This is a genomic window from Streptomyces verrucosisporus (assembly GCF_017114865.1).
Lineage (GTDB): Bacteria > Actinomycetota > Actinomycetes > Streptomycetales > Streptomycetaceae > Streptomyces > Streptomyces fenghuangensis.
Genome location: NZ_JADEYH010000031.1, coordinates 1 through 53,957, shown reverse-complemented (window position 1 = coordinate 53,957; position 53,957 = coordinate 1). Strand labels below are relative to the sequence as shown.

Sequence of the window (53,957 nt, the reverse complement as noted above, 5' to 3'; positions counted from 1 at the left end):
CCACCCCCGGTATCACCCTCATGCTGTCCTCGCCGGTCACCGCGGTGGCCAGCACCTCGACCGGTGTTCAGGTCCAGCTCGTCAGCGGCCAGGTGCTCAAGGCCGACGCCGTGGTGGTGGCGACGCCGGTGAACGTGTGGAGGAGCATCCAGTTCAGCCCGGCGCTGCCCAGCGCTCACACCGCCGCCACCACCGAGGGCGTGGGCGTCGCTCTGCCGACCAAGATCTGGATGCATCTGAGCGGCAGCGTGGACGCGGTGTACGCGCAGGGCACCGAGAACTCCCCCCTGCCGCTGATGATCCCGCAACAGGAGCTGCCCGGTGGCGGCCGACTGATGATCGGCTTCGCCGGCTCGTCCCTGAACGTGGCGGACAAGGCGGCGGTGCAGGCGGCCGTGCGCACCTACATACCGGGCGCCACCATCGTCAGCTACTGCGCCCAGCAGTGGGGCGCCGACCGCTATTCCCGCGGCGGCTGGGGCCTGCGGCGTCCGACTCAGCTGCTGCGACAGCTGCCCGCGCTCCAGCAGCCGTACGGCCGTCTGGTCTTCGCGGGCTCCGACATCGCCTCCGGCTGGAACGGCGCCTTCATCGAAGGTGCGGTGGAGACGGGGCTGCGCGCGGCGCGGCAGGTGTCCGCCCTCGTCTGAGCCGTGTCCCCGGGCCTCCCGGCGGCCGGCCGGAACCGACAGCCGGAGCGCTTCCCCGCGCATCCTGCTGAAAAGAACGCTCTACTGATACCATTGACGGGGTGAAGATGAAGCCAACGGACGGTATGAGTGGATCGGCAGCCGCCGAGGAGCCGGTGCCCGCGACGCGGGAACGCATCATCCGCGCGGCCTCGCGGCTCATGCAACGCCAGGGCTACGACGGCACGGGCATCAAACAGATCTCGCAGGAGTCCCAGGCCACGCTCGGCTCCGTCTACCACTTCTTCCCCGGTGGCAAACAGGAGCTGGCCCTCGCGGCCATCAGCCGCGGGGACCAGGAGTTCGTCGAACTCCTGAGGTCCGCACTGGCCAGCGACCCCGACCCGGAGAGGGCGGTGATCGTGCTCACACGGAACCTGGCGGAGAGCCTGCGCGCCTCCGACTGGGCCGATGGCTGCCCGATCACCACCACCGCCCTGGGCACCGTGGGCCGGCTGCCGGACATCCAGGCGGCCGCGGCGGACGCCTTCGCCCGTTGGCGCGGCGTCGTCTTCGACCGGCTCCTGGAATCCGGTATCGGCGAGAGCGACGCCCGCGACCTCGCCCACACGGTGATCAGTACGCTGGAGGGCGCGGAACTGGCCGCCCAGGTCTCCCGCAGCAGCCGGCCCCTGGAGGTGGCGGGCCAGCACCTGTCCCGCCTGATCGTTTCCTACCGTTAGGACGATTGTCCTGCGGAACGGCCTCGTCGGCCGGTGCCACTGCGGCACCGGCCGACGAGGCCGTGTCCCCACGGAGGGTGCCCCTATGTGTTTGGTCAAGGTCGAAGGCAAGCAGGTTCGTGTGGTTGAGGGCGGGCCGAACCGTAGGGGTGTGCATGGGTGATAGCCAGGTCACGATTAAGCTCACGAGTGACGAGGCACTGGTGCTGTCGCACTGGCTGGAGAAGCTCCAGATGACGGACCTCAGCCAGGTTGTCGACGATCCGGCGGTTTGGGCGCCGATCCATCGGATCGCCGGAACGCTCGACAAGACGCTTCCTGAGCTGTTCGCGTCCGACTATGACGAGCGGCTTGAGGCGGCTCGTCAGAGGCTTCGGCCGGAAGACTGACCGGGGGCTGCACTCCTCACCTGGCCGCAGCCGGTTGGGGTTCGTAGAAGGTTCCGTCGCGGAGCATCGCGAAGAGAACGTCGGCCCGGCGTCTGGCGAGGCAGAGCAGGGCCTGGGTGTGGTGCTTGCCCTGAGCGATCTTCTTGTCGTAGTAGGCCCGCGAGGCCGGGTCGCTCAGAGCGGCGAACGCGGAGAGGAAGAAGGCCCGTTTGAGCTGCTTGTTTCCCCTCCTGGACGGTTGTTCGCCGCAGATCGAGGAGCCTGAGCTCCGGGTTGCCGGGGCGAGCCCTGCGTAGGCGGCGAGATGGCCGGCGGTTGGGAAGGTGCTGCCGTCGCCGACCTCGATCAGGATCCGGGCTCCGGTCCTGACGCCGATGCCCGGCATCGAGGTCAGGACCTTGGAAAGAGGGTGGGCGTCCAGGAGTTCCTCGATCCTTGTGGCCAGCGGTTTGCGTTGGTCGAGGACGGCGGTGAGCGAGGCTCGGGGCGATCAGTGCGGCCGCCTCGGTCCCCGGGACGGTGACGGTCTGCTCGTCCAGGGCGGTGAAGATGTCCTCGACCAGTCGCTCGGCCATCCACGGGGCCTTCGTTCGCGGCAGGGTGACCAGGCGCCGTCTGCCAGCTTTGCGTATCTGTGCCGGTGAGCCGAACCGTTCCAGCAGGGTGAGAACGGCCGGGTGCTGCAACCGCGGTCCCAGGACCCGTTCCAGCGAGGGATGGATCTGGGTCAGCAGGCCGTGCAGCCGGTTCGCGACTCGGGTGGCTTCGCCGGCCAGATCGTCGTCGAACCCGGCGATCATCTCCAGCTCGGCGATCGTCTCGCCCTCGCCGTCGATGGCCCGCAGCGTGTGCGGCATGGCTCGGGCCGCGTCCGCGATGATGAACGCGTCCTTCGCGTCAGTCTTCGCCTCGCCGGGGTAGAGGTCGGCGATCCGCCGCATCGTCAGCCCTGGCAGATAGGCGACCGGACAGCCCATGTCCCTCGCGACCGCCAGTGGCAGGGCGCCGATCGAGGCCGGCTGGTCGACCACGACCAGCACGGTGCCGTGCTTGGCCTGCAGTTTCGCGAACAGCTCACGCAGCTTGGGCTCGGTGTTGGGCAGGCGCTTGTCGAACGCCTTCTTTCCGGCTGGGGTAACGGCGGTGGCGTGGTGTTCGCCCTTGCCGACGTCCAGGCCGAGGAAGACGTCGATGCCGCCGGTGTCGATCACGTGCAGGCCCCTCCATCACGCTTTCGTCCGGCCATGCCAGGGCATCGAGCTGCCACATCCACGTTACGGAGAGCTCTTCCGGTCTTGGGTGAAGCCGGTGCTCAAGCCCCTCATCAGCGGTCCGTCGATGCCTCCGGGCCCGGTGACACCACCCCCGGATCATCAACAACAGGAGGGGGAAGTCATGCCGGACCCGAAGGCCGGAGGCCCCATTGCGGAGCCAACGAAGACGGTAACGGGGGGGCGGAGGCGGTGGTCTGGATTACCGGGGTCTAGTTACTGGCGGCGGACCGCAGTAACTCCACCAGGTGTTCGGTGGTGATGCGTTCGGGGTGGTCCAGGGTCACCGTGGTCGCGTGCTGCCGCCCGCCGGCCCACGACGGCCGGCGCAGCAGCAGTTCCGGGCCCGCGACGGCGACCACGAACAGCCGGCACGGCCGGGCGGAGTTGGCGAACTCCTCGATGGCCTCCAGCACCCGGTCCGAGGCCCAGTGCAGGTCCTCCAGGGCCAGGACGACCGGTTTTCGGCGCGCCACCTCCTGGAAGAAGGTGTGCCAGGCGTGCAGGATGTCGGCGAGCCGGTCGTCGTCGGTGGTGCCGTCGGCCGGTTCCGGCGCCCCGCCGACCAGCGGCGCGAGCCGGGACACCCTCGACTCCACGTCCAGCTCCGACCGGAACAGCGGTCGCACCTTGCGCACCAGGGCGGCCGTGCCGTCCTCGCCGGGGCGGACGCCGCAGTAGGCGGACAGCATCTCCGCCTGCGCACGCAGCGAGTCGTCGTCGGGCGCCGACGGCGTGCGCCCGGTCAGGAACAGCACCGCGTCCGGCTGGTGCGCGGTCTACCTGCGGAAGTCGTCCAGCAGTCGGCTCTTGCCGCTGCTCGCCTCGCCGAGAACGGTGACCAGGTGCGGCACCGACCGGTGCCAGGTCCGCCGCACCAGACCGCACAGCACGTCGAGTTCCCAGGTCTGTCCCGCGCCCTGGCCATCCGGCCGGTCGGCGGTGGACCGCCGGCGCTCCGTCGCCCGCCACAGGTGGGGCGTCTCCTCCAGCTTTCGGTAGGTGATGGTGTCGACGGTGGCGTGGCACACCTTCTCGTGGACCCAGACCTCGCCGGTGGGCACGGCGGAGAGCAGCGCGTGGCACTCGTCCAGGGCGGTGCCGACGACCGTCGGCGCGTCGCCGGGGTCACCGTAGCGAAGCAGCACGTCGCCCGCCGTCACGGCGGCGTTCACTGCCAGCTGGGAGGGTTCCGCACCGATGTCGAGCATCTCGCGGATGGCGAGCGCGGCGAGCACGGCCCGGCTCAGATCCTCCTCCGCCGGGTTGTCGAGGCCGAACAGCGCCAGCGAAACCGACCCGATGGACGCCGTCACCTTGCCGCCGAACCGCTCGATCTGCTCCCGCACCATCAGGCTGGTGCCGTCCAGGAGGTCGTCGAGGTTCTCCTGGGCACCGCCGCCCAGCGAGGGTGCCAGCCGAGTGCGCACGGCCAGGATGCCGACGCTGTGGCGGGCGGGGTCGGTGGGGCGCGGTGCCGGAGTGCGGGCGAGCGCCGGGCGGGGCGGTGCGGTGGGGGCGGGCGTGGTGGTGATCACGCCCCCGTGGACGCTCTCACGGGCCCCCGCCTCGCCGCCGGGGCCGGGCAGCGGACTGCCCCGTCCGGGGGAGAGCGACAGGTCCTGGGTGAGAATCGCCTGCTGGAGGTCCTGCAGTTCGCGGGCCGGCTCCAGCCCCAGGTTCTCGACGAGTTCGGCCCGTACCCGGGTGTAGGCGTTGAGGGCGTCGGCCTGCCGCCCGCACCGGTACAGGGCGAGCATCAGCTGGCCGCAGGACCTCTCCCGCAGCGGTTCGGCCTGCACCATGGTCTCCAGCTCGGACATGATCTCGTAGTGGCGCCCGCAGGCCAGCTGGGCGTCGAAGTAGTCCTCCATGACGTTGAGCCGCGTCTTCTCCAGCGCGGCCAGTTCCGGCCAGTCGATGCCGGCCTCCACCAGATCGGCCAGGGCGGGCCCGCGCCACAGGGCGAGCGTCTCGCGCAGCAGGGCCGCCGCCTGCTCCGGCGCACCCTGCGTCCGCTTTTCCCGCCCCTGGGCCACCTGCCGGTGGAAGCGGTGCACGTCCACGTGCTCGGGCGCCACGCGCATCATGTAGCCGGCGGGCTGGGTGAGCAGGGCCGGCCGGGTCTGGGCGTAGGTGTCGGGCAGCGAGGAGGCGGACCGGGGGGGACAGGAACCCGCGAATGCCGTACACCGCGTTCTGCAGGATCTTGCGTGCCGTCGTGGGCGCCTCGTCGATGCCCCACAGCGCGTTCAGCGACTGGCTGACGGGTACCACCCGGTTGGTCTGCAGCAACAGGAACCCGAGGGTGGCCCGTTGCTTGGTGCCGCGGAGCACCACCGGTTTGTTCTGATCGGTCACTTCCAGCGGACCCAGTACGCGGAATTGCATGGCTTCCCCCTTGGGTACAGCACGGATGTCCACACGGTGGCTCGGACCGGGACCGAGCCGTCGGATGACGGCCCCGGTCACCAGCAGGAGCTCGGACGCCATAGTCCGGCCCCTCGGTCTCGGTGGGCGCAAGGACGGTCAAAGCCGGTCCAAAGGTGGTGGGCCTGTGCCGCCCGCGGCTCCTGGACGGCCCTGACGCACGGCGTTGCGCGCATGGGCGAGGTCGTCGACGACGGGTGGGGTACGGCGGTCAGGCGGCCTCGCGGGCCGCCCGGCGCAGCTCGGTGGCAGAGGCTTGGCCGAGGATCTCCGCGTGCAGCCGTCTCGGCTCGGCGGAGGGTTCCAGGCCCAGCTCGGCGCGGAGGACGGCGTACAGGTTGCGGTAGGCCCGCAGTGCCTCGGCCCGGCGGCCCACCTGGTGCAGCGCCTGGATGAGCTGGCCGTGGAACCATTCGTGCAACGGGTACTCCTCGACCAGGGCGCGCAGGTCGGGCAGCATGTGCCGGAACCGGCCCCGTGCCGCGCCGATCTCCACGCGTAGTTCCAGGGCACGGATGCGCAGTTCCTCCAGGCAGACGGTGCGGCCCGCGAGGACCGAGCCGACCGGCAGGTTGCTCAGCAGCGGCCCGCGCCACAGGTTCAGGGCCTGGGTGACATGGTGGGAGGCCGCGTCGAGGAGTTGGGCGTCCCGTTCGCCCTGCGCGCGGCGGACGAGGACTTCGAAGACGCGGGCGTCGACGTCGTCGTCCACGTCGAGCCGGTAGCCCGGGCCGTCGGTCACCAGCAGTGGGCGGCCGGGCGGGCAGGGGAGGTCGGCCAGCATCCTGCGCGCGTGGTACACGTGCGTCTGCAGGGTCCGGAGGGCACCGGCCGGGGGGCGTCGCCCCACAGCTCGCGGACGAGGGTGCCGGCGGCGACCGGGGTGCGCGGCTGGAGCGCGAGGACGGCCAGGAGCCGGGAGACCTTGGGGGCTCTGGGCGCGTGTACCCTTCCGTCGTCGGTGACGACTTCGAAAGGTCCGCTGAGCCTGAACTTCACAACTCACGCTCCTGTTCCGGTACGGCCGGTGCTCATGTCGGGGACCAGGTTGGGTTTCCGCAGAATCGGTGCGGCGGGAGACGGGTGTGGGGGCGCGTTCCGGGGCCGGGGTCTGCCGTCCGGCCGGCCGCGGCACGGGGTCACGCGGGGCGGGGACGTGGTGGGCCCACGGCCGATCTGTGCACGACGGTCAGGAGATGGGCCGCGGAGACGAGGGTGAGGCGGCGGTGGCAGCCGCCGTAGGACCGCCCGGCGTAGTCGCGCAGACCGAGCGGTTCGGTGAGGTCGGCCGTGTCCTGCCGGATGCGGTCCCGCAGTCGGGTGAGGCGGACCAGCGCCGGCAGGGGCAGGGAGCGGATGTTGGTCAGCCACAGCGCGCGGGGCCGCCGCGCGCTCTCCCACTCCCCGAGCAGCAGCAGCCCGGGGGAGGGACGGCCGGTGACGACCGGGACGGCCACCGCTGTCACGGGGGCGCCGCGCAGGCGGACGGGGCGCCGCAGCCCGCTCAGCGCATCGGCGACTTCGGCGGCCGTGCGCGCCGGGGCGTCGTGCCGTGGGGGCAGGCCCCGGTGGACCCGCAGCGCGGTGCCGGGGGTGGTCCGGATGAGGAAACGATACCCGTGCCGCCCGAGCCGATGGGCGAGGGCGGGAGCGTCGAGCACATCGGCGTCGACGACGACGGGGCCTTCCCAGGGCGGCAGCAGGCCGGTGGCGCCGGTAACCGCGTCCAGGAGGTGCGGGTCGCCGGCCGCCGTCGGGGCGCGGCCGGACAGACATCCGCCGGCCGTGCCGCCGAACCGTCGCAGCGGCATCAGGCACCAGTCCACGGGAACGGTTCCCGCAGCCGACGTCAGCCAGGCCCCCAGCGCCTGCGGACCCGGCCCCTGCGGGCGGGCCGCGCGCTCGAGGAGGGCGGGGGCGGCCACCAGGGCCCGCGGCGACAGCGTCCGCAGTGCGTACCGGGCGAGGGCTCGCCGCACCGGCCGCCAGTCCCACGGGGACGCGGTGATGAAGTGGTGCACCCGCTGGGCGGCCGCAGTGCCGCCCCACTGGGCGCCTACGGCCCGTAAGGTCTTCGGTCCCGGTGCGTCCAGCAGGGATCGCACATAACGCCCGGCCTTGGGCCGGTACCCGCTGCGCATCAGGGAGGCGAACAGGTCATCGCCCGCTTCGTCGATCAGTGATGCCGGTACGTACGGTCCCCGTTCCGTACGCGCATGCGCTTCTGCATGCCACATTGCTGAGCCCCCCACAGCATCGCCTGACGCCGACTAGAACGAACGCCCTTTTCAGCCAGCGTCCGGTCAGGTCTCAAGAAACCATCAGCACAGTTGTTTGTACAGCTTGAAACGATCTTTAATGTGGAACAAAAGCGGTCGAACCGGGGTGCGATTCACTGGAATATGTCCGGATCTCCACTGGTGAGGGATGGGGATCAGTCAAGAACACAAAAAATCATGCGTAGGACTAGAGCGACCATCCAACTACGGACGGCAGCTCCACGACGGCGCACGCGACACCGCCCGCGTCCCCGCCGACCAGCACGAGCGTCTCGCGGCGCCGGGCTTCAGCCTGCTCCAACCGCCCTTTCAACGCACCGAGTTGCTCATCGCGTGAAGGCTCGCTTTCGGTCGGAGGCGGCAGGAACCGTACGGTGTCGTCCGTCGCGCGCCCGCAGGCGGCCAGCGCCTGTCGCGTCACCTCGCGCTGTCGCTCCCCGAGTCCGGCCGCCACGGCCGCGTCAGGGCGATCACCTCCCCTGCGTCGGCGGGGCGTCCGCCGCTCGGGCACGCGCCAGGCGAGGTCGGAGCGGAGGAGGGATCCGTGGGGCGGGCCGCCCAGCAGGGCGGTCGCCAGCACGCGCGCCACGCCCGCCGACGCCGTCAGCACGAGCCCGGTCGCCTGCCTCGCGGAAGGCCGGCCGGGGAGCGCCGGACCTCTGCCCTCGGTGGTGACCAGGGCTGTCAGCGACGTCGGGGCCCGCCCCGACACGTACTGCGCCGCCAGGTGCAGTGCCACCAGCGGGCCGCCGGCCGGCCGCCGCACCTCCCAGGCGGTGGCTCGCGGACACCCGAGTCCGCGCACCACCGCGGCGGCGGTGCCGTCCGGCCCACCCGCGTCCCCGGCAGGGGCGTGGATGACGAGGTCCAGTTCTCCCTCCGGCACACCCGACTGCCGCCGCGCGGCACGGGCGGCACTCAGCAAGGCGTCCTCGTCACCCGCCCCGGCTCCGCCGGCCGACCTCCGCCGGCCGGCGCCGCGGCGTCCCGCTTCCGTCACTCGGATGTACGGCGGCGGCGCACCCGTCGAGGTGGCCACCGCACCGATCCACACGTCGGGCCAGACGGTGACCTCCGCACCGTGCAGCTCGGGGGAGAACGTCACTGCCACGGGCCACCCGGCCCCGACGGCACGTCGCCCGGGGCGGCGGAGGATCCGGTCCGCGCCCCGCCGCCCGCGCTCGGGAACCCGGCGTGCGCCGGCTGCCGACCCGGTGCGGCGAGCGCGGCGGTGATGGTCCGGCCGACGGCGTCGATGTGGTCGTTCAGGTAGAAGTGCCCGCCGGCGAAGACCCGGAACTCGGTGCCCGAGGCGGTGAAGCCCTCCCAGGCGGCTGCCTCGGCGACGGTCACCACGGGGTCGCTGTCCCCGACCAGCACGGTGAACGGAACGTCCAGGCGGGGCCCGGGGACCCAGCGGTAGTCGGCGAGGGCACGATAGTCCGCCCGCAACGCCGGCAGGACCATGTCCCGCACCTCCGAATCGTCCAGCAGATCGGGTGCGGTGCCACCCAACCGGGCCGCGGTCGCGATCAGTTCGCCGTCCGTGCGGAGCCCGTCGTGCGGGCTGGGCTCGGCGGAGGGCGCGCCCCGCCCGGACAGGAACAGCCGCACCGGGGCGGGCTCGCCGCCCGCCCGCAGGCGGCGGGCCGTCTCATAGGCGACGATGGCACCCATGCTGTGCCCGAAGAAGGCGTATGGCTCCGGGACGTGCCGGGTCACCTCCTCGGCGATGGTGCCGGCGAGCCGTCCGACGTCCGGCACCGGCTCCTGCCGCCGCCGGTCCTGCCGCCCCGGGTACTGCACGCTCAGCACCTCGCACACGGGCGCCAGGAGCCGGGCGAACGGCACGAAGGCGCTGGCCGAGCCACCGGCGTGCGGGAAGCAGACCAGCCGTACCCGTGGGCCTGTACCGCCGGACGCCAACCCGGCCGGGGCGTACGTTCGGAACCACTCGCTGCCCAATTCGATTCTCCTGCCTCGCATTCCGACGTGGTGGCTGCCGAGCCACGTCCCCATGCTGCGGGCGGCGACTCAAAGCGCGGCCAAACACCGCACAAAGCGGCCCGGCGACTGCCGGGAAAGTGACATTCGCGTCCGCCCCCGTTTGCCCCGCGCACCGGTCGCGGACGACGATCCTGCCACCGAGCGGGGCGCGCGACGCGCCGCCCCGCTCCTCCCGGGCCGTCACGCGTGAGGGGTGCTCAGTGACGGAAAACCCTCCCCGGGGCCACCGGCCGGGCCGTTGCCTCATCGCACGGGCACCGGCCCGGCCACCCGCCACCGAACGACCGCGCGGGTGTCCGGGCCGACTGTCCGGCGTCGGTACCGCCTGCGCCCTCATCCGCTACCGCCGGCTCGTCGAACGAGACGCCCCGTCACGGGAGGACGACGTCGCGGCCGGGACCGCCTTCGAGGACGTCCTTTCCGGTGCCACCGCAGACGAGGTCGTCGCCGCCCTCGCCGTCCAGTGTGTCGTCACCGGGGCCGCCGAGGAGGATGTCGCGGCCGTCCCCGCCCATGGCGTGGTCGTCGCCGGGGCCGGCGTGCACGGTGTCGTCACCGCCGTAGCCTTCGATCATGTCGTCGCCACGGCCGCCCCACATCCGCTGGTTGCCGCTGTCGCCCATCAGGTGGTCCATGCCGTCGCCGCCGTGCAGGGTCGCGGGCCCCATGACCATGTCGTTCCCCGCGCCGCCCAGCACCGTGCGTGCGGTGTGGGCGTGCAGTTCGTCGTCGCCGGGGCCGCCGCTGACGGTGCCGATCCCGGGGGTGAAGGCGGCGATCGTGTCGTTGCCGTCGCCGAGAAGGACGTCGATCCGGTCGGGCCGGGGGCTGTCGGCGGGCAGTTCGCAGACGACGGAGGTGGTGTCCTCGGGCCTGGAGTACGCACAGTGGTCGCCCGGTTCGAGCGGGACCACGTCGCTGAAGCCGATCCGCCGGATCCCGTCGCTGGTGTACATGGAGAATACGTTGAGGTTGTTGGCCTGTCCCGCGGCGGCGGTGAAGACGATCGACTGGGTTTCCCAGTCGGCTCCGACGCGGGCCTTCGCCTCGGCGGCGGTGGCGGCGGCTGCCGGGCCGACGGCGAGGCCGGCGGTTAACAGGGTCGCGGCGACCGCGCCGACGGTGGCTCGGGTTCGGTTCATGAGACCTCATCTCGGTGGAGTGACGGTGGGCCGACCCGCTCGGCGTGGTGCTGCCTTACGGCCGGGCGGGTACGGCCGTAAGGCAGTCTCCCCTGCCGGTCCGGATCCGCAAGACCGCTGACTGACGCGGCGCCGCGGTAAGCCGGTGTCCCTCGGGTGTGACGGTTGCACTTCTTTCGCCATAGATGTTCCCTGTATCGCCGTGACGGGGCTCGCCGGCCCGATTCCGTTTCAGCGGAGGTGGATCGACCGACACAATCGGTGGTTGGGATTGCCGGAGAAGCGGAAGGCGGCTGCCCGGGTGCGGGCGGAGGGGCTTCGCCCTCGGGCGGAAGCCGTGCCGGAGCGTCGGGTGATCGACCGGGAGGAACTCGTCGAGGTCCTGGCAGCTCCGGACGAGGCGGGAGCGCCCGCTGCGGGTGCGCGGGGCGGTGCCGGCGGTGGCCGAGGAGACCCTTGGCGCGAGGAGGCTGCCATGTCGCACCGGCACGAGGCGGCTTCCGGTCCCGGGAACGGTTCCGGCTCCCGGCTTTCGGCAGATTCCCTGCTCGTTGCCCGCCCCTGTGATCAACTCCGTCTGTTTCATTGACATTTCACTCAGGAGTCGTACCGTTGGGAGCGCTCCCATAGTCTTCGTAACTGGAAGGAGTTCCCCCCACATGCGCAAACAGAACCCATTAGCCAGGCGTTCCCGGTCGGCTCTCCGCCGGCCTCTCCAGGCGCTCGTCATGCTGTTCGCCCTGGTCGCCGGCGCACTGACCTGGTCGGCCCCCGCCCAGGCTCACGGCAGCATCGTCGACCCCGCCTCCCGCGCGTACCAGTGCTGGAAGACGTGGGGCAGCAACCACATGGACCCGGCCATGCAGACCGAGGACCCCATGTGTTACCAGGCGTTCCAGGCCAATCCTGACACCATGTGGAACTGGATGAGCGCGCTCCGCGACGGTCTCGGCGGCCAGTTCCAGGCGCGGACCCCCGACGGGACGCTCTGCAGTAACAACCTCTCGAGGAACGCCAGCCTGAACAGGCCCGGGCAGTGGAAGACGACCAACGTCGGCAACAACTTCACGGTCCAGCTGCACGACCAGGCGTCCCACGGTGCCGACTACTTCAAGGTCTATGTGAGCAAGCAGGGCTTCAACCCCAAGACCCAGACCCTGGGCTGGGGCGACCTCGACTTCATCACGCAGACCGGCCGCTTCGCCCCGGCGCAGGACATCCGGTTCAACGTCAACACCTCCGGCTACAGCGGACACCACATCCTGTTCGTGATCTGGCAGGCCTCGCACCTCGACCAGGCCTACATGTGGTGCAGCGACGTGAACTTCGGCTGAGCCGGAGAGCGCCGCACACAGCACCCATCCGGGCCGGGCGCCGGTGATCCGCCGCCCGGCCGACCGAGCCCCGCCGGGGCAGGGGACCCGTTCGGTCACCCTGTCCCGGCGGGGCTCCCCGCGCTCCCTCCCCGGACACGGCCCGCGTCCGGGGAGGGACGGCCGTATGCGGGGAGCCGTGCCGACGGGGACGGCCGCGGCCGGCGAACGGCGGGGCCACGCCCACCGGCACCACCCCGGCCCCGTTCTCCCCGCTGGGGTTCCACCCGGGCCTGGTCGAGCCGGCGGCCACCGCTGTGACCCCTCCTGAGCGGCCTGCGGACTCGCTGCGGAACCGCTGCGGAACCGGCTGAGAAGCGTTCCGCGACCCGACTTCGCCCGGTATCCCGTCCGAGACCCTTGCCGCGGCCTGCCGGAGACCGGACGCCGCCTTCCGGTAGGGCCCTGGGGATGTTCCGTCGTCAAGGGCGGCGCGTGCGAGAGGTGTTGACGTCGTCCGCCGGTTCCCTATCATTCAGATTGCTCGACACTTCGACCATCGTTCGTTATTTCGAACACACCGGAGGTGCTCACCGCACAACGGGCATCTCCGGGTCGCGCCCCCCACGAACGCCGAGCCGCAAGGAGCCTGGCGCATGCGTATGCCACGGCCTCGTGAACCCTTCTTCCGCCGCATGCCTGCGACCACCGACCGGTCTCGCCGCCGGCGCGGTCCTCCCGCGCCGAGTACGGCCTTGGACGGGTTCCGTGGCCATGCCGGAGGGGCTGGGCGTCGTCGCCGCACCACCGTTTGAGCGGCAGGACATCCCACCGGCCGACCCGGCTCCCCCGGCGGTCACGCCCGGGCCCGCCCTCGGGACCGCACGCACACCGCACGCACACCGGCAGTCCGGCCGGCCTCCGGCGAGGCCGACCGGAACCATCCACTCAAGGTTGGGGAAGTCCCCGTGTACAGAGGAAGTTCCATCCGCAGGCGTCCGTCCGCGGCGCTCGCCGCCGCGGTCGCGGCCCTGGCCGCGCTGGCGGCGATGCTCGCCGCCCCATCGGCCCATGCCGCCGACAGCGGCGCCCTGCGCGGCGTCGGTTCGAACCGCTGCCTCGACGTGCTGGGCGCCGACCAGGCCGACGGCACACAACTGCAGATCTACGACTGCTGGGGCGGGAGCAACCAGCAGTGGACGCTGACGGACGACAACCGGCTGACCGTGTACGGCGACAAGTGCCTGGACGTCCCCGGCCACGCCACCGAGGCCGGCACCCGGGTGCAGATCTGGACCTGCTCCGGCGGTGCGAACCAGCAGTGGCGGGTGAACTCCGACGGCACGATCGTCGGCGTGGAGTCCGGGCTGTGCCTGGAGGCCGCGGGCGCGGGGACGGCCAACGGCACGGCGGTGCAGATCTGGACGTGCAACGGCGGCGACAACCAGAAGTGGACGGGCCTGTCCGGGACACCGCCGACGGACGGCACGTGCTCCCTGCCCTCGACGTACCGGTGGACGTCGACGGGTGCGCTGGCGCAGCCGGCCCACGGGTGGGCCGCGGTGAAGGACTTCACCGCCGTGAAGCACAACGGCAGGTACCTGGTCTACGGGACGAACTACTCGGGGTCGTACGGCTCGATGATGTTCAGCCCCTTCACCAACTGGTCGGACATGGCGTCGGCCGGCCAGCGGGGGATGAACCAGGCCGCGGTGGCGCCCACGCTGTTCTACTTCGCGCCCAGGAACATCTGGGTGCTGGCGTACCAGTGGGGTCAGTGGCCCTTCATCTACCGCACGTCGAGCGACCCCGCCGACCCCAACGGCTGGTCCTCCCCACAGCCGCTGTTCACCGGGAGCATCTCCGGCTCCGACACCGGCCCGATCGACCAGACCCTGATCGCCGACGACAAGAACATGTACCTGTTCTTCGCCGGTGACAACGGCAAGATCTACCGGGCGAGCATGCCGCTCGGGAACTTCCCGGGCAGCTTCGGCTCCTCGTACACGACGATCATGAGCGACACGAAGGCCAACCTGTTCGAGGGCGTACAGGTCTACAAGGTCAAGGGCCAGAACCAGTACCTCATGATCGTCGAGGCGATGGGCGCGAACGGGCGCTACTTCCGCTCCTTCACGGCCTCCAGCCTGAACGGCTCGTGGACCCCGCAGGCCACCAGTGAGAGCAACCCCTTCGCGGGCAAGGCCAACAGCGGCGCCACCTGGACCAACGACATCAGCCACGGTGACCTGGTCCGCGAGAACCCCGACCAGACCATGACCATCGACCCCTGCAACCTGCGGTTCCTCTACCAGGGCAAGGACCCGGCCGCGGGCGGCGACTACAACCGGCTGCCGTGGCGGCCGGGCGTCCTCACCCTGCGGCGCTGACCTCCCGTTCCCCGGTGAGCGCGTGATGCGGTGCGGTCCGCGACGTGGGTGACCCCGCTCGCCGACCGGCACCCACCACCGCGAGGAGCCCCGGCCGGGGACGCCGTGCCGGCCCCCCCTCACGCCGGGAGTACCGCCCCCACCGGCGCCGGACCGCCGTCCGAGGGGAAAGGCCGCCGCGTCCGCGTCGCGGACGCGGCGGCCCGTCGGCTCAGCCCTGTTCCGTGCCCGGATATCCGCGCCGGCCTCGGCCGTGGCTCCAGAACCCCGCCATGTGTACGAGCCGACCACACGGGCGGCGGTGCCCGACGGCCCGCAGGGCACCGGCCTCGCGTCGCGATGGGCACCGCGGACCGAGACCGGGAGCCGGGTGCCCGGGGAGCGGAGGCGCTTGCCGGCTATCGGCCGGCCGCGAGATTCCGGTTGATCCTCTCGTGCAGCGCGATACCGAGGGAGACGGACACGTTGAGGGACTCGGTCGTGCCGGCCATGGGGATCGATACCGAGGCGGAGGACGAATTCTCGAAAACCTCGGAAGGCCCGCCCTTCTCACTGCCGAACAGCAGGGCCAGCCGATCGGGGATCTCCCCGAGTTCCTTGACGGAGAGGTCGCCTCCCGCGCTGAGCGTCATCATCCGCATTCCGCTGTCCCGGATGAAGTCGATGGCCTCCTCGCGGCCGGAGAGGACGACGGGGAGCGAGAAGACGTAGCCCCGGCTGGCCCTCTGCAGGCGCCGGTCCGCGATGCTCGTGATGTCGCTGTCGACCAGGATGATCCCCGACGCCCCGAGCGCCAGCGACGTTCGCACTATCGCGCCGATGTTCCCGACGATCTTCACCCCGTCGAGAACGACGACATCCCCGTTCCGGCTCTCGATGTCGCTGAACCGCGCCGGTCGGGGAACGCGTGCGATACCGAACGCCTTGGCCTTCCTCTCCCCCTTGAACAGCTTGTTGACGATCGACGAGTCGATGAGGCGGACCGGTACGTCCCGCCGCCCGCACAGCTCCAGCAACTCGGGCGGGAAGGGCGTGCCGTCGCTGCCGTACACCTCGATGAACTCCACACCCGCCGAGATGCAGTGCATGAGGGGCTCGGTGTCCTCGATCAGTGTCGTCTTTATGCTGGATCGGGAAGGCTTGGTGACGTCGATGATCCGCTGCACCGCGGGATCGGACGGATTGGTGATGGTGTCCAACTCAGTCATGGTCGTCCTGCCGGCTGCTGTGTTCGATGGCGCGATTTTCTGGGGTGTGAAGCCCTGCGTGACGACGGCCCGCGAATGACTGCGGCGACCGGGTATTGCATACGCAAGGGGAATTCGCTGCTGTCCGGAGGATTCCCCACTTTCCCGCCCGAGGCCCGCGCGGCTTTTTTCCCGCGCGCCGCGTATTCGCCCGGATCATACATTCCGCGTGCCGCGTCGAGCCAGTACGGTTCACGGTAGCAAGGTCCTGTTCGCCCCGCGAGCGGCTCAGGCCGCCGCGGGCGCCGCCGGATTCCCGGTGCGCGGCGGACCGTTCCCGCGCCGCCGCGCCCGCGCCCGTCAGGCGTCGGCCGTCGGGGCGTGGCCAGGGCCGGAACCGGGGCCGGGACCGTCGGCGTGAGCGTGCGCGAGCGCCGCCAGCTCCTCCGGGGTACGGGGGCCGGTGGCGGCGCCGGGGACCAGGCCCCGCGCCCGCAGCAGCCGTTCCACCGCGATGCCCCAGGGCAGCCGAAGCCCCGCCCGGTGGAGGAGGCCGGTGCGGGCCAGCATCGCGGCGGCCGGCCCGGTGTGGACCCCGTCCGGGGTGAGCAGCGCCGCGTCGTCGGCCCAGAGCAGGGCGAGGTCGACGTCGTGCGTGGCCATCACCACCGTCGTCCCGCCCTCGCGCAGCCCGTCCAGGGTGGCGAGCAGCCGCTCGCGGCCGTCCGGGTCGAGCCCCGCGGTCGGCTCGTCCAGGACCAGGACCTCCGGCCGCATCGCGACCGCCCCGGCGATCGCGGTCCGCTTGCGCTGGCCGTAGGAGAGCAGATGGGTGGGACGGTCGGCCAGGTGGCCGATGTCCAGGGCGGTCAGTGCCTCGTCGACCCGCGCCCGCACCTCGGCGTCCGGCAGCCCGAGGTTCAGCGGCCCGAAGGAGACGTCCTGGGCGACGGACGCGGCGAAGAGCTGGTCGTCGGGGTCCTGCACGACGAGCTGGACGGTCGTGCGCAGCCGGGTCAGCCCCTTGCGGTCGTAGGCGACGGACCGGCCCCCGAGGAGCAACTCGCCGGTGTCCGGACGCAGTCCGCCGCTCAGCAGCCGCATCAGCGTGGTCTTGCCGCTGCCGTTGCGGCCCAGCAGGGCGAGCGTGCGCCCCTCGCGCACCTCGAAGTCGAGGCCGCTGAGCACCGGCGGCCCGTCCTCGTAGGAGAAGGACGCCTTCCGCAGGGCCACGAGTGCCGGCTCGTTCACGTCAGCTGTCCTTCCAGGACGAAGGTGAGGGCGGTCACGGCGCCCAGGAGCGCGACGCTGCCGGAGGCGAAGCGGGCGGAGACGCCCGCCTCGGGCACCAGCACCCGCAGGGTGCCGTCGTAGCCCCGCCCGGCCAGCCCGTCCTGGAGCCGGGCGGCCCGGCCGAAGGCGCGTACGAACGCGGTGGCGCCGAGGGAGGCGAGGGAGCGCCAGGCCGCGGCCCGGGTGGTGTGCCCGAGCCGGGCGGCCTGCGCCTCGCGGACGCGGCGCACCGAATCCAGCAGCAGGAAGCTCATCCGGTACGTCACCAGGGCGACGTCCACGACCGGCGCGGGTACGCCGGCCCTCACCAGGCGGGGCAGCAGGTCGGACATCGGGGTGGTGAAGGCGAACAGCAGCACGCCCAGGGAGGCCGCCGAGGTGCGCAGCAGCAGCTCCCCGGCGCGGGCCGGGCCGTCGTCGGCGAGGGACAGCGGCCCCTCCGGACCGCCGACCTGGACGAGCAGCGCGGCCGCGCCGGTCACACAGAAACCCAGGGGCACCCGGCAGGCGCGCCACAGTCCGCGGCCGGGCACGCCCGCCGGGCCCAGCAGCACGGCGAGCGCGGTGAGGGCTGCCAGGGCCGCGCCCGGCCAGGGCGGCAGGAACAGCGCCAGCGCGGTGAGGCCGAAGCCGAGCACGGCCTTGTCCACGGGGTGGTGGCGGCGCCAGCGGTTGCCGTGCGCCGCCACGTCGATCGGCAGCACGGGCTCAGGCTCCCCGGGTCCCGGTCTCCCCGGCGCTTTCCGCGGTGCCCCCGGCTTCCTCCGGCCCCGCTCCCGATCGCGCCCCCGGCAGAGGCTCCGGCAGGGCCGCCGGCTGTGTCTCCCGCAGTGACCCGGCCCGCCGCTCGCCCTGGCGGCGCCCGCGGCGCAGGCCGAAGTAGTAGGCGAGAACGCCCGCGCCGAGCGCGGCCTGCAGGGCGAACAGCGCCGACTCCACCTCACCGGAGGGCGGCTCGTACAGCGGGGAGAACCACGGCTCGTAGTCCGGCTCGATCTCGGTGATCGCCGTCTCCGTCTCGGCGTCGGCGCCGGCGAACGGTTCCTCCTTGTGGTCGCCGAGGCCGAGGGCCAGCGGCAGGACCGCGAGGGCGGCCACGGCGAGCAGCAGCAGGGCGTCGATCCTCGTGTTCCCGCTCATCACGCCACCGCCCCGCTGCCGGACGCCTTGCGCTGCCCGGCCCGCCCGCCGGACACCAGCACGCCCAGCCGGGTCAGCTCACCCCGGCTGGACTGCACCAGCAGCCGCATCACGAACACCGTAAGAAGCCCCTCGCTCACCGCGAGGGGGATCTGCGTGAAGGCGAAGATGGAGCCGAACTTGCCGAGCGCGCCCCAGAATCCGCTGACCGGATCGGGGAACGCCAGCGCCAGCTGCGCGCTGGTGACGCAGTAGGTGGACAGGTCGGCGGCGAAGGCGCCGGAGAAGACGGCCGCCATCAGCGGCGCGCCGGACCGCCGCAGCAGCCGGTAGAGGGCGTATCCGGCCCAGGGGCCGGCGATCGCCATCGAGAAGGCGTTGGCGCCCAGCGTGGTCAGGCCGCCGTGCGCGAGCAGCAGAGCCTGGAACAGGAGCGTGATGGTGCCCAGCACCGCCATCATCGGCGGCCGGAACAGGATGGCCCCCAGTCCCGTGCCGGTGGGGTGCGAGCAGCTCCCGGTCACCGAGGGCAGCTTCAGGGCCGACAGGACGAACGTGAAGGCCCCGGAGGCGCCCAGGAGCAGGGTGCTCCCGGGGTGCTCCCTGACCTCACGGGTGAGACGGCGTACTCCGTGGACGATGAACGGAGCGGACGCGGCGCCCCAGGTGACCGCGTGCGCGGGGGGCAGGAAGCCCTCGGCTATGTGCATGACCGGACAGATCCTCTCCAGCACCTCGTGGATGGTTGACGCGCCCTGGCCGGTCTCCTGGCTGACGGGTACCACCGCCCGGGCTCCGCCTTCCCGGGCCCCGAAGGACCCAGTGGCCGCCCGCGAGGGCTGGAACCGGACTTCCCGATCACAGTGGCGAGGGCCGCACCGGTATCGCACCGGATTTCCCGTTCACCAAGGCGTGGCGACAGTAGTGCGCGCGGAAGCGTTGGCAAGCAGGCCCTTCTTCGCGTACTGGCCCGGGACGACAGGGTCTGCGCCGGCACGGAACGCGTTGTGCGGGCGGGTGCCGCGGACCGGGCCGGTGCGCGGCGTGACGGCGGCGGGTCCGGGCCGTTGGACGGGCAGGCCCACGACGGGGTACGGAGGGGGAGGCGGTGGCCATGACGGCTCCGCCCGGTGACTCGTGCGCCGTCGGCGGGCCTCCGGGCCTCCGGGCCTCCGGGCCTCCGGGCCTCTGGGCCTCTGGGCCTCTGGGCAACAGGGGTTCCGGCGATGGCCGTTCGGCCGGTGCGCCGCGTGCGAGGATGTCCTATGTGACCGAATCGTCTTCCCCGCCCGTCGCCCAGAGCGCGCCCCGCGGTCGCGGTCTTGGCTCCCGCGCCGCCGCCGTGCTCGTGTTCGGCTCCTCGGCCGCGGTCCTGGTGGTCGAGATCACCGCCCTGCGGCTGCTGGCCCCCTACCTCGGTCTCACCCTGGAGACCAGCACCATGGTGATCGGCATAGCCCTCACCGCGATCGCGCTGGGCTCCTGGCTGGGCGGGCGTATCGCCGACCGGGTCGACCCGCGCAGGCTCCTGGGCCCCTCGCTCGGGGTGTCGGGAGCTGTGGTGGCGCTCACCCCCGCCGTGCTGCGCACCACGGCGGAGTGGGCACCGCCCGTGCTGCTGTCGATCGCGTCGCTGACCATCCTGGTGCCTGGCGCGCTGCTCTCCGCGGTGACGCCGATCGTGACCAAGCTGCGTCTCACCACCCTCGCCGAGACCGGAACGGTCGTGGGCCGGCTGTCCGGCGTCGGCACCGCAGGCGCCATCTTCGGCACCGTCCTGACCGGTTTCGTCCTCGTGTCGCGGCTGCCGGTCAGCGGCATCCTGATCGGTCTCGGCGCGCTGCTGGTGGCCGGCTCGGCGCTGGTCGAGTGGCGGACGCGCGGATGGAGCGGCGCCCCCGCCCTGGCGCTGGCGGTCCTCGCCGGCGGCCTGGCCGCCACGGTCGCGCCCGGCGGCTGCGACGCGGAGACCAGGTACCACTGCGCACGGGTCGTCGCCGACCCCGACCGGGAGGGCGGCCGCACACTCGTCCTGGACGGCCTGCGGCACTCCTACGTCGACCTCGAGGACCCGACCTACCTGAAGTTCGCCTATGTGCGCGCCATCGCGTCGGTGGTCGACGCGGCCTTTCCCGGCCAGGAGCCGCTGGCCGCCCACCATCTGGGCGGCGGCGGGCTCACCTTCCCCCGCTACCTGGCGGCCACGCGGCCCGGGACGCGCAGCGTCGTGTCCGAGATCGACGGCGGGGTGGTGCGCATCGACCACGACCGGCTCGGTCTGGGCTCCGAAGCCGGTGTCGACGTACGTGTGGAGGACGGCAGGCTCGGCCTGCGACGGCTGGAGACCGGCGGCCGCGACCTCGTCGTCGGCGACGCCTTCGGGGGCGTCAGCGTGCCCTGGCACCTCACCACGGTGGAGGCGCTGACCGAGGTACGGCGGGTGCTCGACGAGGACGGCGTGTACGTCGCCAACCTCATCGACCACGGCGGCCTGGCCTTCGCACGCGCCGAGGTGGCCACCCTGGGCGAGGTCTTCGGGCACGTCGCCCTGATCGGTGAACCCGCCGACATCGGCCTGGGCCCGGCCGCCGCCGACGGCGGCAATCTGGTGGTGCTCGCCTCCGGCCGGCCGGTCGATCCGCGCGCGGTCCAGGAAGAGCTGGACGCCCGGCGGACCGGCTGGAAGGTCGTCACCGGTGGCGATCTCGCCTCCTGGACGGGCGACGCCCGGCCGCTCACCGACGACTACGCGCCCGTCGACCAGCTCCTCCAGCCCTACGGCCCACGCGGCGGCCGGTGATGGGGGCGGGTCCCCGGAACGGCTGCGGCCCCGCTCGGCACGGGAGGCCGGTACGGGCCGGTGTCGCGGGCGTCGGCTGGGTGCCCGTGGTCGCCACCGCGCTGATGACCCTGTCCTTCCCCCTCACCCCGCGTACAGCACCCGGGAAGCGGGCCGGGGACGCAAACGCCCCCCGGTCCGCCGGAGCCTGAGCCCCCGCCAGGCGGCGGACCCCCGGCTCAGCCGGTGGTGGCGGGGCCGAACCACCTGGGCAGGTGGTCGAGCAGCCCGGACTGCTCCCCGCCCGCCCACGCCACATGGCCGTCGGGCCGCAGCAGCACCGCAGGCACGGCCAACTCCCCTCCGGCGTCGGTGACATGGTCGACGCGGTCCGCCCAGCCCGCCACCGACAGCCGGCCGGTCCCGTCCAGCAGCAGCCCGCGTCCGCCGTGCATCAGCTCGTACAGGCGGCGGCCCCGCCCCAGCTTCACGTCCGGCAGCCGCCGGCCGAGCAGTCCGTGGCCCCCGCCGAGGTCGTAACGGACCGAGATCGCGGTGATCTTCTCGGTCAGATGCCGGTTGACCTCCTCGAAGTCCATCAGTTCCGACACCAGCCGGCGCACCGACCGCGGGCCGGGGTCGGTGGACATCAGAGTCATCTGCGCGCGGGTGTTGTCCAGTACGTCGGCGGCCACCGGGTGCCGTTCGTCGTGGTAGCTGTCCAGCAGCCCCTTCGGCGCCCAGCCGGTGATCTCGGCGGCCAGTTTCCAGCCCAGGTTGAAGGCGTCCTGGATGCCGAGGTTGAGGCCCTGGCCGCCGACCGGGGGGTGGATGTGGGCGGCGTCGCCGGCCAGCAGCACCCGGCCGGCCCGGTAGCGCTCGGCCTGCCGGGTGGCGTCGCCGAAGCGGGAGAGCCAGCGCGGCGAGTGCACACCGAAGTCGGTGCCGGCGACCGCCCGTAGTCGCTCCCTGACCTCCTCCAGCGTCGGCGGGACGGTGCGGTCCCCGGCCAGCCCCTCGGCGGGGACGACGACGCGGTAGATCCCCTCCTCGACGGGCCCGACGCCGAACCGCAGCTGGGCCTTGCGCACATCGGCCACCACGGCCGCGATCACCGCCGGGTCCTCGGTGGCCTCCATCTCGCCCAGCAGCGTCTCGACCCCGGCGGGCTCGCCGGGGAAGCCGACGCCGAGCAGTTTGCGCACCGTACTGCGGCCGCCGTCGCAGCCGACGGCGTAGCGCGAGCGCAGCCGCGTACCGTCGGCCAGCTCGACGGTCACCCCCTCCTCGTCCTGCTCCAGCCCGGTCACCTCGCGGCCGCGCCGGATCTCGGCGCCCAGCTCGGCGGCGCGCTCGGCCAGCAGGCGGTCGGTGACCGGCTGCGGGATGCCCAGGACGTACGAGTGCGCGGTGTCCAGGCGTTCGGGCGAGGGCTTGGGGATGCCGGCGAAGAAGCCGCCGACCGGGTACCGCCTGCCGTGCGCGAGGAACCGGTCCAGCAGGCCGCGCTGGTCCATCACCTCGATGCTGCGCACATGCAGGCCGAGCGCGCGGACGACCCCGGTCGGCTCAGCCTCCCTCTCCAGCACCACCACGCGCACACCGTGCAGCCGCAGCTCGCAGGCCAGCATCAGACCGGTCGGCCCGGCGCCGGCGATGATCACGTCGATCACGGAAGTCCCCCTGTGAAGAGAATCGGTCCAGGACCGGCTGCCCCGTGCGTCGCATAAGCGCACAATGGCACGCATAACCCGCGAAACACGTCGTTTGTGCGGTTTCCGGCCCAGGGCGACGATTCTGCGGCAAGAACCGGGTCTTGCCGCAAGGCCCCCGGTGCGCTATAGGTTGAAGGTGGCGGGGTGGATCTCCCGCCTCGCCGGGCGCCGACTGTGCGGGTCGGCCGTGCGGGTCGGCCGTGCGGGTCGGCCGTGCGGGTCGGCCGTGCGAGCCGCCCGCGATCGGAGCGGAGCGCCGCCGAACCCGAGCCCGAGCCCGTTCCCCTCCGGATCGCGGTACGTGACCTTGCGGACGCCGTTCAGGCAGGCCTCCCTTTTGGCCGGCTCCAGGTCCCGGGCGGTGATACCGGCCACGAGGGTGTCGTGGTCGTCGACGAAGACGGTGTGCAGGGCGTGGCCGGCGTGCTCGGGCCGCCGTTCGATGAACACCGAACGGTGTTCCGCCAGTTCCCACACGGCCTCCGTCTCGCTCGCGCCCGCTCACGGTGAACGTCGGTGGGGAGCCGGGCAGCCGTCCGTGCCGTTCCAGTGCCACCGCGTCCGCCGCACTGGTGGAGTCCCCGCGCGCGAGCAACCTCGTCGTCGGCGCCCGATCCTGAATCCCTCGCCCCTTTCCCCGCACTCCGCGCCCGGTGTTGACCTTCGACCTGCTTGAAGCCCGACGATGACCGGGTGCCGAATTCCGAGCTGATGCCCATCGGGGTCTTCGCCCAGCGCACCGGTCTGACCCCCAGCGCGCTGCGGTTCTACGCCGACTCCGGGCTGCTGCCCCCCGCCGAGACCGATCCGGTCTCGGGCTACCGCTACTACGGTGCCGACCAGGTGCCACGGGCCACCACCCTCCGCCGGCTCCGCCGCATCGCCATGCCTCTGACCACCGCCGAGGCGGTGCTCGACGCCGGGCCCGGCGAGGCGTCCCGGCTGATCGACGAGCACGTCGCGAAGATCCTCGGGGACGCGGCGGCGGTACGGAGGGAAGCCGCCGCGCTCAAGTCCTCGCTCCACGGCGTGCCGAGCCGGCCGGTCACCGCGCTGAAGGGGCCGGTACTGGCCGACGCGGTCGAGCAGGTCCTGACCGCGACCGTGTGCGATCCGGGACTGCCGGTGCTGGGCGGGCTGCGGATCGAGGCGACCGCCGAGGCGGTCGCGCTGACCGCGACCGACCGGTACCGGCTCTCGACCCGGACACTCGTCCCCGCCGAACCGGCGGCCACGGCCTGGGCCGCCACGGTCGACGGCGGCGAACTGCGGGCCGCGGCGGGCGAGATGCGCCGCAGCCCGCTGGTGCGGATCGAGGCGACACCGTACGGCGTCCGGCTGCGCATGGCGGGACGGGAGGACCGGCACTGCCGGGTGCTGAGGGAGGAGTTCCCCGACCACCACCTGATGCTCGCCTCCCTGCCGGAGGCCACCACCCGCATGACGGTGGGGAAGGACGCGCTGCTGCGGGCACTGGAGGAACACCCCGGCGGGCGGATCGAGTTGCACGCCACCCGGCAAGGCCTGGTCCTCCCGGCTGCCGACGGGCACCCCGGCGCCCTGCTCCCGGCCACCGTGACAGGAGGGGAGGTGCGGGTCTTCTTCGAGCTGACCACCCTCTACCCGGCCGTCAGCACCGCCATCGGCCCCGACGTGATGCTCGACCTGCGCGGGACCGATCTGCCCGTCACGGTCCGCTCCGCCGACCGCGGCGACCTGACCACCTGGGCCATGCCCGCCGGCCCCGGCCACCACGCCTGACCGACAACCACGAGGAGCCCTTCCGATGACCGCCACCCCCGCCACCCCCGACCCGACCATGGAGGCCATCGGCGCCGCCGTCGCCGAAGGACAGAGCGGCGAGGCGCAGGCCGCCCGCCGCAGACTCCTGGACCTGTGGTCCGCGATCGGCCCCGCCGGCGACCCACTGCACCGCTGCACCCTCGCGCACCACCTGGCGGACCTCCACCAGGACCCCGCCCAGGCCCTGGCCTGGGACGTCCGGGCCCTGGACGCCGCCGACGCCGTGACCGAGCAGCGTCTCCAGGAGCACCACGCCGGTCTGCGCATCGCCGCCTTCTACCCCTCCCTGCACCTCAACCTCGCCGACGACTACCGCCGGCTCGGTTCGTTCGAGGCCGCCGCCGAGCACATCGAAGCGGCCCGCGGGCACACCCCTGGCCTCCCCCAGGGACCCTACGGCGACTCCCTGCGCACCGCCGTCGAGCAGGTGGCCGAGGCCATCACCCGGCGGGACACCGCCAGGCGGTCCTCCGCCCCGGACCCCACCGCATGACGCACGGACAGCGCGCCCCTGCCACGAGGGGACGGCGCCGCTCCGCAGGGAGGTCCCCGGTGTTCACCTGTCGGATGTGTCGCGGGCAACGGCTTCTCAGCACACTCGCCAGACACAGACGCTGTCGCTGCCGCCGGTGATGAGATGGCGGTCGTCGGGGGTGAAGCCCAGGTGCGTGGCCTTCCTCTCATGACCACCTGTCAGGCGGTGCATCCGCCACTTGTTCCGTGCGTCCCAGACACCCACCTCACCGCCGACACCCGCGCAGGCCAGGAGCCCGCCGTCGTGGCTGAAGGCGAATACCTCGGTGGCGTCGCCGAGTTCTTCACCCAGCGTGACTACATGCTGTCCGGTGTCCGGCCGCAGCAGGCGTACGTCGAGTCCGGTGCTGACGGCAAGGAGTCCGTCGTGGGGGCTGAACTCGACACCCCCCACACCACCTTCACCGACTTGGAGTTTCCGCAGTGCGCGCCACTTCTCGGTGTCCCACAGGATGACGGAGGCGTCGACGCTCCCGGTGCTGACCAACTGCCGGTCACCAGGACCGAACACGAGTCCGGTCACCCAGCCCCCGTGGCATTTCGACCGCAGCAGCTGTCTGCCCGAGGCGACATCCAGGACCCTCACGACCCCGCTGTCGGTCCCTATGGCCAGGGCGAGCCCGTCGTGGCTGAACGCCAGCACCGTGACGCGCGGGTAGCGTCCGTGGGTGTCCCGGCCGACTCTGAGCACTTCCCGCCCGCTCGACGACTCCCAGATCTGGACCGTGCCGTCGGACTTGTCGGTGGCGAGCAGCCGACCGCCGGGAGCGAAGGCGAGCTGTCCGGAGGAGGTGAGACCCAGCTCGTTGGTCAGGGTGAGCAGGTGCCGCCAGTGGTGAGCGTCCCAGATCCGTACGTCCTCGTAGCTCGAAGTGGCCAGAAAGTCCCCGTCGGGGCTGAAGGCGAGCGCCTGGATCGGATCGTCATGACCGTGCAGGGTGTGCAGAAGGCGGCCTTCCACGGGGTCCCAGAGCTGCGGTGGTCCGCCATCGGCGTGCTGCTGCGGTTCCCTGTTGGTCGCGACGGCGACCAACGGTGCCGTGGGGTGAACAGCCATGCCGCTGATCCACCGCAACTGTCCCCGGTCATCGGGGGTGTCCCAGACCGGCAGAGTGTGCAGGAGACCCGGCCCGGCGGCAGCCTTCTTTGGTGGGGGAGAGGGCGAGGGCGCCACATGTGATCGTGCGGCCCCTTGCGGAGGCGGCTGCACCACGGACAGGCGTGTGTCTTGTCGCGGCGGTGGCTGCACCACACGCGGTTGTGCGGGCCTCCGCCGCGGCGAGGCCGCCGCGGCCGGGCTCGCCGCCTCCGGCGGGGGGAGCAGTGCTCGGGCCGCCCGCGCGACCGCCGGGTCGTCGGTCGCGGCGATGCGCTCCAGGTACCGCCGGGCGAGCCGGAAACGGGCCTCGCCCCCCTCCGACAGCCACTCGCCGAGTGCCATGACGCCGGCGACGCGTACGGCGGGCAGCGGGTTGTCCAGCGCCATCCTCAGCGCTTCGGGCAGATCGTCCCCGGCAGCGGCACGCACCGCCGCCCGCGCGAGCCAGATCCTTCCCTCGCCTCCGAACACCCAGCGCTGCGGTGTCTGCTTGGCTCCCCGCTCCACCACATACGCGGACGCGTGGTCGAACGCGTCCTCGACCGAGATGTACCCGTCGCCATCCGCATCGGCGGCGCCCGTACGGAGCCCGTCGACCAGACCCGTGGTGAACACCGAGCCCTCCGGAACGGCCATCCCCGTCAGGCTCTCGCCCTCGAAGGAGTACTCACGGGACCGCGAGGCCGTCAGAACGGTCCGTCCCCGCCCGTGCCCCACGATCCGGGACTCCAGGTCCACATCACGCTCGCCGGACTTCGTCCCCCGCGCGAACGCACCGCTGAAACAACAGTCCAGGATGACGACCTGGCGCCGGGCCCGGCACTCGTCCAGTTGCTCCAGCAGCCATCCGGACTCGACACCGGTCGAGGCGAGCCGCTCCTTGCGGGTGTCCGCGCCCGCGAAGTACAGGCGCCCGCGCGCGTCGAGCAGACCGTGGCAGGAGAAGTACACCAGCAGCAGCTCGTCCGTGCCCCGCCCGGAGAGGAAGTCGTCGACGCCGCTGCGGATCTCCTGCGCTGTCGGGTCGGTGAGCCCGCGCACGTCGAAGCCACCGATCTCCGGGGCGCCCAGAACCTCCGCGAGCGCCTCCGCGTCCCTGGCCGGGGCCCGGAGCCGGGCGAGACCGGCGTCGGCGTACGAGGACACGGCGACGACGAGTGCGGACCGCCGCCCGGGCGGCAGCTCAGGAAGTGATGTTCTGCCGCTCAAGCCAGATCTCTATCAGTCGGTCCTGCTGCTCCGAACTGATGCCCGTCACCTTCAGCGAGTCCTCGCCGAACGTGATCTCCACCGACTTCTCGCTGCGCGCCGCCCACCGCTTGACGGCGCCCACCACGGCACGCGCGCCCTGCGCGATGCCGAACCGGACGAGCAGCGCGCCCACTGTGGTGCCCACACCCTTGGCCAGCGGGGGCAGGTCGTCCGCAGCCAGCGGATCGACGCGCTCCACGTCCAGTTCGAGCAGTTCGGTCCGTAGCTGCCCTGCCAGGTCATCCAGTTCGGCGGCGTCCTCGTCCGCTTCGGGGACGACCCGCAGCACCAGCGACCCCGTGGTCATATCGCCCATGACTTCCTCACCTTCCGTTGCCGAGCGCGACGAAGGCCGCCCGGGCGATGGCCTCGGCGCAGTCGCCGCCTCCCCCGCCGCGGTCTGACCCGGACCAACAGGTCATGGCCCCCCGGGAACACTCCAGCAGGCGGCGCCGTCCTCCGGAGGACAGCGCCCACGACCACAGCATTCCACAGGAGACTGACCGGCGATCACCTCATCTGAAAAGCGGACGAAGCACCTGCGGCCTCTGAGGAACTCGCCGGTGCCCCGAACGGATCCGTCTCCGGGAACCACCGGGCGCGGACGACCGGCCGTGCCGGCACCCGCCACCGGGTCCGTGCTTGCCGGACCGGCAAACGGGCTCGCCCTCCGGGCAGGATCCCCCACATGATCGGAGCCGAGCCGCCGGTGGGCCGGAGAAGACCGGCCCGCACCACGTCGGCGTCCCACGGCCCTTGAGGAGGCCCCATGCCGCAGCACGACGGGCGACACACCACGGAGACCACCCACCGGTCGGTGCCCTCGCCGGGAGGCCGGATCCACCTGGTGGAGCAGGGCAGCGGGCCGCTGGTGCTGCTCGTCCACGGCTTTCCGGAGTCCTGGTACTCCTGGCGCCACCAGCTGCCGGCCATCGCGGCGGCGGGGTACCGCGCGGTCGCGATCGACGTGCGCGGCTACGGCCGTTCCTCCAAACCGGCCGCCACGGACGCCTACCGGATGCTCCACCTGGTGGAGGACAACGTCGCGGTGGTACGCGCCCTGGGCGAGGAGACGGCGGTGGTCGTCGGCCACGACTGGGGCTCGCCCATCGCCGCGAACTCCGCGTTGCTCGGGCCGGAGGTCTTCCGCGCCGTGGGACTGCTGAGCGTCCCCTACAGCCCGCGCGGCGGGCCGCGCCCCGGCGAGGTCTTCGCGCGGATGGGAGGGGAGGAGGAACTCTACGTCTCCTACTTCCAGCGGCCCGGCCGCGCCGAGGCCGAGATCGAACCCGATGTGCGCGGCTGGCTCGCGGGCCTCTACGCGGCCCTGTCCGCCGACACCATGCCCGCACCCGGAGCCCCCGACCCGCACTTCGTCGGCAGGGGCGCGACGATGCGGGAGCGGTTCCCCGCCGACCGGCTGCCCGCCTGGCTGGGCGAGGAGGAACTCGATTTCTATGCCGGGGAGTTCGAGCGCACCGGCTTCACCGGGGCACTCAACCGCTACCGCAACATGGACCGCGACTGGGAGGACCTCGCCGCCTACGACGGCGCCCCCGTCACCCAGCCCTCGCTGTTCATCGGCGGCGGCCTGGACGCCTCCACGACCTGGCTGGCCGACGCGATCGAGGCGTACCCGGCCACGCTGCCCGGCCTGGTGGCCTCCCACATCCTCGACGGCTGCGGCCACTGGATCCAGCAGGAGCGCCCCGCCGAGGTCAACCGCCTGCTGACCGACTGGCTCGCCACCCTGCCCGCCTGACCCACGCGCCCTGCCGTAGCTCCGCCCGCACCACCTGGGCGGCGCACCCGCGCGGCCGGACGCCGGACGGGTGGGGCGGGGGGATCAGTGCGGTTCGTGGTGGGTGAGGACGCGGCCGAGCAGGCGGGTCAGGGTCTGCCGGTCCTCGGCCGACAGCGGCCCGAGCAGGTCGTCCTGCACCCGGTCGAGCACCTCGTCCATGTGCCGCAGTCGCCGCAGGCCCTCCTCGGTGAGCGTCACCCTGTTGCGCCGCCCGTGGCCCGGGTCCGGCGTCCGGTCGACGAAGCCCCGCCCGGCCAGTTCGCCGACGGCCGCCACGACATCGCTGCGGTCGACGCGGCACCGCACGAGCGGCCTGCGAGTGGCGGGCACCGCCGTACGGACCCCGGCGGGCTGGCGGTTCGGCGCCATGCGGATCACGCTCGCCTGGACGCGGGGAAGCTGACGGGAGGGGACGGGCGCGGGCCTCCACCCGTGCGGAGCGGGCGGGGCGGAGGTCCCGCCGCGTCGGCCGCCCGGAACCCCGGGCACTCCGGGAGGGCGGCCGAGCCCCGGGCGCGCCCGCGCACACTCACCGGATGACTGCCCCGGCGCCGGGGAGGCCGAGGCGTTCAGCCGCCGCGGCTGGAGATGCCGGAGTGGCCGATGCCGGCGTCGCCGTCCGGCTTCGGGCAGTCCACCGTGGTGGCGTGGGCCGATGCGTCCCTCAGTCGACGGACGGACGGCCGGCTGGGTTTTTCCCTGCCTGGATGAAGGCGTCGGAGCCGGGCGGCACAAACTCCCGCGGACGGGCCACCGGCTCGGGAGATCCCGGCTGGAAGGCCATCCCCACCCCGGCGGTCAGCGCGCCCACCAGGCTGTCCAGGCCCGTGACCGCGGCCTCCACACCGAAGTAGCGGCGCTCGGTGGGGCGGTAGCCGATCAGCTCGAGTACATGCGACACCCCGGGCGGTCGGCCGTACGCGGCCTCCTGCGAATCCCACAGGTAGACCGCGCCCCAGAGTTCTCCCTCCGAACCGGTCGAGGAGATCCACACCTTCTGCCGCAGGCCGGGCACCTTCTCATAGCTTTCGGTCGCGTAGTCCCGCAGATAAGTGCGCAGGGAGCGGACCGTCTGCGAGGACCGCGACAGGTCCCACAGAATGATGGAGCAGTACAGGGACGCGTCCTGGTCGCTCATATCGACTTCCTCTCGGTGGCCGGTCACCACTCCACCCGGAGTTCGCGCGGGTAGTGGTGGAAGAGGTTGCGGGTGAACTCGGTTCTCCAAGGATCGCCGGACGGGCGCAGTCCGGGGAACCGCGCGAGTAGCCGGGTGAAGCCCTCCTGGAGCTCAACCCGGGCCACGGACGCGCCCAGGCAGTAGTGCCCGCCCGCGCCGAAGGACAGGTGGTGGTGAGGCGCGCCGTGCGAGGGGGCGAACACCTCGGGCCGGTCAGTGCGCCGCTCGTCCCGGCCGGCCGAGTCCAGGGAGATCAGCACCGTCGCCCCGGGCGGCAGGGTGACATCGCCGAGCCGTACCTCCTCAGTGGTGTAGGTGGTGCCCGCGAAGCCGGTCCCGGCCTGGGCATAGCGCAGGATCTCCTCGACGGCGGCGGCCATCGAAACCGAGCCCGACCGCAGTCGCTCCAGCTCGACCGGGTGCTGGAAGAGGGCGAGCAGACCGTTGGCGAACTGCACGGCGGTGGATTCGTATCCCGCGGTGGCCAGCAGGAAGACGGTGGAGACCAGTTCCTCATCGGTCATCGTCCCCGTGCCCTCCCGGCCCTCCCGGTCAGCGGAGAGCAGCAGCCCGATCAGTCCGGGCCCGGGCTCGGCACGCTCCCTGGCCACCAGTTCGGCGGCGACCTCGTACAGCGAGCGCATCGCCTCGCCGAAGGCCGCGGTCGAAGGTGCGGCGCCGCGCAGCCGGGTGGCCCAGCCCTGAAGCCGGTCGCTCAACCGCGGGGTCAGGTCGAAGAGCCCGGCGAGCACCCGGACCGGGACCCGGTAGGCGAAGTCCGAGACGAACTCGGCCGTACGGTCGGGGCGTACCGCCATCTCGTCCAGGGTCTCATCGACGATCTGCCCGATCCGTGGGCGCAGGGACTCGGCATGCTGCGGAGTGAGCACCGAGCCGAGCCGGGAGCGCCAGCGGGCGTGGGCGGCGGGGTCGGCCAGCCCGGCACCGAAGTCGAACTGCCCCGGGCCGGAGGCCGGTTCCGCACGGCGCTGCTCGCGTACCGCGTTCTGCCGGACCGGGCTACGGCTGAACCGCTCGTCGGTGAGGACGGTCCGGACGTCGTCGAATCGGGTCACCAGCCAGGCGGAGGCGTTGCCGGGCAGGGTCACGGGAGCGACCGGCGCCTCTTTGCGGCGCCGGGCCAGCTCGGGCGGCTGGGTGAAGGGGCAGGCAAGCGGGAACGGATAGGCGTCGGCCTCTTGTGCGGTGTCCATCGGGCTGCTCCAGTGGTGGCGGGACGGCGGGGTCAGGGCAGGACGCGCAGCTCGCGCGGGTAGTAGGTGAAGAGGTTGCTGGTGAGCTCTACCGCGTCCAGGTCGCCGTCATGGTGCAGACCCGGGAAGCGGGTCAGGGTGCGGGCGACCGCCTCCTGCATCTCCACCCGGGCCAGCGCCGCACCCAGGCAGTAGTGCGGGCCGTAGCCGAACGCCGTCTGCCGGTGCGCCTTTGCCCGGTTCAGGTCCAGGGTGTCGGCGTCCGTTCCGAATATCCGCTCGTCGCGGTTGGCCGAGGCCAATGAAACGAAGACGGTGGATCCGGCCGGGATCGTCACGCCGGACAGCTCGACCTCCTCGGTGGTGAACTTGGCGATGGCGTATCCGGTGCCCATCTGTGCGTAGCGCAGCAGCTCCTCGACCGCGCGGTCGATCCGCTCCGGGTGCTCGCGCAGAGCGCGCATCTGGTCGGGGTCGCGCAGTAGGGCGTAGAAGATGTTGCCCAGCTGCACGGCGGTGCTTTCATAGCCGGCCATGAGCAGCAGGATCACCGTGGAGACCAGCTCCTCGTTGGTGAGCCCTTCGGCGTCACCCTCCTCGTCGCGGAGGGTTATCAGGGTGCTCAGCAGGTCGTCGCCCAGGTCCTTCCGCTTGCGCACGATCAGGCCGACCGCATAGCGGCCGATCGACTGGAGCGCCTGCCCGAACTCGATGAAGGAGGACTGCATGTCGCGGCGCGTGAGCTGGGCCGCCAGCTCGGTGAACTCCGGGCGGGCGGCGTCCTCGATGCCCAGCAGGTCGCAGATCACGGTGATCGGCAGCCTGTAGGCGAAGTCCGCCATCAGATCGAAGCCCTCGCCGCGGGCGACCAGTTCACCGAGGAGGGCGTCGGTGTGCGCGGCGATCTCTTTGCGCATCGACTCGGCCTGTCGGGGGGTGAAGGCGCGGTTGACGATGCGACGCCAGCGGGTGTGGCCCGGGGGCTCGGAGATGGTGCCGCCGAAGTTGAACAGCGGGCTGTCGGCGTCGGCCTGGAAGCCCGTGTCCACGTGAGCGGCACCGTCCCGGTGGATCGACCGGCTGAACCGGGGGTCGGTCAGCGCGGCGCGTACATCTTCGTAGCGAGTGATCAGCCATGCCTCGTCACCGCTTTCGAGCCGGACCTTGGCCACCGGTTGGTGGCCGCGAAGCCAGCCGAACTCCTCGGGCATGGCGAAAGGGCAGTGCCGGGCGAAGGGATAGGTGTGGTCGGTGACGTCCATGAGTTCTCCTCACATGCAGGGCGAGCCGGGACGGAGCGAGCGAATCGAGCGCGGTGCGGCGAGCTGCCGGACCGGCGCCGGCGGGTTTCAGGCAGTGGGCGCGAGGCCGGCGTAGGCGCCGAGCCGTTCGCGCCGGGTGGCCCGGACCCGGTCCAGCAGGTCCGCCGCGGGAGGAAGCCCGGCGTATTCGCTGATCACGTGGTGTCCGAGCCAACCGAGAAAGGACTCCTGCTCAGGGATCAGCCCGAGCCGGTTGTTGTGCGTGTGCAGATAGCTCACCAGTAGAATCTGCCGCCGCCGCGCCACGGGCGCGTCGTTGCCACCCAGGGTGACTGCGGGCAGCACCGTGTCGGCGGATTCGGCCAGCTCACGCCACGCGGTGCCCACCGCCCGGCCGAACAGACCGGTCGGCTCCTGGTCGGACTGGTCAAGCACCGTGGCCGCGTGCCGGCCGACGGACTCCCGGCGCGCGCGCAGCAGCTCGGGCCAGGTCGCCAGGAACCGGTCGAAGACATAGGGCGACCAGAGCACGCAGTAGTGGGCGAAGAAGCCGGCCATCTCGGCCGGGGTGAGCCGGGCGGCGCACAGCCCGCGCAGCATGGTGGAGAAGGCGACGCCGAGCCGCTTCCCGGAGCCGCCGGGAAGGCGGGCCAACGTGGCCAGCGCCACATCGCTGCTTGCGGCGAAGAAGCGCTCCGCGATGGCCACGCCGAGGTCGCCTCCGTACTTCTCCGACTCGGGTGTGTAGGTGGCGTGGTGTACCGAATCGGACGGCAGTACCTCGCTCGCCGTCTCCGCTTCCAGTACGGCCATGGTGGCCTGCGCGGGACCGAACTCCTCGGCGTCGAGGCCTGCGGCGGCGGGGTGGCGGGCCAGATGGGCGACGAGGGCGTCGGCCACATCCTGCGCCGTCTTCAGGGAGGTCCGCAGGCGCAGCCTGATGTGGTGGCCGCCCTGCCAGTAGCGCAGAAAGAAGAAATCCTCCACCGCGCCCGAGGCGCGCAGCGGCGTCAGCACCGGGGCGAGGCCGTTGACCAGGAAGCCGTCCTGGTCTTCGTAGCGGTGGATGTGCAGGCTCTGCCAGGCGGCGGCTTCAGTCCTGGACACGGTGGTCCTCCTCGACGTGCGGATGGGCGGAGCGGCGGGAGGAGAGCGTGTACTCCACAAAGAACTCCTCCGCGCTCCGCGGCGGGTGTGCCGCGGAGGTGTCGGCGGGCGACGGCAGGCACTCGTGGAAGATCACGGTCCCGTCGGCGGCCTCGGCCAGCTGCCGGGAAAGTACTTGGAGTAGAAAGGGGTTACGGGAGTCGAGGTAGTGCGGCTTGTGCAGTCGGGCGCTGCGGGCTTGAAGGGCCCACCGGCGGGTCTCCTCCAGTACGTCCCCGGACCCGTCGCCGGGTGGCGGAGCGGAGACCAGACGGAAGAAACAGTGGCGCGGTACGCCGTGCGCTCGGCGCCAGCGGTCGAAGCGGGCCAGCATCTCGGTGTCCCACTCCCCGCCGCCGGCGGGCTCTGGGATGTCCTGGGCCGGGAAGCTCCAGGAAGCCCGGTCAAGCACCAGGCCACCCAGCCGCACCCGCGGGCGCCGCTGGGGTCCGGGCGGGACGGCCCGGCCCGACCTGGCGTCCGCACGGGCCAACTGCTCCCACAGGCCACCGCGGTAGGTACGGGTGGGAGCGAAGGAGCACAGAAAGCGGTACAGGCCGGGCGCCGCCGCCGGGTAGAGGAAGTTCAGCGGCACCAGGTCCACCGGTCCGCCGTCCCGCGCGGAGACGAGCTGGAGCCGGCGCCGACGGTGGTCGGCACGGACGAACAGGTCTGCCAGCGTCAGCGGCTCCGACGGCGAGCCGGGGCGGGCAATGGACCCGGGGTAGACCAGTTCATGAGGGCTGAGCCGGGGGTGCAGGTTGAAGTTGAGACCGAGAACGGCGGTGAGATCGGTCTGCCGCGGCGCGTTCCAGGTGATCCACCGGCGCAGCGCGTCGGCGAGGCTCCAGCCCTCCGGACCGGCGGTTGCCAGCAGTTCGCAGAAGCGGGAGAAGAACACGCCCTGGCCGGTGGTGACTCCGTTGACGACGGCCAGCCGCTCGCTCGCCTCGGTGGCGATCTGCACCCGGTAGGCCGCCGAGCGCCAGGGCGGCAGGGAAGCGGGCAGGCGGTCGGCGAAGGCGCGCAGCCGGGCGGCGTCCAGCCATACCTCACCATCCCGGCCGGCGGCGGCGCGCAGCTCGTCGAGGAGTTCCGTACGCAACTCGCGCAGCCGGTCGCAGTGCGCGTCGCCCTGCCCCGTCGCCACCGCCGCGGCGTCGTTCGGCGTGAGTTCGGCGAAGGCCCGGTAGAACTCGATGGCCGGAACCGGACCCTCATCGCCGCCGTACAGCCGGGCGAAGTACGTGTACAGGCCGGCCTTCTCGATGGACGCGTCGTCCAGCACAGGCACGATCCGCTGGAAGAGCTCCAGGGAGGCCCACTCGCCGTCGACCAGCGCGGTCGGGTCGTCGTGCGGCGGCTCTTGGGTCCCGACATCCTCGAAGACCACCGAACGCATCGCCTCCGGTGCGGGTGCGGGGGTGCCGCACAACTCGACGAAGCGGGCGACCTGTCCCCGCACATCGGCCAGCAGGCCGGCGCGCTCGTCGGCGTCTGCGCCGGCGAGGGTGTCCTCGATGGCCTGCAGCCGCGCAAAGATCTCCGCGCACTCGGAGGCCTGTGGCCCGGGCAGGGCGCGCAGCCGTGCGGCGACGGCCTGCGCCGGGCGCGGCTGCTGATCCGGCAGCCCGAGTCCGCGGTGGCACAGGCCGGCCTCCACCAGCTTGTCCACGGTGCGGGCGGCGGTGTCCGGGGCGAGTCCGGCCGCCGTCAGGTGGTCGCGGAGGGCGCGCTCGGTCAGATCGCCGCCGGACAGCAGCCGGCGCAGCAGCCGGACCAGCTCGGTGTTCCTGGCCGAGACGACCTGGGCCGCCCCGAACTCGGAGGCGTTGGCGCCGTCCGGGGGCCGGCGGACGCACAGTACCCGGTCGCCGCGGGAGACCAGGGAGTTGTTGAGCCGGATCCGCATCAGGTCCTCGGAGCCCGCCAGGCGCCGCAGCTCGTAGCTCATCCACGACAGCAGGCCGACGCTCAGCCGGACCTGCGACGGGCGGCGCGCGGCCGAGCCGCCGACCGGTCCGCCGGCGCCCGGACGGTCCCAGGGGCGGGCGCCGATCTCGGTGAAGGAGCCGAAGGGAGAGGGCTTGAACACCACCCGGTAGGCGAAGCTGGTGAGGGTGTTCTCCAGCCGGCGTCGTCTGCTGGGCTTACGGCCCGTCGCGTGAGGATCGGCGGCGTAGCCGCGCAGCGCGCGCCAGGTGGCCTCGTCGGAGAGCTGTACACCGCGCTGGAAGTCCTCGTGGGCCATGAGCGCGGCCAGTGCCGTGCGTCCGGCGTTCAGTTCGCCGGGGAGGGCGGCGGCGGCCTCGTCGAGCAGCCGGTCGCCTTCGGCGCGCTTCCGCAGCCAGGACTCCAGCAGCTCCCGGCACTCCGACGGGAGCCCGGCCAGGCTCGGGAGCGCGACCGGCGGCCGGTCGTTGTGAATGGTCCTGCGCAGCCGCAGCAGGTCGCGCCGCTCCGCCGCCGGCATTCCGGGGACGGCGGCGTAGAGGGTGTCCTCCAGACGGCCGCGTAACTCCTCACGCGCCTGGGCGCAGCGATCGGCACGGTCCAGTAGCTCCCAGGTGTGCCGGGGGACGAGCCCGTCCAGGGACGCGGGTGCGAGGGTGCCGCGCCGGAAGAGGAGGTAGGGGCTGAACCCCTCGCCGTCGGCCTCCGGCAGCCGCTGCCGCCGCTCGGTGTCTGTCAGCTGCTCGGTTCCGGTCACCGTTGTGAAATTCCCATCTCCCATTGCGGGTCCGCGCGCACCGCGCCGACACATATCTGCCCCTGTACGCCGTGGCCGCTGTCCACCAGCCGGTACGCCCGGTCGATGAGGTCCGCGTCGAATCCGAGGACCGGATGGCCACAGAGCCGTTCGGCGGCGGCGGCCAGGGTGATCGCCTCCATGGCGGCCCCCACCGCGAGTTGCTGCTCCCGGTACGCCACCGGTCCTCGCCACGCCCGCCAGTCCAGCGGAGTGCTGATATGCACCGTGAAGGCGGCGAGTTCCGGGTTGAAGGAGGCGGCTAGGAGCGCCTTGCGGACGGTGACCGCGCAGCGCGGATCGGCGTCCGCGCCGGTGCGGAGCAGGCTCCGCTCCTCCGGTTGGTAGCGGTACCAGCCCGGCGCCACGCCGGACACCCGGTGAACCGCGCAGTGCAGCCGGGTGTGTGCGGCCCAGTGCGCGGCCGGCCCGGATCCGGTGCGGGCGAGCCCGCTGAGCGCATCCGTGGCGGTGTGCAGCACGGTCGACAGAGCGGCGCACTCCACCTCCGCCCCGGTGAACCGCGCACCGCGGGAGGCACGCCGGGCCAGTACGGCGGGGTCGAGCAGCGCCGGGCGGCGAGGGGCGGCCAGGGGCACGGGTTCCAGGGGCGGTGGCGCAGGCGGTTCGCCGCCGACCGCCGGAGCGGGCGGGACGGCGGGCTCCTGACAGGCACGCTGCAACCGGTCGAAGGCGGCTGAGCGCTTGATCCGGCGGGACCGCTCCAGGGCCCGCGGGGGCGCAGGTACGGAGGCCGGGTGGGCCGCGCCGCGGTGGCCGGCCGGCGGGCCGAACCCGAGGACCGCCCAGGGGACCTCCCGCACGTCCTCGGTGGCCGTGATCCCGAGGCATTCGGCGACGGCCGCTCCGGGGAAGCCGGTGCGCAGCCGGGCGGGGCCGGGTTCGGCCTCGGCGAGCCGCAGGATCCGGCCCAGCACCACACCGGCGTCCACGGCGGCGAGCCGGGCGGTGAAGTCGCCGTACTTGTAGAAGCTCTTCCAGAAGCGGGTGGTGAGTACCACGAGGTGCCCCGTGGGCTCGCCCTCGGCCAACCCCAGGGTCCGGCGGAGCAGGGCCGCAGCACCGGTGCGGCCAAGGCACACCAGCTCATGCCGGTACGGGCAGTAGTGGTGGACAAGGTCCTCCTCCGCCGGCACGACATACGCCTCCGTGGGGTACATGCCGCCACCGGACGGGACGGGCCGGCGCATCTGGACGCGCGGCCCGTGGTGCGGTACCGGCGTCTCGGGTGTGGCCTGGACGCCACCGGCGGGATCGTTGCGTACCCTGCTGATCGCCAGGCTGCCGCTCAGCACCCGGTGGAGCGCGCTGAGCGGCCCGGCGGAGGTGGCGGACAGCGAAGTGCGCCGGCCCCCGCTGTACACCGTGACGGGCCAGGGGCCGTCGGCCCAGTCCACCCGCCAGTCGGGCGGATTGGCTCCGCGGGGATCGCGCCGCAGCCCCTCGGTGTACGCATAGAGCTCGTCATCGGCGATGGGCTCGGGCACGGTGGGCTGTGCCATGGTGCGATCCCCTCCAACTTCTCGTTCTCGGTGGGCTGGACAGGCCACAGGGACAGGCCACAGGGACGGGGCCGCCGACGCGGCGCGGGCCTCCGCCGTGGGAGGTCATGGGAAGGGGTGCGGGATGGCGCCGATCGGCGCGTCCGGGTCAGGCTGGGCGGTGTACGGAAGCGATGTGCCCTCGGTGAGCCGAGGCAGTTGCGCCGTACGGCGATTGCGGTAGCCAAAGGTCATCGGCAGCAGACCGGGCACCAACACCCGTACACAGCACACGCCGTGGTGCCTCAGTTCGGGCATCGTCTGGTCGACCACCAGCACATCCATCCCCTGGTCCAGGACACCGGTCAGCGCGGTGTGCAAGTCGGCCCGCAGATCGTCCTGGTCCGACCGCAGGGTGCCCGGGATCTCCGCGAGCGGCAGCCGTCCGCCGGCCGTGGCGGGCCGGTCGAGGAGGAAGGCGTAGCGGTCGCGGGCCTCGGGGAGCGCTCCGACCGCCGAGTGGTCCTCCATGCGGCGCATCAGGTCCGGTTCCGTCAGCATCCGCAGCGCTGCCCCGCGGTTGCGCCGATAGGAGTCCCGGGTGGCGAGAATGGTGCCGACCAGTTCGTACAGGCCCCCGGTCACGGCCTGCACCGGATCGGGATGGGCGCCACCTCCCGCGAACGTCCGCGGGCCGTCTTCCCGGGAGTTCTCCGCCGTCAGGACGTAGGCCGGCATGCCGTATTCCATGGTCGCGTTGAAGCAGCGGAAGCGGAAACCGGTGAACAGTTCCGACTTGGCCAGTAGTTGGTCCAGCTGCGGGTCAGCGCCCTCCAACTGCACCTCGGGAAGGGCGAGACGTCGGTACCAGGTGAGCAGAAAGGCATCGCGCTCGGCCAGTTCGCGCAGCCCGTGCAGGACTGCCTCCTCGGTGCAGCTGCCCAGGGCGCAGCCATTGGAGGTGTCGTAGAAGAACGAGACCTCGGCGTCGTGGCGTGGCCCCCAGAAGGCTGCTCGCTCCGGCACGAGGACCGGACCGTCCTGCTGGAAGGAGTAGGCCTGCACCCAGTCGACGACGGTGTCCGGGTGGAACTCCTGGTAGCGGAACCCCTCGAGCTGATGGCTCTCCGGCGGATGGGTGCCCAGCGAAGGCGGATACAGCGCGCGATCCGCGACTTCCGTGTAGCTGGCGCGCACCGGAGCCGCCCGGCCGCCGCGCTGCAGCCCCGCGTACCGTTCCAGTCCTTCCAGCACGGCGATGGCCCGGCTGGAGCGGTAGTCCCGAGCGCGGCCGATGGCCGGCTCCCGGCGTCCCCAGCGGGACGGCAGTTCAACGGAGCATGCCCCGAACGGGCTTTGCAGGTCCTGGCGCACCTCCTTGAACAGCCCGAGGCCCGGGAAGAGCAGCTGCCGGCACAGGTGGTCCAGGTCGAGCCGCCCGGTGCGCAGCACCGCTGGGTCGGGCTTGGTGACCGGAACGCCGCGGGGAGTCAGCTCGGGCAGCGTGTCCGTGCTGATCGCGCCGCAGCCGGGGCAGGTCGAGTCGGCCAGTAGCGGTTGGTGCTCCACTGAGCCGGCGGTACCGTCCACCACGACCACCTGCCGGCCGGTGGCCGTGTCACCCCGGGCTGTGTCCTGGGACAGCAGGGCCCGCACATAGTGCTCGATGATGCCGAGCACTCCCGGCCCCCAGGTCCGCACATCGGGGGCGTGAGGCAGGGACTCCGCGAGATCGTCTCCGTCCAGGCCGGGGCCGAAGGGAGTGTTGGCGGTACGGGTCACCAGGCAGCGTGGGCAGCCCTGTGTGCCCGGTGTCCACAGCGGCCCGAGGTACGCCAGGGAGCGCCAGGTGCCCACGAACAGCAGTCGCCTGCCCATAACCAGGCTCTCCACCATGGTGTCCTGGTAGTCGCCGAGCTCGCCGAGCTCGGCCACCAGCACGGTGATGTCCTGCTGTCCACGAGTGGGCGGGGGCGGCACCGGAGCGACGGCGAACCGGTTGGCCAGATGGTGGGCGAGGTAGCCCTCGCCCACCACCGCGGGTCCGGAGGCGGCATGCTCGGTGAGGGTGGTCGGCAGGGTCATCTGGACACCTCCTCGGGTACCAGGGCGACCACCCGCAACGTGGCGCCCCCGCCGGATCCGCTGCCCGGGGCGGACCGGAGGAACGGCAGCAGCTCGGTGACCTCGTGCGCGGCAAGGTCGGCGGCCTCCGTCTGAGCCCAGGTACGGACGGGAGGAGCGAGAAACGCGACACGCTCCAGGTCCTGTGACCCCACACCGGACGCCGTACGCGCGGCCACGGCGCGGGCCAGCGCATGGGCGAGCGCCTGATCCCGGTGCGTACCGACGCCGGTCGCGGTGGCGCCGTCGGCGGTGGTGATGCGGGCCCGTACGGCGCCGTGCGCCGGCTTCTCCAGCTCGCCGACGCGCCACCGGGCGCCGGCACCGAGGCTGTCCAGCGTCTGGGTGAGGAAGGCGAGGACGGTCCCCTCGGCCGGTCGCTCCTCCGGTCCGGCAGCCTCATGCGGTGTCCCGGCCGGCGCGTCCAGCGCGGCGTGCAGCCGGGCCCGGAACCGGGCCTCGGCCAGCGACCATCCGGCGCCGAACCGGTACCGGGCGGCGTTCCGCTCTGCCGGCCAGGTCAGTTCCGCGACCCGGGCGGCCAGCTGTTCCATGGCGAACAGCACGGCTTGGTTGCGCGCCTCGCGCGGCGAGAGCGCCCTGCAGACCACGCGCAGCGCAGCGGGCCGGTCCGCGTCGCCGGCCGGATGCACCACCCGGCATGAGCTGGCCGACAGCGGAAGCTGGCTCAGGTCGTCCTCGCCCAGCGCGAGCAGCGGGCCGGTCAGGGGGTCGGTCAGGCCGGCGGCGGCCACGACGATGCGGTCGGAGACGGCGGCACGCTCCGGAGGGTCCTCGGGCATGGGTATGTCCGGGCGCACCGCCGTCTCCGGCACGGCGGTCTCCCCGGATCCCTCCCCATCACCGGCCGCGGCCGGCCGCGTGAGGGCGACGGCCTCACGGCCGTGGTGCGGACAGCACGGGTGCTGGTGGACGGTGTGGTGCCGTACGACCGGGGCCAGCGGCTCCACCGTCGTCACCGACTCGGCGTCGGGCATCCGGACGTCGGCCAGCAGGGCGAACACCTGCTGTGCCAGTTGCAGCGCGCCCACAGTGGCAGGAGCGGGGGAGAGCGCCAGCCCTGCGGCGTCCCCGTTGGCGGGGACGCCGATGGACCGATACACGCACTCCCAGCACCACGACGCGTCGGCCAGCGGCGGCACGGCCGTGGTGAACGGCCCGCAGTGGCCGAGGACGCCGACCGGGATGCCGCGCGAGCGCAGCAGGCGCTGCACCCGGCCGAGAGCGGCCGGGGTGACGTCGTCGCAGGCGAGCAGGACCACATCGGCGTCGGCGCAGGCCGGGTGGTCGTCGAGGCCCTCCAGCGGATCGCCGTCGGTGAAGTGCAGCCGCCAGCGGTAGCCGCTGTCGGGCACCTGGGCCGACTGCTCCGCGGTATCCGCGTCCTCCTTCCCGGTGACCACGTCCAGTCGGGCGATGCCGGACTCGCGCAGGGCGTCGAGCATGGCGCGCAGAGCGACGCCCTGGCCGGCGCAGACCACGCGCCGGGTCCGCACCTGGCGCAGCCGGGTCACCGGACGGTCGGCGTGGTGCTCCAGAAAGGCGAGGTGGGTGGCGTATCGCTCGCGCATCCAGTCCGGAACCGGCTCGGCGGGATGGCTGACCTCCTTGATGAAGCCGTTGTGCAGCAGCACGCGCACGAGGCGCAGCACCGAACTGCGTGCGTTCTCGGAGAGATCGCCGTAGATGTCGGCCAGGCTGCGCTCTCCGTCCAGGTTGCCGAAGAGAGAACTGACCAGCTGGTAGGCACCCTGGCCGCGGACGGAGAACGAGCCGGCGTTGTTGCCCAGCCAGACGCCGTCGTCCTGGCGGACGTAGAACGCGTCGGCGCGGACCCGGTAGGTGCTGTCCAGGCCCTGCTGGACAGCGTTGGTGACCTGGGGAGAGTTGTCGTCAGCCATGTCACAGCTTCCCGTGTGCGGTGTAGACGGATGCCGCCTCGCCTTCGGAGACGTAGCGGATTCGGCTGGGCCGCTGGTGTTCCGGCAGTTGGGTGCAGTGCTCCTCGACAGCCGGGGGATCGACCTCCCCGACCACGGTGGCGGCCAGATGCTCCAGTCCGGAGGACGGGTGCTCCACGGTGACCCGGGCGTCGCTGACGCCGTCCAGCGTGAGCAGATGGCGCTCGACGGCCCGCGGATACACCAGTACGCCGGCCAGCTTCTCGCCGCCGTCCGGGCGGCCTTCCAAACAGAGGTGACCGGCGGAGTCGAAGCGCCCGTAGTCCGTCCCCGACACCAGGCCGGCGGTGGGGGTCGGCGCCTGCCCGGGGCGCCACTGGTACTGGGCACAGCCGGGCCCGGTGACGCACACCTCGCCGGTGCCCCGCTCGTCGGGGTTCCGGATCCACACGGACTTCCCGGCGATCGGGAATCCGACGTGCTCGTTGTGTCCGGGATCGTGGTCCAGCGCGATCGCCCCCGTCTCCGCGGTGCCGTAGAGATTGCTCACCCGGATGCCGGTGAAGTGCTCCCGGATGAGCCGCACCCGCTCGCCGCTGAGATGGCCGCCTCCCAGGAACAGCGCCACGGAGTCCATCGCCGCCGGCTCGATCGCGTTGATGCACGCGGCGGCGGCGAGGGCGGGGACACCCAGCGCGGCCACCCGGTGCCGCTGGGCCAGGCCGGTCAGTGGACGCCAGTCGTGCGGCGGGAAGATCAGCAGATCGCGACGGAAGAAGAGTGCCGGCAGTACGGACATGAAGAAGGCGGCGGAGAATCCCAGCGGCAGGCAGGTGGCCAGTGCGGTGGGGGGTCTGCCCCCGATTGCGTCCTGGTACATCGCCGCCTCACTGTGCAGCGCGATCAGCTCCCATTCGTCGGCGTGGCCGATGGCCACCTTCGGCGTGCCGGTGCTGCCCGAGGTGCAGATGCCCCACAGCGGGCGATCGGACGAGGCCGGCAGCGAGGCTCCTCCGGTCACCTCGAACACCTCGGGAGCCGATTCGCGGACGGTGAGTCCCAGGCGCTTCGGAGATGCCCACAGCAGCGTTGTGTCCGGGACAGAGGCGACGGCGAGCAGCGAGGCCAGCGACGCCATCGGCCCGCCTTCCGGGTTCACGGCGTAGGTGGTGCCGCAGCGGAGCAGCGCCGCGCGCCGGCGCCCCTCGGACAGCAGGTCGTCCCAGGAGGCGAACTCCGCTCCCCAGTACACGCCGGGGTCGCGGCCCGAGGCCGTGGAACCGGACACGGCGGGCGTCAGGAAGCGGCTGAATGGCGTTCGGCCCATGTCACCCATCCTTCGATGGTCTTGGGGACGTCCCCCGGTGCGGGGGTGTCCAGGCGCGGCAGGCGCTGGGTGAGGAATCCCCGCACCACGACCACCTCCAGCGAGTCGAGCGGGCGGTGCGGATCCCCCTCCTGGAGCAACCGGGACAGGTCCTCCCGCAGTGAGCCGGGGGACGGCGGCTCAGGCGAAGTCATGCTCGGCCTCCCGGTGCCAGAAGGTTTCGACGGTCTGGATGAACTGCTCCGGGGCGTCCCTGCTGACGAGATGACCCGCGCCCGGCACGACATGACCGCTGACCGGCCCCCCGAGGCGGGCCGCGCTCTCGGCGGCGGCCCGCTCAGCGGATTTGAGCGATCCGTTGATCAACAGCGTGCGGATCCCGAGCTCTGTCAGTTCCTGCGGGCTGACGCGCACCGTTCCCGCGAAGTCGCGCCCCGCGTGGGCGACGACCGAGCCGAGCGTCTGCTTCCAGCGCATCGAGTGCAGCCGCTCGTACTCGTCTGCGAGCTCTGGATGTTCCGCGGCCAGCTGCTCAAAGCCGGCGATCTGCGCCTGGAAGGCGTCCTCGGCGGTGTCCGGCACGAACCCTGTGAGCACCAGGGAGCCGACCAGGTGCGGACGAGCGGCGGCGGCACGTACGGCGAGCGGGCCCCCGAGATACGAGGCTCCGATCAGCCGTCCCGGCCCGAAGCGGTCGAGCAGGGCCAGTACGTAGCGCAAGGCGTCGTCGTAGTAGTCGGGCTGGGCGTCCAGCGGACACCGGCCGTGGCCGGGCAGGTCGATGGGCACCGGCCGGTACCCGCCGCGCCATGCGGATATCTGCCGGCCGAAATGCGCGTATGCCGTGCCCAGCAGGCCATGGAGCAGGTAGACGAGCGGTCGCTGGGGCACGATCACGATCGGCCTGCGGTGGCGGGCCGGGGCGACGGGTTGACGAAGTGCCCCACTTCGATGCCCGAGGACTCGATGCGGTCGAGTATGTGCCGTGGGCGGCGCAGGTCGGCGACCTGGAACTGAGAGGAACGCTCATCGTTGCGGGTCTGCGCATCGCCCCTGTAGGGCGCCACGTCCGGACTGCCGGGGGAGATGACGCCGGCCAGGCCGAGGGCACGGTCCTGGAACTCCTGGGGCTCGCGGGTGGTGAGGACGAGTCGCTGTTCCGGGCATGCGAACGCGACGGCCGCCATCATCCGCAGATAGTCCTCGTCACTGACCCGGGTGGTGTCGCGCGATGTCATGGCGGGACGCATCCGAGGCACGGAAAGGTCCGTCACGGCCCCGCGCCGGCGCAGGTGCTCGCCGTGGGCGACCAGGGCCACCAGCTCGGCGGACAGATCGTCGTGCAGCCCGACCAGTACGCCCGGGTTCACATAGCGGTAGCCGGCGTCGAGCCAACGGTCGAAGGAGGTCACGCGGCGGTTGAAATCGGCCTTGGGCACCCCGGCGGACGTCTTTCCCATGAACCGGCGGTAGGTGTCCCGGTCATAGCTCTCCTGGAAGACGCACATGGTGACCGGGTCCTCGCGCTCCACCCATTCACCGAGGATCTCGATCTCGTCCGGTTCCATGCTCCCGATGTTGAAGTAGATCCGCTCGAAGCCCATATCCAGCGCAGTGCGGATGGCCCAGCCGATGCGGAAGGCCGAGGCGAGACGGGTGTGCTTGTCCTCGTATTCGCCGGTGAGTAGCCCGACCCCGCGCACACCCTCATGGTCGCGCAGAATTCGCAGCTGCTCGATGATCTCATTGCGGCCGGAGAACTTGCGGTCGAGGCGGACGTTTCCCTTCCGCATGGAGCACATCTTGCACTCGGAGTCGCAGTGGTTGGTCGTGTAGAGCGGAACGAATGTGTGCAGGACCGGAGCGCGGGTCGCACACCTCTCCTCGGCCGCCTTCTTGAGTTCGTCTGTGGTTATCGAGCGGTCCTCCCACAGTGCGAGCGCGACGGCCGCGCGTGACTCCGGGGGCTCCTGCCCCAGCGGGAGCGAAAGGACTGACCGGGTGTCGACGGCGACCGCCGCTTCGCGCACTTCTGCCAGGTCCGGAAGGGTGAAGTCGCTGGAATCTTCCTGCACGTGCTCGGCCATGGCGAATCTCCTCTGCGTACCGGGTGAAGTGTGCGAACAGCGCATGTATATCCGCCGCGAATCACCGCGGGCAAGAGGCTGTAAAAACGGCGGAGACGCCTCCGTTTCATGCTGTGACGTGCAAAGACAGGTTGTTCCTTAGTGGATTCCCTGTCGTCTGCCGACCACCTCTTCACCAGTTCCTTAGTGCGCACGGAGCGATGGCATGTCATCTGGGAAGCCGGTTACGAGCGTTTCTCGCGGATCGCTCGAAGGGCCTTGACCACCGGAAATGACCCGCCATAGCCTCCGTTTTGTGCGCAGTCAGTCGACGCGCATTCGTTCCGATCGAAATTGAAGGGAGAGTTCCCGTGGACGCGGAACTGAAGGACCTTGACATCGACGCCCTGGAGATTTCCGAATTCCTGGACGAGAGCCGGCTGGAGGACAGCGAGGTTGTGGCCAAGGTGATGTCGGCCTCCTGCACCACCTGCGAGTGCTGCTGTTCCTGCTCCTCCTGACTCCAGGAGTGCATTAGGTGATCAGCGTGCATTGACACGTGGGGAGCGGTGTCCGCGCCCGGTTTTTCGGCACGGACACCGCTCTCCTGATCCCAATATGCCACATCGGCTGTGAAAGGAATTACCATGCCCTCCATGGCGCCGCTCGTCGCGGACGAGTCAGTCTCCGGTCTTCCGTTGAGCACACCGGGCCGACGGGTGGTGATGCTCTATGTACACGTACCGTTCTGCTACTCCCGGTGCACCTTCTGCGACTGGGTCCAGGGCATTCCCAACAAGGACCTGCTCCGCCGCCCGGAGGACTCCGTCCGGCGCTCGTACATCGACGCGATGTGCCGTGAGATCAAGGCCCGTGGGGCGGAGCTGCGCAGTGAGACGCACACCCCCTACGTGATGTATTGGGGAGGCGGCACGGCCAGCAGTCTGGACGAGCGTGAGGCCACCCAGATCATGGAGGCCCTGCGGTCCTCCTTCGACTTCGGCGGGGTCGCCGAGGCCACGATCGAGTGCAGCCCGGACACCGTGGACGCGGCGAAGCTGCGCTTGTTCCGCTCGCTGGGCTTCAACCGGGTCTCCAGCGGCGTACAGTCCTTCGACGATGCCAGGCTGCGGCGGCTCGGCCGCCGGCACTCCGCCGAGCAGGCGGAGCGGATCGTCTACAACGCCCGGGAAGCCGGCTTCGAGGACGTGACCATCGACATCATGTCGGGCTTCCCCGACCAGGATGCCGAGGAACTCGACGCCACGGTGGCCAAGGCGCTGGAGCTTCCGCTGAGCCACCTGTCGCTCTACTCCTTCCGCCCGACGCCCGGCACCTTTATGAGGCGCAGGATGGCCGGGGTGGAGAAGCGGGACTATCTGCGCAAGCAGCAGCTCCTCTTCACCCGGGCCCGCCAGGCCATCCACGGATCGGGGCTCACCGAGTACGCCTCGGGCTACTTCGGCAAGGTCTCGCCGTTCGCGGCGATGTACTTCCAGCTCCGCGCCGACACGGTGGGGCTGGGATCCGGCGCCATCTCCCTGCTGGACGGGCGGTTCCAGTCCCATGAGAAGGGGCGGTTGCACTCCTATATCAGTGATCCGCTCGGCTTCGACATCGATGTGTCGGCCGGTCAGGACCGAGTCCTCGTATCGCTGCTCCAGGCCGGTCTCGCGATGTTCGACGGGGTCCTGCGGGACCAGTGGCGGCTTGCCACCGGCACAGAGCTGGCCGAGGTGCTGACCCGGCCGGCGATCGCCCCACTCGCCGAGTTCCTCCGCGGCCGGGGTCTGGTCGAGGACGAGCGAGGTATCCGGCTGCCCAGGAGACAGGCCGGGATCACACTGATCGAGCTCGCCTTCGAGATGGCCATGTCCCAGCCGGAGATCGGATGACCACGCACAGCAGTAAGGACGCCGCACCGGCCGCGGAGAACGCCCCGCTGGAGTCGGATCCGGCGGACGACTGGCTGGAGATCCGGCTGACCGGGGCCGCGGCCGACCGGGACCGCCTGCTGCAGGAGGTGGCCCGCCCGCTGCTGACCGTCGTGGCCCCTGAACGGCCCGGATTCTTCCTGCCCGTCCCGGGGGCCGGCCCGGGCACCGCCGCTCTCTGCGTGCAGTTGCGGCCGGAGGGAAGAAAGGAGTCCCGCGCCTGCCTGAGCCAAGCACGGGAGCGTGCGCGGGAGATCGGCGGGGTCGAGGTGACGGCAGGCCCGGCCCGGCTGGTTCCGCTCGCCGGTTCCGTGTTCGCCGGGCCGCGGCTGGGGCCGGTCACCCGTTCGGTGCTGGCGTCGGCATGCCCGGCGCTGCTGGAATTGACCGTCGCGTCGGAGCGCGGCAGGCCCGCCCTGCTGTGGGCGGCGGCGGAACTGATGGCTGCGCATCTGCGGGGCGTCAGTACCGCGGGGCCGGCGACCGTCCAGCAACTCGTGGAGGGGCGGGAAGGCGTCCCTCTCGGGTTTCTCAGCTACCGCTCGCACGCCGAGGCGTTCGTCGCGTCCAGCCGGGATCCGCGGGGCGCGCAGGCGATGCTGGAGCAGAAGTACGAGCGGATCGCATACCGGCTGGAGCCCCTGGTGGACGGGGTGCTGGCACAGGCCGAGGGCCGCGGACCCGTGGTGTCCCCGGCCGCGGCGACCTGGTTCCAGGCTGTGCATCCGGTCAAGGCCGAGGTCACGGAAGACTTCCGCGCGGGGCGCCTGTGGCTCCAGGACGAAGGCCCAGATCCCGCCAACGGCGTTGACCTGAAAGACAGTTCATTCCATCGCGTCGTCGCCGGCTCGGATGGTTTGCAACGTTTCCTGAACGAGGATCCGGCCTTCCTTGCCACCCGACTGCTGACCAGCCTGCTCTACGCCGGCCTCGACGCCGGCGGTATCGCGCTGGCCGAACGCTACTTCCTCTGCTACGCGGTCAGTCGAGCCTGTGAAGCACTCTTCGAGGTGAGTGCCCTGGCAGTGGTAACGGCTCTGGCCCGGGACCGACGGCCATGACTTGAGCCGGCTGGGCAGTGCGCCGCTGCGTGCGCTGTTCGTGGTTGCCGCGGAACCGACGGTTCCCGCCGGTCGCGGCGAGGTGTTCTGGCGTGACCGGCGCAAGGCGGTCGTGGACGGCACGACCTTCGACGTACCCGCCGGCGCGGGCAATGCGCCGGCCTTCGGTACGCCGGTCGGCGGGGTGTCGCCGCAGGCCCGCCTTGTCGCGCCGGCCGGGTGTGGCACAGGCGGAGAAGACGCCGATCCGGCAGTTCCGGGTCCGGCCGGCAGTTCCGGAGTGCTGGCGCTGGACCCCGGCTGAGGTGGTGCCCTTCCCGATGAGCCCGGTGTCATCGGGCTCCCACCTCGCTCCGGCGAGGAGGTGCCGCAGGCCGTCAGGCGTGGGGTGGCCGGCCTGTTCGGCCGGCTGCCGGCTGTTCTTGCGGGCCACCGGGGCGAGCAGGAGTGCTAAGTCATGGTCATCGGGTCCGGGCCAGGGGCTGAATAACCCCCGGAATCGAGGCGGAAAACGCTGGCCAGTGGCGTCAGTCGATTTGATCAAAGAAAGTCAATGAGGTTTCATGTTCTCAGGGGCCGAAGATTTCCGGAATTCATTGTTCCATTTCTGTTGGCCGAAAAGCATCGATCTCATGCGGGGTCGCACGAGTCGGGTGCTAGCCTCAACGGAGTTCTCGCGTCGTCATGAGGGGGCCATCATGTCCACGCAGTATCAGCCCGGGAAGAAACAGAAGATCAACGCATCTGTGCGCGTCCGTCGGCCCGGCGGAAATGTGAACGTGGACAAGATCGGCCAGGCGCTCGGTCCCCGCGGGGTGAACACCGCCGGCGTGATGAAGGAGTTCAACGCCGCTACCGCGGTGTACAGCGAAATGCCTCTTGCCTGACGCGTTACCGGAATGTATCCAGGGCGTGTGCCGGGAACGCGGCAGCATGGCAGCCGAACTTCAGCACGGGGGAAAGCGATGTATGTGGATGTGCTCGGCCCGTTAAAGGTTTCGCAGGGTGTCATCTCGGTGGTTCCCACAGCACCGAAGGCCAAAGTGCTCCTCGCGCTGCTGGCCATGCGGGCCAATCAGTTCGTCCCGGTCTCAATGATCGTCCAGGAACTGTGGTCCAAGAGTGCCCCAGCGTGCGCGCGAACCGCCGTGCAGACGTATGTCCTCGACCTGCGCAAGCGCATGGCCCAGGCCGTGGCTCAGTCCCGAGCGGCCGTCGGCTCTGAGCCCGGGCTCGCCCTGGCCACGGAGTCCGAGGGCTATGTGCTCAAGGTCGCCGACGACCGGGTGGCGTTGCGGCGCTTCGAGATGTTCACGGCGGTCGGCTACCGCGCCCGGGAGCAAGGCGACTTCCAGGCCGCCTCCGACGCCTTCACCAAGGCGCTCGCGCTCTGGCGTGGAGACGCGCTCTCCGACATACGCACCGGACCTCAGCTCCAGGCGGAGGTCGAGGAACTCGAGGAGGCCCACCTCAACCTCCTTGACCGCCGTATCGATGCGGATCTCCGCCTGGGACGCCACCATGAGCTCCTGGGCGAACTGCGGGGCATCATCGCCCGGCACCCCACGCACGAGGGTCTGTGCGCGCATCTGATGCTTGCGCTGTACCGGGCCGGACGACGCTCGGAGGCGCTGGAGGTGTATCACAAGGTGCGTTCCAGCCTGGTCAAGGAGTTCGGCCTGGAGCCCTCTCCCGCGCTGCGCCGCCTCCAGCGTTCGATGCTCCTCTCCGACCAAGGACCGGGCGAGGTCAACGTCACCTGGGACGCCCCCGAGCGCTGAACCGTCGCGCGTGCCTCGTACGCCCGGCCAGGCAGCGTGAACGCACCTCAGCCGTGAACTGGGTGCGCTTCTTGATCGGCTTGATGTGGCCGTAGAGCTTGCCCCGGGCAAGGTCCAGGGCTGCGAACAAGTGCCGGACCCCGGCGGGCCGGCGGCCCGATGCCACGCGGATCGAGCTCGCCTGGATGCGGGAGCGTTGACGGGAGGGGGCGGGTCCGGAACCACTCCTGCCGCTCTCCCGGTCCGGACAACGGGCGGGCCGGGGCTTAGCGTGGTGCCGTGAACGAGGGCGCGGGCGGATCCGCGACCGCCCGGTGACAGGGGAAGCGGGGGATTCGAGGGTGACGGGTAAGGCCGGATCGCGGGTGCGGCGCGGGATCGTCGGCGCGGCGGCGACGGCGGCCGCACTGGCGGCCCTGGCCACGGCGGGGTGGTACGGCTATGTGTGGCTGGCCGAGCCGATGAGCGTCCTGTCGAGCACCGGCGAGGTCGACGCGGCCAGCCGCGAGGCCGCGCCGGAGGGCGAACGCCGTCTGGAGGAGATCGTCGACGGCCTGCCGGGCGTGTCACGGCAACTCGGCACCGCCGCGAAGGACCACTGCCTGCGCCACCCCGCATTCGAGGGCGAACCGCCCGGCCCGGTGAGCTGCCAGTGGCGGCTGGAGCGGTACGTCGTCCTCGACGGCGACCCGTACGAGGTCGGCGAGAAGTGGGCGGAGGCGCTCGGCGAGGACCGGTGGACCGGCTCGCCGGAGCCGCTGCCGGTGAACTTCTCCCCTTCCTCCGAACGGTACGGGTACCGCGACACGCGCACCCGTGACCACCTCGTCGTCACACTCGTCCGGGACGGCTCCGACCTGCCGCTGCTGTATGCCCCGCCCGTCCTCGAACCGTTCACCGAACACGAGCGGAAGCGACGGGACTTCACCGGGCGAGAGGCGGCACGGGAGGCGGTGGCGGAGGGGCGGCGGGTCGCCAGGATCTCGCTGCTGCACGCCTACCACGCCCAGGAGGGCGACGCCCCCTTCGAGCCGCTGCGCTGACCACCCGCGCCCCGGCGGCGGACCGCGTACGCCGGGTGACCGTACACGCACTCCGGGTGGACGGCGTGCGGCCCTTTCGGTAACTCTGGGCGGGTTCGGCCGCGGGGGAGACCGCGCGTACAGCACAGCACCGGGAGGGCCGCCCATGACCACAGACGATGCCTGCGCCACGGAGGAAGCGGACCCGGGAGCGGACCCGGCAGTGGACCTGGGAGGGGAACCGAACCCCTCGAGCAGCCTGCGCACCTTCGGTGCCGTCGTCCAGGCCCTGCGCGAGCACGCCGGCCTCAGCCGCGCCGAACTCGGCACCTGGGTGCGGTACTCCAAGCACACGGTGGCGTCGGTGGAACTGGGCCGCCGGATGCCCGACGAGTCGTTCGTGGAACTGGCCGAGGTCGCCCTCGGCGACACCGGCGCCCTGCGCAAGGCCGCCAAGTACCTGACGCGCGGCGAACCGGGCCTGGCCGCCTGGTTCCGCCAGTGGGCCCGCCTGGAACGGCTCGCGGTGAGCCTGGCCACGTACGAGTGCAGGCTGGTGCCGGGGTTGTTGCAGACGGAGGGGTACATGCGCGCCCTCTGCGAGAACGACATCCCACCTCTCACGGACGAGGATCTGGAGGCCACCGTACGGGCCCGTCTGGAGCGGCAGCGGTTGCTCCACGAGAGGCCCGGCACCACCTTCGACTTCATCGTCGAGGAGGCCGTCTTCATGCGCCGTCTCGGCGGGATCGAGGTCACCCGCGAACTGCTCGACCACGTCCTCGGCCTCATCTCCCGGCGTAACGTGACGCTCCAGGTCATGGCTGCGGACAGCGAGCAACACGCCTGCCTCGCCGGTCCCGTCCGGCTGCTTGAGACACCGGACGGACAGTGGCTGGCGTACTCGGAGGGACAGGAGAACGGGCGCCTGATCGCTGACCGGAAAGAGGTGAGCCGCATCCAGAAGCGCTATGCGAGACTGCGCTCGCAGGCCCTGTCCCCGAAAGAGTCCGCGGGCCTGCTGGAGCGGATGCGAGGAGAGTTGTGAGGACGACGGAACTCGACTGGTTCAAGTCCAGCTACAGCAGCGCCCAGGGCGATGACTGCGTGGAGGTCGCCGTCACCGGGCAGGCCGTGCACGTGCGGGACTCCAAGGACGTCAGCCGCCCGGCCTTCGCGGTCGGCCGCGAGGGCTGGAGCCGGTTCGTGCGGCACATGGCGGGGGAGTAGCGCGGGACGCGTCCCGGCGGAAAAGGCTTCGATACGGCGGACGGCACCCCATGGGGGGCCGTCCGCCTCGTCATGTCCGGACGGCGGCCAGAGATCGATACGGCTCCTGCGGTGGACGTGCCGGTTGCGCGGGGCTTCTCTTGACTTGAGTCGGCTCAAGTTTTATGCAGGAGGTGCAGGCATAAGACGCCCGGTTCCCGCACCGTGCGCCGGTGGGCGGCGGTGGTGAGAGGAGGGACCACAAGTGGCACGAGCGGTAGGCATCGATCTGGGCACCACCAACTCCGTGGTGTCCGTGCTGGAGGCAGGCGAGCCCGCGGTCGTCGCCAACGCCGAGGGCGCCCGGACCACCCCTTCGGTGGTGGCGTTCGCCAAGAACGGTGAAGTGCTGGTGGGCGAGGTGGCCAAGCGGCAGGCGGTGACGAACGTGGAGCGCACCGTCCGCTCGGTCAAGCGGCACATGGGCGAGGAGGGCTGGCGCTTCCCCGCGACGGGGGACGTGGACGGCAGGCGGTACGCCGCCCAGGAGATCTCCGCGCGGGTGCTGCAGAAGCTGAAGCGGGACGCCGAGGCGTACCTGGGCGAGAAGGTCACCGACGCGGTGATCACCGTCCCCGCCTACTTCAACGACGCCCAGCGCACGGCGACGAAGGAGGCCGGCGAGATCGCGGGCCTGAACGTCCTGCGGATCGTCAACGAGCCCACGGCCGCCGCCCTGGCCTACGGGCTGGAGAAGGAGGACCAGACGGTCCTGGTCTTCGACCTCGGCGGCGGCACCTTCGACGTCTCGCTGCTGGAGATCGGCGAGGGCGTGGTGGAGGTGAAGGCCACCAACGGCGACACGCACCTGGGCGGCGACGACTGGGACCAGCGGATCGTCGACCACCTGGTCAAGCAGTTCAAGAACGCCCACGGGGTCGATCTGGCCAAGGACAAGATGGCCGTCCAGCGGCTGCGCGAGGCGGCGGAGAAGGCGAAGATCGAACTGTCCTCCGCCACGGAGACGACCATCGGCCTGCCCTATGTCACCGCGTCGGACCAGGGTCCGCTGCACCTGGAGGAGAAGCTCACCCGGGCCCGGTTCCAGGAGCTGACCGCCGACCTGCTGGAGCGCTGCAAGGGGCCCTTCCACCAGGCCGTGAAGGACGCCCGGGTGTCGGTCTCCGACATCGACCACGTGGTGCTGGTCGGAGGGTCCACGCGGATGCCCGCGGTGACGGACCTGGTCCGCGAGCTCAC

The 53,957-nt window shown here is 71.7% G+C and carries 47 protein-coding genes, 2 pseudogenes and 1 riboswitch; of the genes and pseudogenes, 18 read left to right on the top strand and 31 right to left on the bottom strand.

From position 1 onward, the window contains the following. The 3 genes from IQ279_RS24090 to IQ279_RS24080 all read left to right on the top strand — a co-directional run. A partial coding sequence (locus IQ279_RS24090) for a flavin monoamine oxidase family protein (RefSeq protein WP_206351371.1) occupies window positions 1-650 on the top strand: 650 nt, incomplete at its 5' end. 107 nt (window positions 651-757) lie between these two features. Beyond that, window positions 758-1,372, top strand: a complete 615-nt coding sequence (locus tag IQ279_RS24085; RefSeq protein ID WP_241028659.1) for a TetR/AcrR family transcriptional regulator — start codon at window positions 758-760, stop codon at window positions 1,370-1,372. A gap of 155 nt (window positions 1,373-1,527) precedes the next feature. Next, on the top strand, window positions 1,528-1,761 hold the full coding sequence (locus IQ279_RS24080; protein WP_206351369.1) for a hypothetical protein: 234 nt from the start codon (window positions 1,528-1,530) through the stop codon (window positions 1,759-1,761). A 16-nt stretch (window positions 1,762-1,777) separates the two neighbouring features. Here the strand turns inward: IQ279_RS24080 and IQ279_RS24075 are convergent. The 8 genes and pseudogenes from IQ279_RS24075 to IQ279_RS24040 all read right to left on the bottom strand — a co-directional run bounded on the left by IQ279_RS24075 (window position 1,778) and on the right by IQ279_RS24040 (window position 10,890). After that, window positions 1,778-2,972: pseudogene (locus IQ279_RS24075) on the bottom strand (IS110 family RNA-guided transposase). A gap of 272 nt (window positions 2,973-3,244) precedes the next feature. Further along, window positions 3,245-3,790, bottom strand: a complete 546-nt coding sequence (locus IQ279_RS24070; RefSeq protein WP_206351367.1) for a hypothetical protein — start codon at window positions 3,788-3,790, stop codon at window positions 3,245-3,247. 21 nt (window positions 3,791-3,811) lie between these two features. After that, entirely contained in the window at window positions 3,812-5,113 is a 1,302-nt protein-coding gene (locus IQ279_RS24065; RefSeq protein ID WP_307792511.1) for a BTAD domain-containing putative transcriptional regulator, read from the bottom strand. A 560-nt stretch (window positions 5,114-5,673) separates the two neighbouring features. Continuing rightward, window positions 5,674-6,246 carry an AfsR/SARP family transcriptional regulator gene (locus tag IQ279_RS24060; RefSeq protein ID WP_241028648.1) on the bottom strand — a complete coding sequence of 191 codons (573 nt, stop codon included), beginning with the start codon at window positions 6,244-6,246 and terminating at the stop codon, window positions 5,674-5,676. Between the two features lie 355 nt (window positions 6,247-6,601). Beyond that, window positions 6,602-7,603 carry a transposase gene (locus tag IQ279_RS24055; protein ID WP_206351365.1) on the bottom strand — a complete coding sequence of 334 codons (1,002 nt, stop codon included), beginning with the start codon at window positions 7,601-7,603 and terminating at the stop codon, window positions 6,602-6,604. A 325-nt stretch (window positions 7,604-7,928) separates the two neighbouring features. Continuing rightward, window positions 7,929-8,852 (bottom strand): hypothetical protein, encoded by a 924-nt coding sequence (locus tag IQ279_RS24050; RefSeq protein ID WP_206351363.1) that lies wholly within the window; start codon window positions 8,850-8,852, stop codon window positions 7,929-7,931. After that, entirely contained in the window at window positions 8,843-9,706 is an 864-nt protein-coding gene (locus tag IQ279_RS24045; protein ID WP_241028647.1) for a thioesterase II family protein, read from the bottom strand. Before IQ279_RS24045 ends, IQ279_RS24050 begins: the two co-directional genes overlap by 10 nt. A gap of 413 nt (window positions 9,707-10,119) precedes the next feature. Beyond that, the gene (locus IQ279_RS24040) at window positions 10,120-10,890 is read right to left on the bottom strand and encodes a calcium-binding protein (RefSeq protein ID WP_206351359.1); all 771 of its coding nucleotides are present in this window, start codon (window positions 10,888-10,890) and stop codon (window positions 10,120-10,122) included. Window positions 10,891-11,549: 659 nt separating this feature from the next. On the opposite strand from IQ279_RS24040, the gene IQ279_RS24035 reads away from it, so the two are divergent. Together IQ279_RS24035 and IQ279_RS24030 are read left to right on the top strand one after the other, a co-directional pair. Further along, a complete protein-coding gene (locus IQ279_RS24035; RefSeq protein ID WP_505011412.1) occupies window positions 11,550-12,224 on the top strand; it encodes a lytic polysaccharide monooxygenase auxiliary activity family 9 protein in 675 nt (224 codons plus the stop codon). Between the two features lie 947 nt (window positions 12,225-13,171). Continuing rightward, window positions 13,172-14,593, top strand: coding sequence for a non-reducing end alpha-L-arabinofuranosidase family hydrolase (locus tag IQ279_RS24030; protein WP_206351357.1), 1,422 nt, complete (start codon window positions 13,172-13,174; stop codon window positions 14,591-14,593). 398 nt (window positions 14,594-14,991) lie between these two features. Here IQ279_RS24030 and nshR read toward each other — a convergent pair whose 3' ends face one another. From nshR to IQ279_RS24005, 5 genes are all read right to left on the bottom strand, one after another. Beyond that, window positions 14,992-15,801: an NshR/TsnR family 23S rRNA methyltransferase gene (nshR, locus tag IQ279_RS24025; protein ID WP_206351355.1), complete on the bottom strand. Its 810-nt coding sequence runs from the start codon at window positions 15,799-15,801 to the stop codon at window positions 14,992-14,994. Window positions 15,802-16,140: 339 nt separating this feature from the next. After that, window positions 16,141-17,031: an energy-coupling factor ABC transporter ATP-binding protein gene (locus IQ279_RS24020; RefSeq protein WP_206351354.1), complete on the bottom strand. Its 891-nt coding sequence runs from the start codon at window positions 17,029-17,031 to the stop codon at window positions 16,141-16,143. Beyond that, entirely contained in the window at window positions 17,028-17,777 is a 750-nt protein-coding gene (gene cbiQ, locus IQ279_RS24015; RefSeq protein WP_206351353.1) for a cobalt ECF transporter T component CbiQ, read from the bottom strand. Before cbiQ ends, IQ279_RS24020 begins: the two co-directional genes overlap by 4 nt. A 4-nt stretch (window positions 17,778-17,781) precedes the next feature. Continuing rightward, window positions 17,782-18,213: an energy-coupling factor ABC transporter substrate-binding protein gene (locus IQ279_RS24010; protein ID WP_206351352.1), complete on the bottom strand. Its 432-nt coding sequence runs from the start codon at window positions 18,211-18,213 to the stop codon at window positions 17,782-17,784. After that, the gene (locus IQ279_RS24005) at window positions 18,213-18,923 is read right to left on the bottom strand and encodes an energy-coupling factor ABC transporter permease (protein ID WP_206351351.1); all 711 of its coding nucleotides are present in this window, start codon (window positions 18,921-18,923) and stop codon (window positions 18,213-18,215) included. The genes IQ279_RS24010 and IQ279_RS24005 overlap by 1 nt, the downstream gene beginning before the upstream one ends. 30 nt (window positions 18,924-18,953) lie before the next feature. Continuing rightward, a riboswitch (cobalamin riboswitch) is annotated at window positions 18,954-19,138 on the bottom strand. A 333-nt stretch (window positions 19,139-19,471) separates the two neighbouring features. Between IQ279_RS24005 and IQ279_RS24000 the strand changes: the two genes are divergently transcribed. Next, the gene (locus tag IQ279_RS24000) at window positions 19,472-21,013 is read left to right on the top strand and encodes a fused MFS/spermidine synthase (protein ID WP_206351350.1); all 1,542 of its coding nucleotides are present in this window, start codon (window positions 19,472-19,474) and stop codon (window positions 21,011-21,013) included. 218 nt (window positions 21,014-21,231) lie between these two features. Here the strand turns inward: IQ279_RS24000 and rox are convergent, their stop codons facing one another. Continuing rightward, window positions 21,232-22,665: a rifampin monooxygenase gene (rox, locus tag IQ279_RS23995; protein WP_206351349.1), complete on the bottom strand. Its 1,434-nt coding sequence runs from the start codon at window positions 22,663-22,665 to the stop codon at window positions 21,232-21,234. 165 nt (window positions 22,666-22,830) lie between these two features. Continuing rightward, window positions 22,831-23,184: a hypothetical protein gene (locus IQ279_RS23990; RefSeq protein WP_241028646.1), complete on the bottom strand. Its 354-nt coding sequence runs from the start codon at window positions 23,182-23,184 to the stop codon at window positions 22,831-22,833. 216 nt (window positions 23,185-23,400) lie between these two features. On the opposite strand from IQ279_RS23990, the gene IQ279_RS23985 reads away from it, so the two are divergent. Both IQ279_RS23985 and IQ279_RS23980 read left to right on the top strand, forming a co-directional pair. After that, on the top strand, window positions 23,401-24,468 hold the full coding sequence (locus tag IQ279_RS23985; RefSeq protein ID WP_206351348.1) for a DNA polymerase III subunit beta family protein: 1,068 nt from the start codon (window positions 23,401-23,403) through the stop codon (window positions 24,466-24,468). A gap of 25 nt (window positions 24,469-24,493) precedes the next feature. After that, a complete protein-coding gene (locus IQ279_RS23980; RefSeq protein WP_206351346.1) occupies window positions 24,494-25,003 on the top strand; it encodes a hypothetical protein in 510 nt (169 codons plus the stop codon). Between the two features lie 96 nt (window positions 25,004-25,099). On the opposite strand, the gene IQ279_RS23975 is transcribed toward IQ279_RS23980, so the two are convergent. Next, a complete protein-coding gene (locus IQ279_RS23975) occupies window positions 25,100-27,352 on the bottom strand; it encodes a caspase, EACC1-associated type (RefSeq protein ID WP_206351344.1) in 2,253 nt (750 codons plus the stop codon). Then, complete coding sequence (locus IQ279_RS23970; protein ID WP_206351342.1) at window positions 27,327-27,710, bottom strand: hypothetical protein; 384 nt, start codon at window positions 27,708-27,710, stop codon at window positions 27,327-27,329. Before IQ279_RS23970 ends, IQ279_RS23975 begins: the two co-directional genes overlap by 26 nt. A gap of 453 nt (window positions 27,711-28,163) precedes the next feature. On the opposite strand from IQ279_RS23970, the gene IQ279_RS23965 reads away from it, so the two are divergent. Further along, the gene (locus IQ279_RS23965) at window positions 28,164-29,156 is read left to right on the top strand and encodes an alpha/beta fold hydrolase (RefSeq protein ID WP_206351340.1); all 993 of its coding nucleotides are present in this window, start codon (window positions 28,164-28,166) and stop codon (window positions 29,154-29,156) included. An 84-nt stretch (window positions 29,157-29,240) separates the two neighbouring features. Here IQ279_RS23965 and IQ279_RS23960 read toward each other — a convergent pair whose 3' ends face one another. From IQ279_RS23960 to nocL, 13 genes are all read right to left on the bottom strand, one after another. Beyond that, window positions 29,241-29,567, bottom strand: coding sequence for a MarR family winged helix-turn-helix transcriptional regulator (locus tag IQ279_RS23960; protein WP_241028645.1), 327 nt, complete (start codon window positions 29,565-29,567; stop codon window positions 29,241-29,243). Between the two features lie 295 nt (window positions 29,568-29,862). Continuing rightward, entirely contained in the window at window positions 29,863-30,336 is a 474-nt protein-coding gene (locus IQ279_RS23955; RefSeq protein WP_206351338.1) for a hypothetical protein, read from the bottom strand. Between the two features lie 23 nt (window positions 30,337-30,359). Next, entirely contained in the window at window positions 30,360-31,592 is a 1,233-nt protein-coding gene (locus IQ279_RS23950) for a cytochrome P450 (RefSeq protein WP_206351337.1), read from the bottom strand. Between the two features lie 32 nt (window positions 31,593-31,624). After that, window positions 31,625-32,854, bottom strand: coding sequence for a cytochrome P450 family protein (locus IQ279_RS23945; protein ID WP_206351335.1), 1,230 nt, complete (start codon window positions 32,852-32,854; stop codon window positions 31,625-31,627). An 87-nt stretch (window positions 32,855-32,941) separates the two neighbouring features. Continuing rightward, window positions 32,942-33,961, bottom strand: coding sequence for a lantibiotic dehydratase C-terminal domain-containing protein (locus tag IQ279_RS23940; RefSeq protein WP_206351333.1), 1,020 nt, complete (start codon window positions 33,959-33,961; stop codon window positions 32,942-32,944). Then, a complete protein-coding gene (locus IQ279_RS23935) occupies window positions 33,948-36,710 on the bottom strand; it encodes a lantibiotic dehydratase (RefSeq protein ID WP_206351331.1) in 2,763 nt (920 codons plus the stop codon). Before IQ279_RS23935 ends, IQ279_RS23940 begins: the two co-directional genes overlap by 14 nt. Then, the gene (locus tag IQ279_RS23930) at window positions 36,707-38,272 is read right to left on the bottom strand and encodes a hypothetical protein (protein ID WP_206351329.1); all 1,566 of its coding nucleotides are present in this window, start codon (window positions 38,270-38,272) and stop codon (window positions 36,707-36,709) included. Before IQ279_RS23930 ends, IQ279_RS23935 begins: the two co-directional genes overlap by 4 nt. 105 nt (window positions 38,273-38,377) lie before the next feature. Further along, the gene (locus IQ279_RS23925; protein WP_206351327.1) at window positions 38,378-40,336 is read right to left on the bottom strand and encodes a TOMM precursor leader peptide-binding protein; all 1,959 of its coding nucleotides are present in this window, start codon (window positions 40,334-40,336) and stop codon (window positions 38,378-38,380) included. Then, entirely contained in the window at window positions 40,333-42,297 is a 1,965-nt protein-coding gene (locus IQ279_RS23920) for a hypothetical protein (RefSeq protein ID WP_206351325.1), read from the bottom strand. The genes IQ279_RS23925 and IQ279_RS23920 overlap by 4 nt, the downstream gene beginning before the upstream one ends. Before the next feature lies 1 nt (window position 42,298). Then, window positions 42,299-43,624, bottom strand: a complete 1,326-nt coding sequence (locus IQ279_RS23915; RefSeq protein ID WP_206351323.1) for an AMP-binding protein — start codon at window positions 43,622-43,624, stop codon at window positions 42,299-42,301. Continuing rightward, the gene (locus tag IQ279_RS23910) at window positions 43,594-43,818 is read right to left on the bottom strand and encodes a hypothetical protein (RefSeq protein ID WP_206351321.1); all 225 of its coding nucleotides are present in this window, start codon (window positions 43,816-43,818) and stop codon (window positions 43,594-43,596) included. The genes IQ279_RS23915 and IQ279_RS23910 overlap by 31 nt, the downstream gene beginning before the upstream one ends. Next, entirely contained in the window at window positions 43,805-44,515 is a 711-nt protein-coding gene (locus IQ279_RS23905) for an alpha/beta fold hydrolase (RefSeq protein ID WP_206351319.1), read from the bottom strand. Before IQ279_RS23905 ends, IQ279_RS23910 begins: the two co-directional genes overlap by 14 nt. A 2-nt stretch (window positions 44,516-44,517) precedes the next feature. Further along, window positions 44,518-45,711, bottom strand: coding sequence for a 3-methyl-2-indolic acid synthase (gene nocL, locus IQ279_RS23900; protein ID WP_206351317.1), 1,194 nt, complete (start codon window positions 45,709-45,711; stop codon window positions 44,518-44,520). Window positions 45,712-46,061: 350 nt separating this feature from the next. Here nocL and IQ279_RS23895 point away from each other — a divergent pair, with 350 nt between their 5' ends. The 3 genes from IQ279_RS23895 (at window position 46,062) to IQ279_RS23885 (ending at window position 48,685) form a co-directional block, all read left to right on the top strand. After that, window positions 46,062-46,211 (top strand): thiocillin/thiostrepton family thiazolyl peptide, encoded by a 150-nt coding sequence (locus tag IQ279_RS23895; protein ID WP_206351315.1) that lies wholly within the window; start codon window positions 46,062-46,064, stop codon window positions 46,209-46,211. Between the two features lie 135 nt (window positions 46,212-46,346). Then, entirely contained in the window at window positions 46,347-47,585 is a 1,239-nt protein-coding gene (locus IQ279_RS23890) for a coproporphyrinogen-III oxidase family protein (protein WP_206351313.1), read from the top strand. Further along, window positions 47,582-48,685, top strand: coding sequence for a hypothetical protein (locus IQ279_RS23885; RefSeq protein ID WP_206351312.1), 1,104 nt, complete (start codon window positions 47,582-47,584; stop codon window positions 48,683-48,685). The genes IQ279_RS23890 and IQ279_RS23885 overlap by 4 nt, the downstream gene beginning before the upstream one ends. Before the next feature lie 213 nt (window positions 48,686-48,898). Here the strand turns inward: IQ279_RS23885 and IQ279_RS23880 are convergent. Continuing rightward, window positions 48,899-49,022: pseudogene (locus tag IQ279_RS23880) on the bottom strand (IS701 family transposase); the annotation flags it as partial. A 361-nt stretch (window positions 49,023-49,383) separates the two neighbouring features. On the opposite strand from IQ279_RS23880, the gene IQ279_RS23875 reads away from it, so the two are divergent. The 6 genes from IQ279_RS23875 to IQ279_RS23850 form a co-directional block, all read left to right on the top strand. After that, window positions 49,384-49,572 (top strand): hypothetical protein, encoded by a 189-nt coding sequence (locus IQ279_RS23875; RefSeq protein ID WP_206351311.1) that lies wholly within the window; start codon window positions 49,384-49,386, stop codon window positions 49,570-49,572. A 129-nt stretch (window positions 49,573-49,701) separates the two neighbouring features. Further along, a complete protein-coding gene (locus IQ279_RS23870; protein ID WP_307792509.1) occupies window positions 49,702-50,466 on the top strand; it encodes an AfsR/SARP family transcriptional regulator in 765 nt (254 codons plus the stop codon). Between the two features lie 341 nt (window positions 50,467-50,807). Continuing rightward, entirely contained in the window at window positions 50,808-51,509 is a 702-nt protein-coding gene (locus IQ279_RS23865; RefSeq protein WP_206351309.1) for a hypothetical protein, read from the top strand. A 145-nt stretch (window positions 51,510-51,654) separates the two neighbouring features. Beyond that, window positions 51,655-52,536: a helix-turn-helix domain-containing protein gene (locus IQ279_RS23860; protein ID WP_206351308.1), complete on the top strand. Its 882-nt coding sequence runs from the start codon at window positions 51,655-51,657 to the stop codon at window positions 52,534-52,536. Continuing rightward, a complete protein-coding gene (locus IQ279_RS23855) occupies window positions 52,533-52,718 on the top strand; it encodes a DUF397 domain-containing protein (protein ID WP_206351307.1) in 186 nt (61 codons plus the stop codon). Before IQ279_RS23860 ends, IQ279_RS23855 begins: the two co-directional genes overlap by 4 nt. Before the next feature lie 244 nt (window positions 52,719-52,962). Then, the coding region (locus IQ279_RS23850) for an Hsp70 family protein (RefSeq protein WP_206351306.1) at window positions 52,963-53,957 on the top strand (995 nt) is incomplete at its 3' end.

Bases quoted from the DNA above. Each gene is read 5' to 3' on its own strand.
- IQ279_RS23910 (WP_206351321.1), bottom strand. From the start codon at position 43,818: ATGACTTCGCCTGAGCCGCCGTCCCCCGGCTCACTGCGGGAGGACCTG.
- IQ279_RS23965 (WP_206351340.1), top strand. From the start codon at position 28,164: ATGCCGCAGCACGACGGGCGACACACCACGGAGACCACCCACCGGTCG.
- IQ279_RS23915 (WP_206351323.1), bottom strand. From the start codon at position 43,624: ATGGGCCGAACGCCATTCAGCCGCTTCCTGACGCCCGCCGTGTCCGGT.
- IQ279_RS24000 (WP_206351350.1), top strand. From the start codon at position 19,472: ATGTCCTATGTGACCGAATCGTCTTCCCCGCCCGTCGCCCAGAGCGCG.
- IQ279_RS23955 (WP_206351338.1), bottom strand. From the start codon at position 30,336: ATGAGCGACCAGGACGCGTCCCTGTACTGCTCCATCATTCTGTGGGAC.
- IQ279_RS23925 (WP_206351327.1), bottom strand. From the start codon at position 40,336: ATGACCCTGCCGACCACCCTCACCGAGCATGCCGCCTCCGGACCCGCG.
- IQ279_RS23890 (WP_206351313.1), top strand. From the start codon at position 46,347: ATGGCGCCGCTCGTCGCGGACGAGTCAGTCTCCGGTCTTCCGTTGAGC.
- IQ279_RS24040 (WP_206351359.1), bottom strand. From the start codon at position 10,890: ATGAACCGAACCCGAGCCACCGTCGGCGCGGTCGCCGCGACCCTGTTA.
- IQ279_RS23860 (WP_206351308.1), top strand. From the start codon at position 51,655: ATGACCACAGACGATGCCTGCGCCACGGAGGAAGCGGACCCGGGAGCG.
- nocL (WP_206351317.1), bottom strand. From the start codon at position 45,711: ATGGCCGAGCACGTGCAGGAAGATTCCAGCGACTTCACCCTTCCGGAC.
- IQ279_RS24085 (WP_241028659.1), top strand. From the start codon at position 758: ATGAAGCCAACGGACGGTATGAGTGGATCGGCAGCCGCCGAGGAGCCG.
- IQ279_RS24035 (WP_505011412.1), top strand. From the start codon at position 11,550: ATGCGCAAACAGAACCCATTAGCCAGGCGTTCCCGGTCGGCTCTCCGC.
- IQ279_RS23970 (WP_206351342.1), bottom strand. From the start codon at position 27,710: ATGGGCGATATGACCACGGGGTCGCTGGTGCTGCGGGTCGTCCCCGAA.
- IQ279_RS23920 (WP_206351325.1), bottom strand. From the start codon at position 42,297: ATGGCTGACGACAACTCTCCCCAGGTCACCAACGCTGTCCAGCAGGGC.
- IQ279_RS24080 (WP_206351369.1), top strand. From the start codon at position 1,528: ATGGGTGATAGCCAGGTCACGATTAAGCTCACGAGTGACGAGGCACTG.
- IQ279_RS23875 (WP_206351311.1), top strand. From the start codon at position 49,384: ATGTCCACGCAGTATCAGCCCGGGAAGAAACAGAAGATCAACGCATCT.
- nshR (WP_206351355.1), bottom strand. From the start codon at position 15,801: ATGACTGAGTTGGACACCATCACCAATCCGTCCGATCCCGCGGTGCAG.
- IQ279_RS23960 (WP_241028645.1), bottom strand. From the start codon at position 29,567: ATGGCGCCGAACCGCCAGCCCGCCGGGGTCCGTACGGCGGTGCCCGCC.
- IQ279_RS24010 (WP_206351352.1), bottom strand. From the start codon at position 18,213: ATGAGCGGGAACACGAGGATCGACGCCCTGCTGCTGCTCGCCGTGGCC.
- IQ279_RS23980 (WP_206351346.1), top strand. From the start codon at position 24,494: ATGACCGCCACCCCCGCCACCCCCGACCCGACCATGGAGGCCATCGGC.
- IQ279_RS23945 (WP_206351335.1), bottom strand. From the start codon at position 32,854: ATGGACGTCACCGACCACACCTATCCCTTCGCCCGGCACTGCCCTTTC.
- IQ279_RS23950 (WP_206351337.1), bottom strand. From the start codon at position 31,592: ATGGACACCGCACAAGAGGCCGACGCCTATCCGTTCCCGCTTGCCTGC.
- IQ279_RS24005 (WP_206351351.1), bottom strand. From the start codon at position 18,923: ATGCACATAGCCGAGGGCTTCCTGCCCCCCGCGCACGCGGTCACCTGG.
- IQ279_RS24055 (WP_206351365.1), bottom strand. From the start codon at position 7,603: ATGCGCAGCGGGTACCGGCCCAAGGCCGGGCGTTATGTGCGATCCCTG.
- IQ279_RS23885 (WP_206351312.1), top strand. From the start codon at position 47,582: ATGACCACGCACAGCAGTAAGGACGCCGCACCGGCCGCGGAGAACGCC.
- IQ279_RS24060 (WP_241028648.1), bottom strand. From the start codon at position 6,246: ATGCTGGCCGACCTCCCCTGCCCGCCCGGCCGCCCACTGCTGGTGACC.
- IQ279_RS23930 (WP_206351329.1), bottom strand. From the start codon at position 38,272: ATGGCACAGCCCACCGTGCCCGAGCCCATCGCCGATGACGAGCTCTAT.